The 45,966-nt window shown below is 43.3% G+C and carries 37 protein-coding genes, 4 tRNA genes, 1 pseudogene and 1 riboswitch; of the genes and pseudogenes, 24 read left to right on the top strand and 18 right to left on the bottom strand.

Annotation, left to right across the window (positions count from 1 at the left end; translation table 11 throughout):
• Window positions 1–32: 32 nt before the first annotated feature.
• Window positions 33–1,817 (bottom strand): aspartate--tRNA ligase, encoded by a 1,785-nt coding sequence (gene aspS, locus B3J29_RS06575; protein ID WP_005232075.1) that lies wholly within the window; start codon window positions 1,815–1,817, stop codon window positions 33–35.
• Window positions 1,818–1,978: 161 nt separating this feature from the next.
• On the bottom strand, window positions 1,979–2,743 hold the full coding sequence (locus B3J29_RS06570) for a DUF4184 family protein (RefSeq protein WP_005232074.1): 765 nt from the start codon (window positions 2,741–2,743) through the stop codon (window positions 1,979–1,981).
• Between the two features lie 140 nt (window positions 2,744–2,883).
• Here B3J29_RS06570 and znuD point away from each other — a divergent pair.
• Window positions 2,884–4,922 (top strand): annotated as a pseudogene (znuD, locus tag B3J29_RS06565) (zinc piracy TonB-dependent receptor ZnuD).
• A gap of 105 nt (window positions 4,923–5,027) precedes the next feature.
• Window positions 5,028–6,491, top strand: coding sequence for a phospholipase D family protein (locus B3J29_RS06560; RefSeq protein ID WP_005232069.1), 1,464 nt, complete (start codon window positions 5,028–5,030; stop codon window positions 6,489–6,491).
• Window positions 6,492–6,572: 81 nt separating this feature from the next.
• On the opposite strand, the gene B3J29_RS06555 is transcribed toward B3J29_RS06560, so the two are convergent.
• Complete coding sequence (locus tag B3J29_RS06555; protein WP_005232067.1) at window positions 6,573–7,031, bottom strand: hypothetical protein; 459 nt, start codon at window positions 7,029–7,031, stop codon at window positions 6,573–6,575.
• 178 nt (window positions 7,032–7,209) lie between these two features.
• Here B3J29_RS06555 and B3J29_RS06550 point away from each other — a divergent pair, with 178 nt between their 5' ends.
• Window positions 7,210–7,650, top strand: coding sequence for an RcnB family protein (locus B3J29_RS06550; RefSeq protein WP_005232066.1), 441 nt, complete (start codon window positions 7,210–7,212; stop codon window positions 7,648–7,650).
• A gap of 91 nt (window positions 7,651–7,741) precedes the next feature.
• On the opposite strand, the gene B3J29_RS06545 is transcribed toward B3J29_RS06550, so the two are convergent.
• Window positions 7,742–8,239, bottom strand: a complete 498-nt coding sequence (locus B3J29_RS06545; protein ID WP_005232065.1) for a phosphate-starvation-inducible protein PsiE — start codon at window positions 8,237–8,239, stop codon at window positions 7,742–7,744.
• Window positions 8,240–8,411: 172 nt separating this feature from the next.
• On the opposite strand from B3J29_RS06545, the gene B3J29_RS06540 reads away from it, so the two are divergent.
• Window positions 8,412–8,618 (top strand): hypothetical protein, encoded by a 207-nt coding sequence (locus tag B3J29_RS06540; protein WP_004782155.1) that lies wholly within the window; start codon window positions 8,412–8,414, stop codon window positions 8,616–8,618.
• A gap of 52 nt (window positions 8,619–8,670) precedes the next feature.
• Here the strand turns inward: B3J29_RS06540 and B3J29_RS06535 are convergent, their stop codons facing one another.
• From B3J29_RS06535 to B3J29_RS06525, 3 genes are all read right to left on the bottom strand, one after another.
• Entirely contained in the window at window positions 8,671–10,452 is a 1,782-nt protein-coding gene (locus B3J29_RS06535) for an acyl-CoA dehydrogenase C-terminal domain-containing protein (protein ID WP_005232064.1), read from the bottom strand.
• Window positions 10,453–10,621: 169 nt separating this feature from the next.
• Entirely contained in the window at window positions 10,622–12,424 is a 1,803-nt protein-coding gene (locus B3J29_RS06530) for an acyl-CoA dehydrogenase C-terminal domain-containing protein (RefSeq protein ID WP_286964661.1), read from the bottom strand.
• A gap of 309 nt (window positions 12,425–12,733) precedes the next feature.
• The gene (locus B3J29_RS06525; RefSeq protein ID WP_286964660.1) at window positions 12,734–13,363 is read right to left on the bottom strand and encodes a hypothetical protein; all 630 of its coding nucleotides are present in this window, start codon (window positions 13,361–13,363) and stop codon (window positions 12,734–12,736) included.
• Between the two features lie 137 nt (window positions 13,364–13,500).
• On the opposite strand from B3J29_RS06525, the gene baeS reads away from it, so the two are divergent.
• The 4 genes from baeS to B3J29_RS06505 all read left to right on the top strand — a co-directional run bounded on the left by baeS (window position 13,501) and on the right by B3J29_RS06505 (window position 18,041).
• Entirely contained in the window at window positions 13,501–15,165 is a 1,665-nt protein-coding gene (baeS, locus tag B3J29_RS06520; protein ID WP_005232059.1) for a sensor histidine kinase efflux regulator BaeS, read from the top strand.
• 14 nt (window positions 15,166–15,179) lie between these two features.
• The gene (locus B3J29_RS06515; protein ID WP_005232057.1) at window positions 15,180–15,866 is read left to right on the top strand and encodes a response regulator transcription factor; all 687 of its coding nucleotides are present in this window, start codon (window positions 15,180–15,182) and stop codon (window positions 15,864–15,866) included.
• Window positions 15,867–15,957: 91 nt separating this feature from the next.
• Complete coding sequence (locus B3J29_RS06510) at window positions 15,958–16,464, top strand: GNAT family N-acetyltransferase (RefSeq protein ID WP_286964658.1); 507 nt, start codon at window positions 15,958–15,960, stop codon at window positions 16,462–16,464.
• 221 nt (window positions 16,465–16,685) lie between these two features.
• Window positions 16,686–18,041: an amino acid permease gene (locus tag B3J29_RS06505; RefSeq protein WP_286964656.1), complete on the top strand. Its 1,356-nt coding sequence runs from the start codon at window positions 16,686–16,688 to the stop codon at window positions 18,039–18,041.
• Window positions 18,042–18,134: 93 nt separating this feature from the next.
• On the opposite strand, the gene B3J29_RS06500 is transcribed toward B3J29_RS06505, so the two are convergent.
• From B3J29_RS06500 to B3J29_RS06470, 7 genes are all read right to left on the bottom strand, one after another.
• A complete protein-coding gene (locus tag B3J29_RS06500; protein WP_286964664.1) occupies window positions 18,135–18,542 on the bottom strand; it encodes a GNAT family N-acetyltransferase in 408 nt (135 codons plus the stop codon).
• Between the two features lie 159 nt (window positions 18,543–18,701).
• Entirely contained in the window at window positions 18,702–19,076 is a 375-nt protein-coding gene (locus tag B3J29_RS06495) for an MmcQ/YjbR family DNA-binding protein (RefSeq protein WP_286964655.1), read from the bottom strand.
• 76 nt (window positions 19,077–19,152) lie between these two features.
• Window positions 19,153–20,598: a protein adenylyltransferase SelO gene (locus tag B3J29_RS06490; RefSeq protein ID WP_286964653.1), complete on the bottom strand. Its 1,446-nt coding sequence runs from the start codon at window positions 20,596–20,598 to the stop codon at window positions 19,153–19,155.
• A 142-nt stretch (window positions 20,599–20,740) separates the two neighbouring features.
• On the bottom strand, window positions 20,741–21,904 hold the full coding sequence (locus B3J29_RS06485) for an acyl-CoA desaturase (RefSeq protein WP_034169934.1): 1,164 nt from the start codon (window positions 21,902–21,904) through the stop codon (window positions 20,741–20,743).
• Between the two features lie 424 nt (window positions 21,905–22,328).
• Window positions 22,329–23,042: a glycerophosphodiester phosphodiesterase gene (locus tag B3J29_RS06480; RefSeq protein WP_286964650.1), complete on the bottom strand. Its 714-nt coding sequence runs from the start codon at window positions 23,040–23,042 to the stop codon at window positions 22,329–22,331.
• A 145-nt stretch (window positions 23,043–23,187) separates the two neighbouring features.
• Window positions 23,188–23,772 carry a cob(I)yrinic acid a,c-diamide adenosyltransferase gene (locus B3J29_RS06475; protein WP_286964648.1) on the bottom strand — a complete coding sequence of 195 codons (585 nt, stop codon included), beginning with the start codon at window positions 23,770–23,772 and terminating at the stop codon, window positions 23,188–23,190.
• A 103-nt stretch (window positions 23,773–23,875) separates the two neighbouring features.
• Window positions 23,876–25,699, bottom strand: a complete 1,824-nt coding sequence (locus B3J29_RS06470) for a TonB-dependent receptor plug domain-containing protein (protein ID WP_286964647.1) — start codon at window positions 25,697–25,699, stop codon at window positions 23,876–23,878.
• A 38-nt stretch (window positions 25,700–25,737) separates the two neighbouring features.
• Window positions 25,738–25,949: riboswitch (cobalamin riboswitch) on the bottom strand.
• 143 nt (window positions 25,950–26,092) lie between these two features.
• On the opposite strand from B3J29_RS06470, the gene B3J29_RS06465 reads away from it, so the two are divergent.
• From B3J29_RS06465 to B3J29_RS06455, 3 genes are all read left to right on the top strand, one after another.
• Window positions 26,093–26,737, top strand: coding sequence for a phosphoribosylanthranilate isomerase (locus tag B3J29_RS06465; protein WP_286964646.1), 645 nt, complete (start codon window positions 26,093–26,095; stop codon window positions 26,735–26,737).
• On the top strand, window positions 26,718–27,962 hold the full coding sequence (trpB, locus tag B3J29_RS06460) for a tryptophan synthase subunit beta (protein WP_175966713.1): 1,245 nt from the start codon (window positions 26,718–26,720) through the stop codon (window positions 27,960–27,962). The genes B3J29_RS06465 and trpB overlap by 20 nt, the downstream gene beginning before the upstream one ends.
• 362 nt (window positions 27,963–28,324) lie before the next feature.
• The gene (locus B3J29_RS06455; RefSeq protein ID WP_005232041.1) at window positions 28,325–29,317 is read left to right on the top strand and encodes a DUF2804 domain-containing protein; all 993 of its coding nucleotides are present in this window, start codon (window positions 28,325–28,327) and stop codon (window positions 29,315–29,317) included.
• Between the two features lie 64 nt (window positions 29,318–29,381).
• Here the strand turns inward: B3J29_RS06455 and B3J29_RS06450 are convergent, their stop codons facing one another.
• The gene (locus B3J29_RS06450) at window positions 29,382–30,260 is read right to left on the bottom strand and encodes a metal-dependent hydrolase (RefSeq protein ID WP_286964645.1); all 879 of its coding nucleotides are present in this window, start codon (window positions 30,258–30,260) and stop codon (window positions 29,382–29,384) included.
• 140 nt (window positions 30,261–30,400) lie between these two features.
• Between B3J29_RS06450 and B3J29_RS06445 the strand changes: the two genes are divergently transcribed.
• Window positions 30,401–31,438, top strand: coding sequence for a helix-turn-helix domain-containing protein (locus B3J29_RS06445; protein ID WP_286964644.1), 1,038 nt, complete (start codon window positions 30,401–30,403; stop codon window positions 31,436–31,438).
• 40 nt (window positions 31,439–31,478) lie between these two features.
• Here B3J29_RS06445 and B3J29_RS06440 read toward each other — a convergent pair whose 3' ends face one another.
• Entirely contained in the window at window positions 31,479–32,810 is a 1,332-nt protein-coding gene (locus tag B3J29_RS06440) for a Na+/H+ antiporter NhaC family protein (RefSeq protein ID WP_286964643.1), read from the bottom strand.
• A gap of 365 nt (window positions 32,811–33,175) precedes the next feature.
• Here B3J29_RS06440 and trpA point away from each other — a divergent pair, with 365 nt between their 5' ends.
• Genes trpA through B3J29_RS06420 form a run of 4 tightly spaced genes read left to right on the top strand, consistent with a single transcriptional unit; the run spans window position 33,176 to window position 37,173 of the window.
• Window positions 33,176–33,976, top strand: coding sequence for a tryptophan synthase subunit alpha (gene trpA, locus B3J29_RS06435; RefSeq protein ID WP_286964642.1), 801 nt, complete (start codon window positions 33,176–33,178; stop codon window positions 33,974–33,976).
• Between the two features lies 1 nt (window position 33,977).
• Window positions 33,978–34,874: an acetyl-CoA carboxylase, carboxyltransferase subunit beta gene (gene accD / locus B3J29_RS06430; RefSeq protein WP_034169942.1), complete on the top strand. Its 897-nt coding sequence runs from the start codon at window positions 33,978–33,980 to the stop codon at window positions 34,872–34,874.
• Window positions 34,871–36,154, top strand: a complete 1,284-nt coding sequence (gene folC / locus B3J29_RS06425) for a bifunctional tetrahydrofolate synthase/dihydrofolate synthase (protein ID WP_286964641.1) — start codon at window positions 34,871–34,873, stop codon at window positions 36,152–36,154. The genes accD and folC overlap by 4 nt, the downstream gene beginning before the upstream one ends.
• Complete coding sequence (locus tag B3J29_RS06420) at window positions 36,145–37,173, top strand: SPOR domain-containing protein (protein WP_375726203.1); 1,029 nt, start codon at window positions 36,145–36,147, stop codon at window positions 37,171–37,173. The genes folC and B3J29_RS06420 overlap by 10 nt, the downstream gene beginning before the upstream one ends.
• Window positions 37,174–37,178: 5 nt before the next feature.
• On the opposite strand, the gene B3J29_RS06415 is transcribed toward B3J29_RS06420, so the two are convergent.
• Both B3J29_RS06415 and B3J29_RS06410 read right to left on the bottom strand, forming a co-directional pair.
• On the bottom strand, window positions 37,179–37,769 hold the full coding sequence (locus B3J29_RS06415) for a dual specificity protein phosphatase family protein (protein WP_286964640.1): 591 nt from the start codon (window positions 37,767–37,769) through the stop codon (window positions 37,179–37,181).
• Between the two features lie 404 nt (window positions 37,770–38,173).
• Window positions 38,174–38,815: a peroxiredoxin gene (locus tag B3J29_RS06410; protein WP_286964639.1), complete on the bottom strand. Its 642-nt coding sequence runs from the start codon at window positions 38,813–38,815 to the stop codon at window positions 38,174–38,176.
• A 331-nt stretch (window positions 38,816–39,146) separates the two neighbouring features.
• On the opposite strand from B3J29_RS06410, the gene secA reads away from it, so the two are divergent.
• The 8 genes from secA (at window position 39,147) to B3J29_RS06370 (ending at window position 45,526) form a co-directional block, all read left to right on the top strand.
• Window positions 39,147–41,873 (top strand): preprotein translocase subunit SecA, encoded by a 2,727-nt coding sequence (gene secA, locus B3J29_RS06405; RefSeq protein WP_286739624.1) that lies wholly within the window; start codon window positions 39,147–39,149, stop codon window positions 41,871–41,873.
• A gap of 153 nt (window positions 41,874–42,026) precedes the next feature.
• On the top strand, window positions 42,027–42,380 hold the full coding sequence (locus B3J29_RS06400; RefSeq protein WP_004782196.1) for a hypothetical protein: 354 nt from the start codon (window positions 42,027–42,029) through the stop codon (window positions 42,378–42,380).
• A gap of 154 nt (window positions 42,381–42,534) precedes the next feature.
• Complete coding sequence (gene argJ / locus B3J29_RS06395; RefSeq protein WP_034169947.1) at window positions 42,535–43,755, top strand: bifunctional glutamate N-acetyltransferase/amino-acid acetyltransferase ArgJ; 1,221 nt, start codon at window positions 42,535–42,537, stop codon at window positions 43,753–43,755.
• Between the two features lie 152 nt (window positions 43,756–43,907).
• Window positions 43,908–44,975: a quinolinate synthase NadA gene (nadA, locus tag B3J29_RS06390; RefSeq protein ID WP_004782199.1), complete on the top strand. Its 1,068-nt coding sequence runs from the start codon at window positions 43,908–43,910 to the stop codon at window positions 44,973–44,975.
• 154 nt (window positions 44,976–45,129) lie between these two features.
• Window positions 45,130–45,206, top strand: a tRNA-Pro gene (locus B3J29_RS06385).
• Window positions 45,207–45,241: 35 nt separating this feature from the next.
• Window positions 45,242–45,318 (top strand) — tRNA-Arg (locus B3J29_RS06380).
• Between the two features lie 36 nt (window positions 45,319–45,354).
• Window positions 45,355–45,430, top strand: a tRNA-His gene (locus B3J29_RS06375).
• A gap of 19 nt (window positions 45,431–45,449) precedes the next feature.
• A tRNA-Pro gene (locus B3J29_RS06370) sits at window positions 45,450–45,526 on the top strand.
• Window positions 45,527–45,966 lie beyond the last annotated feature (440 nt).

Below are 45,966 nucleotides of genomic sequence, written 5' to 3'. Positions count from 1 at the left end.
CAATCTATTTCAGGACAAGACACATCAAGAAATTATTCTTGAGATTCAGCTTTTGGTTTTTCACGTAAGCGAATACCCAAATCACGTAGTTGAGTAGGTTCAACTGGTGCAGGTGCTTGAGTCAATGGACATTCAGCAGTTTTGGTTTTCGGGAATGCAATCACGTCACGGATTGAAGATGCCCCAGTCATCAACATCACCAGGCGATCCAGACCGAACGCCAAACCACCGTGAGGAGGCGCACCGAATTTCAATGCATTTAATAAGAAGCTGAATTTTTCTTCTGCTTCTTCTTCAGAAATACCCAGCGCCTCAAAGATCGCTTTTTGCATTTCCAAAGTATAAATACGCAGTGAACCACCACCGATTTCAGTACCATTCAATACCATATCATAAGCAACAGACAATGCTTCGCCTGGATTATTCTTCACATCTTCAACGCTTGATTTAGGAAGCGTGAACGGATGGTGAACAGAAGTCCATTTGCCATCATCAGTTTCTTCGAACATCGGGAAGTCAACTACCCAAAGCGGAGCCCATTCGCAAGTTGCAAGGTTCATGTCATGACCAATTTTCACACGAAGTGCGCCCATTGCATCATTCACAACTTTGGCTTTGTCTGCACCGAAGAAGACGATATCGCCATTTTCAGCACCAACACGTTTCAATAGATCCAGCACGATAGGCTCGATGAATTTAACGATTGGAGATTGAAGACCTTCGATGCCTTTTTCAAGTTCATTAACTTTGATGTAAGCCAGACCTTTCGCACCGTAGATACCAACGAATTTAGTATATTCGTCGATTGCACTACGTGGCAGTGAACCCGCACCTGGTACGCGAAGTGCAACAATACGGCCTTTAGGATCTTTTGCAGGACCTGCGAATACTTTGAACTCGACGTCTTGCATCAAGTCTGCAACGTCAACAAGTTTCAAAGGAATACGTAAGTCTGGTTTGTCAGAAGCGTAGTCACGCATTGCTTCTGAATAAGGCATACGTTGGAATTTGTCGAATTTGATGCCAAGAAGTTCGTCGAACATCTTAACAGTCATGCCTTCCATCAAATCCATAATATCGTCATCGCTCATAAACGATGTTTCGATGTCGATTTGAGTGAATTCAGGCTGACGATCCGCACGTAAGTCTTCATCACGGAAACATTTAGCGATCTGGTAGTAACGATCTACACCACCTACCATCAACAACTGTTTGAACAGCTGTGGTGATTGTGGAAGAGCATAGAAGCTACCATTAGATACACGGCTTGGAACTAAGTAGTCACGCGCACCTTCAGGAGTCGCACGAGTCAAGATCGGAGTTTCAACGTCCAGGAAACCGTGATCGTCTAAATAGTTACGAATCAGGTTGGTCACTTTAGAACGGAAACGTAAACGATCGATCATTTCAGGACGACGGATGTCCAAGAAACGATATTTCAAACGAATTTCTTCAGAAATGCTTGTGTTTTCGTCATTTAATGGAAACGGAGGAGTTTCAGACTGAGCAAGAACTTCGATTTCTTTACCCAATACTTCGATTTGACCACTCACCATGTTGGCATTTTCAGTACCCGCATAACGGCGACGTACACGGCCTGTAATTTTTAATACGTATTCAGAACGTGCTTTGTCTGCTGTTGCAAACGCTTCAGGTGTATCTGGGTCGATAACCACTTGAACAAGACCGTCACGGTCACGCATGTCAAGGAAGATGACACCACCGTGGTCACGGCGACGGTGTACCCAACCGCATAATGTTACGGTCTGGTCAATTTGAGCTTCGGTTAAAGAACCGCAGTAATGAGTTCGCATCATAGCGTTAAAAATCCAACTATATGGGTTAAGGAAGCGTATACGTAAACAGCGTACCGCCTTTAGCAAAGGTAGGATTATGCCTCTTTGGGAATGTTGTCACAAGAACTTGAGGCAAAAACAGTATCATTTTAAAGTGAATAAGCAGGAAGTGGGAGATTATGCTAGCCCATACGCCGATCACGATCCAGAAATAAAAATAGCAGACAGCCCAGACTAAAGGTTATTAAAAAGCCCTGGCTAAATTCATTGATAGAGCGGCCGGTAAAATAATACAGATCAGACCGCCAGACCTCATCCGGAATGTAGCGCATATAGTCCCATGTCGAAAATAAACCTGTGAGCGTAGAGAGGCCTAATAGACCCCAGCAAAAGATGAGGATCTTGTGACTGACGCTTAGATATTGCCGATGAGTTTTATAGTAATGCAGACTCATCCACAGGATAAAAGGTAGAGCTAGGGCAGAAGTCCCGATCTGTAAAATCCGGTGTAGTGGATAAGTTCGTCCTAAAATTTGATACTGCTGGCTGAGAATGTCATAAAAGGCAAAGGTTCGAAAATCCGCATGGGTCAGACCATCCCAAATAATATGAGTGGCTGTCCCAATCACCACTGCAATACACATAGCGCAAATAAATCTGAACGCTGAAAATAAGTTATGAATATTTAAGTCATGCTGTATGCCAATAAAACGATAAATCACTGGCCGGTAAATCAGGTACCAGACCGCACAAAAAATAAGACCAATCCATAAATCAGGATGAATCAGCGAAGACCATAAATGGGTGATATTAGAATTTTTATGGGTGAAAAGCCGGTACAGGTCTGGAACCATGCTACCAATCGCCAACGCAGCAACAGGGAGCCGGTTGCCAGTTAAATATGAAATAGGCGGAGCGAGTACTGCATGAGATAAAGTAAAGGGCATAAAAATAGGATTTTATTGCAATAAAAAATATTCAAACGACATTCTAATAAAATATCTCATTGATTATCGTAAAGGATTGCAAAAGCAATGAAATGTTATATTATAACACTATTCGAAATTGCTGAATTTGAGCTTGGGTCATGTCCTTTTCTAAGAATCTAATAACACTCTCAATTTTTGCTGTAGTTGCGCCTACGGTATTTGCAGAACAGTCATCTTCTACTACGCCTGTACAAACCATGGACACCATTCAGGTACAAGCTCATCCATTGGTACAGACTGCGGCAGATTTTGCAGTTGCTGATCTGATGGTGGATCAGAAAGCTTTATCTGAACGTGCGACGACTATTGGTGATGCGCTGGCAGATGAACTTGGGGTGTATTCAAATCAGTATGGAACCGGAGCGAGCCGTCCGGTAATTCGAGGACAAGATGGTCCACGTGTCAAAGTTTTGCAGCATGCTTCAGAAACGGCTGATGTATCGACCTTATCTCCTGACCATGCGGTGACGGTTGATCCGATTCTGGCCAAACAGGTCGAAGTGATTCGTGGCCCATCAACTTTGCTCTATAGCGCGGGAACAGTCGGTGGTCTGGTTAATGTCACTGATCAGAAGATCCCAACCCAAATGCCGGAAGATGGTCTGGAAGGGACTGTTGGACTACGTTACAACTCGGGCAGTGATGAAAAACTGGCAAGAGCAGGCGTGACTGCTGCAGTCGGTGAAAATTTTGCCCTGCGTGTCGAAGGTACCAAACATAAGGCCAATGACTATATTGCGCCTGATTATGTAGTAGAAGAACCCCATGGCGATCATTCACATTTTCACAAAGAACGTCGTGTAGGTAATACCTTTGCTGAAGGACAGACCGTGAATATTGGTGGATCATGGATTCATGATCGTGGTTTCGTTGGCCTGTCTTATAGCAACCGTCAGGATGAATATGGCTTGCCGGGGCATAGTCATGAATATCATGGCTGTGTATTGCATGGTGATCATTTCCATGGCTGTCCAGAGCTGGGTGCTACCGCAGAGCATGATGAAGAGCATGGCGGACCATGGGTAGATCTGAAATCTGAACGTTATGAAGTACGTACTGAACTGGAACAGCCTTTTGCTGGTTTTGACAAGTTACGTGCCCATGCCAGCTTTACTGATTATGAGCATGATGAGCTGGAAGAAAATGAAGTCATTAGTAATTTCAAAAGCAAAGGCTACGATGGCCGTCTAGAACTAGTCCATGTTCCGGTTGCTGGTTGGGAGGGCGTAATTGGCACCCAATATAGCCAGCAGAAAATCAATCTGGCTGCTACAGAACATGATCATCATGAAGATGGTGACGAGGATGATGAAGAACATCATATTCATGGTTCAAGTGTGGTCATGCCAGATACCAAAACTGAAAAATACAGTCTGTTTGCCTTAGAGCATAAACAACTCGGTGATGTGCATGTCGAACTGGGTGCACGTGTCGATCATCAAAAAGTACAAGTTGAATCTGAACAGAAAAATTATTCAGGCACAGGCATCTCTGCTTCAGCAGCGGCGAATTGGGAATTTGCCCCGAACTATAAGTTATCCATTGTAGGTTCACATCAGCAACGTTTACCACTGGCGCAAGAGTTGTATGCCAATGGCCTGCATTTTGCCACCAATACCTATGAAGTCGGTAATCCTGATCTGGAAAAAGAAAGCTCGAATAACCTAGAGCTGGGTTTTGAATATGAAGGTGACAAGCTGGATTATCATGCGCATATTTATCATAACTGGTTTGATGACTATATCTACGGTGCGACAACCGCCAGAAATGGAAATTTGCGTGGGGTAGAATATACCCAAGATAAAGCCCGTTTCTATGGGGCTGAAGCAGAAGCTACTTATGCATTAAATNNACCAAGGTTGAAGCAGACTTTGCCGATGGCTGGTCAGGAATGGCAGAGTATTATCATGTCTTCAATCAGGACAAAACGGCCAGTTATGAAGATGAAACCCAAGGCTATAACATGGTCAATGTCGGCTTAAGCTATGCCAATAGCATTGCTGATAAAAATGTCTATCGGGTTTATTTTAAAGCCAATAATCTGCTCGATGATCAGGTCTACTCACATAGTTCATTCCTGTCGAATATTCCACAAATCGGACGTAATTTCACAGTCGGTGTACAATATGATTTCTAGGATTCAGTTGAAATAACTGACTGAATCCAAGTCTTGTCACTGAAATAGACTTGAAAAATCATCAGATTAAACCTAGCCTGAGCATATTGGGTTAGGTTTTTTCTTATGCGTATCTTTCAACGAATTCACAATAAACTGAACTGGTCAAATCGCCGTTATGCGGCCTTGATCATTGGTGTGCTGATGGCCAGTTATCTGGCTTCAGCAATTTATCATACTTATAAACCGTTACCTGAAGGGCTGAATTACACGGGTAAGCTGCGCCATGCACAGGTGAAATTTCTGGTCGATCAGACTTATCTGGATGCACAGGGCAAGCAACAACTGGATCATCAGATTTTTAATGAAATGCTGAAGATGGTTGAGGAAGCAAAATCCCTGATCGTGCTGGATATGTTCCTGTTTAATCAGCAAACCGGTGCCTCTAAACAGGAACATCAGGCACTCAGCAAACAGCTCACAGAGGCCTTACTTAACAAGCGATTAATGCAGCCTGAAGTGGAAATCAAATTTATTACCGATCCGATTAATTCTGTCTACGGTGGAATTACAGCACAGCATTATCGTGAACTGCGTCAGGCGGGAGTAGATGTAATCGAAACCAATCTGACACCGCTGCGTGCTTCTAATCCAAGCTGGTCAGGTTTCTGGTATCTGTGCTGTCAGGGGATTGGCAATAATCCGGAAAAAGGCTGGTTGCCGAATCCGTTTGGTCCAGAAAAAGTGACCTTACGCAGTTATTTCGACTTATTTAATTTCAAGGCCAATCATCGTAAAACACTGGTCGTGGATACAGATCAGGGCTGGAAAGCATTGGTCACTTCAATGAACCCACATGATGGCAGTTCACGGCATTCCAATATCGGTCTACTGGTTTGGGGCAGAACAGCGACTGATATTCTTGCGACAGAACAGGCAGTCGGGATCATGTCTCAAGCCAATATGCCGGCTGTGATTGCAGGTGAGTTTGAAGCGGAAAAAAACCAGCCTCAAGTTCAGGTGTTGACTGAAAAAGCCATTTATGAGGGAGTTCTAAAGCTGCTTGAAACAGCGAAAGCAGATGAGCAGATTGATCTGGCCATGTTCTATCTGTCAGAACGTAAGATTGTAAAAGGGTTGATTGCAGCGCATGAGCGCGGAGTGAAACTTCGGGTTTTACTTGATCCAAATAAAGATGCATTTGGTCGTGAAAAAAATGGCATTCCTAACCGGCAGGTGGCTTCAGAACTGCATAAAGCTGGTATTCCGGTACGCTGGTGTAACACTCAAGGCGAGCAATGTCACAACAAAATTCTGATGAAATACGGTGCCCAGCAAGCTGAAATGATTTTAGGTTCTGCCAATTTCACGGCACGTAACCTGAAAAATTATAATCTGGAAACCAATCTGCGTGTGATGGGTCAGCCTCAGGCGGAAGTCTTTAGCGATGCGCAGCAGTATTTCAATACGGCCTGGTCTAATTTGAATGGCCGTTCCATGAGCGTGGACTATGCTCAATATGCTGAAGAGTCATTCTGGAAATACTGGCTCTATCGTTTTATGGAATGGAGTGGCTGGTCGACGTTTTGATTTTAAATCCCTCCTGACTTCCCTTTAAAAAAGGGAGAAAATCCCTCTTTGATAAAGAGGGATTTAGGGAGATTTCTAGTATTAGCTTTTCGATTCTGGATTCGGCGGAACCAGTTGATCCAGTTCTTTATCTGTCAGCTCATCCAGTTCAGAAATATCAGTCTTGATTTTCCATTGAGATTCATCATCCACCGGATTTGGTAAACGTGCTTCTAGCCAGTCACATACCACATTTGGTGGAAAGTCAGCATGATTGCACTGGATCACCCAAGACAGGAAATCTTTGGCTACACCATTCATATACGGCGGGGGAGAAACTGGAAGAAACTGAGTCGGCAGGCGCTCATTCTTAGAAATATAGTTCAGGACATGACCCAGTTCCTGCACAGTTTGCCATGCTAAAGGATGATCAACGTTGATCTGAAATTTAAACCACCAGGCCTGTTTCCCATCCGAGCCATAGCTATCAATCAGTCCTTTTTGAACACTGGGTACCTTGCAAAAATATTCATATAAACGATCGAAATTTAAATCAGACACAGTATGCAACTCAAAGCATTAAAAAAGTGATATTAGCATACGCACTTCAGCGCTCATCACGCAAGCCTATTAAAGTCATGGAATCAATTACAAAACTTTGCAGCAGCAGGAGATTTACCCATATTTTCTGCATGGGTTTTGGTTAAAATATAGGCAGAAATCTTTGGAGGACGCACTTATGAAAAAATTAGCTTCAGGTGCATTGCTGGCTTCATTTCTGTTCGGTATTGCAGTGCCCGCTTGGGCGGATAATGCCTGGGTAGGCTATACCGGTGTTGATCGTTCTAAACCCCAGCATCGTCCTCCATCGCGTCCTCATTATGCACCACAACCGCCTCATTCGCAGCGGCCTTATTATCCGCAACGTCCATCCCATGGCGGATATTATCCTCCTGCCCAAAGCCAAAGCGGGTTCAATATCCAGTATCAGGCACCGACCACGATTTACCAGAATTCCAATAGCTATAGCTGGGTGAATGGTGATCCAAATGTGGCTCGCATTGAAAGTTCGCGATATACAGTGATTAGTGACTGGCAGCGTTTGGGATTACCGGCCCCACCACGCGGAAGTTACTGGATTTATGAAAATGGACGTTATGTGTTGATGAATAATCGTTAAAAGAAACTCCCTCTCTTGTTAGGAGAGGTGATTAATTACCCTCTTGCGAAGCAGTGCTTCTCACCTTTTGCAAAGGGGGACTTTTCTATGACTATGCCAACTCATCATCCTCAGGTCGTGGAGTTTTACCTTCTGGCAATGGCTTTTCGCTATGCTTGTCGCGAATGACGGATGGATAGGTCCAGGATGCATAACGAACCACTAGGATGGCAAAAGCCAGAATCAGAATCGAACCGGTAATAATGACCTGATCCATGCTGGCTTTGTGCGTATGTTGAATATCGGAAATCAGTAAACGGGTCAGGGCAGTAATTGCAATATAAATCAGGAACCGAACCGGCATATGATTGGTCTTGAAATAGATGCCGACCATGGCACCAAGTTCCAGATAGATAAACAGCAAAAGAATATCGTCAATGGTGGCAAACTGTTTGACGGTTAAAATGTCAAATACGGTATGACCTGCGGACCAGATCACCATACAGCCAATAATGAACAGCGCAAGATAATGGAAACTTTCAACAGCAAGGTTGCCAAAACGGTCGAGGAGAGTTTCTATTCTTTTTACTTTAGATTCAGATTTACTCATGTTCTCCTCCTGATTTTTCATGTGAAATAATATATGAACAGGAAAGAACTAGCAAAGATCATGCACAAAAAGAGAAAAATAAAATACAAGTGAAATTATTTGAACTTTTGCACTTTTTTGTACTAACTTGTTATATTGTATGAGAACTACATTGAATAAATAGGAGAAAAAAATGTTGGACAAAATTCAAACAAAAATTAGTCAATTAGAAGCAGGAAAAAAATTAATCCTGGGCGCGGGGATCAAGGCTGAAGAGATGCAGAAGGTACTTGAACTCTGTGAATCTCTAGAGTCGCAAGGGGGAATTAAAATAGTAAATAAGCATTTCAATCCTAAAATAACGACGCAACCAGATACGATCTTGATTGAAAAAGTATAGTGTATAAAAAGCCCTGCAGATGCAGGGCTTTTTATATGGATTCACGTCAAGATTAAGCTTGAGTCGTGAAGTAATCTTCAGAGAAATTCATCACTACTTCGCAACCGGCTTTCACTTTAGTAATACGCAGTGCAAGTTCAGGCAAGATGCGTTGCGTGAAGTAACGCGCCAGTGCCAGTTTGTTTTGGTAGAACTCGCCATCTTTGTCTTTTGCAGCATTGGCAATGCGCGCAAACATATAAGAGAAGCTCAATAGGCCTACTGCATGTAGATAATCGACTGCTGCAGCATTCGGGAATTCTGCATTTTCGCCAGCAGCTTCAAGTACAAACTGAGTCAATGATTCGACTTCAGTAGCTGCATCTAAAGTTGCATCTTTAATGAAGTTCAGGTCTGCATCCAACTGGTTCGCAAAGTCGCGAATTTCTTCGATGTATTCGCCGATGTACGCACCGCCACATTTAATGGTTTTACGGCCGATTAAATCTTGAGACTGAACGCCGTTGGTTCCTTCGTAGATCTGTGAGATACGCAGGTCACGGATACATTGTTCCATACCCCATTCACGGATATAACCATGTCCACCAAAGACCATTTGTGCATCTAGGGTTGCCTGGAATGCAGTATCCGTCAGGTAAGCTTTTGCAATTGGTGTCAACAGCGCAACACGGTCATTAGCTTTTTTCACGGCTTCAGGATCAGTCGAGAACTTGGTGATATCCAGTTGCTGACCGACATACACCGCAAAAGCACGAGATGCTTCGTTATTCGCACGAACATTCAACAACATACGACGTACATCACCATGTACTAAAATGCTGTCTGCCGGTTTAGCCGGTGATTGAGCACCAAGTGCACTACGACCCTGTAAACGATCTGTCGCGTATTGTGCAGCATTTTGATAAGCAAACTCTGAGGCGCCTAGACCCTGGATGCCCATAGACAGACGTTCGTAGTTCATCATCACGAACATGGCTGCCAGACCTTCGTTTTCTTTACCAACTAGATAACCTTTGGCGCCGTCAAAGTTCATTACGCAAGTTGCAGATGCCTTGATCCCCATTTTGTGTTCGATTGAACCTGGACCTACCGGGTTACGTTCGCCAATTGAACCATCTTCATTGACCAGGAACTTCGGTACGATGAACAGGGAAATACCACGAGAGCCGGCAGGCGCATCAGGTGTTTTTGCCAGTACCAGGTGAATGATATTTTCAGCAAGATCGTGATCACCACCAGTGATAAAGATTTTGGTACCGGTAATGCTATAGGTACCATCTTCATTACGTTCAGCTTTGGTTTTGATAATACCCAGATCAGTACCGGCATGTGGCTCAGTTAAGCACATGGTGCCTGACCATTCGCCAGAGTAAATTTTAGGAAGATAGGTTTCTTTTTGCTCTTGAGATGCATAGCTGTTTAAAGCCATACCTGCACCCACAGAAAGAAGTGGGTAGAGCATGAAAGATGGGTTAGTTGCAAACAGCATTTCATCAGAAAGTACGGTGAGCATTTTCGGCATTTCTTGGCCGCCCCATTCTGCATCTGCACCCAGACCGATCCAGCCGCCTTCAGCATATTGTTTGAATGCTTCTTTAAAGCCAGCTGGTGTGGTGACATTGCCATTTTCATATTTTGCGCCTTCTTCATCGCCGGTACGGTTCAGAGGAAGCATGACGTTTTGCGCAAACTTAGCCATTTCTTCAAGAATGGCTTCTGCTGTGGCAGTATCCAAGTGGGCAAGATTTTCATTCGCCTGCCAGAACTGTTCTGCATTGAAAACATCATTCAGGATGAATTTCATGTCAGCAAGTGGCGCGTTATAAATTGGCATAGTATGTCACCTGTTTTATTGTTTAATTGGATTGTTTTGGCTCAGTCTAAAGCATTAAAAATCTGAATGTTAGACAACTAAAGGTTAATTCTGTAACTCTTTATAAAGAAAAAGGACTGCCTGAAGATGACCGTCCTTTTTCTTATTATGCATTTAAAACTGCATCAGCTTAGAATGCGAAATGTTCAGCATCTAAAGACATAAGCGGTTCTACACCAGTTGCAATCACGTCAACGTGTGAACGAACACGTGGCAGGATTTTCTTGAAGTAGAAGCGTGCAGTCGTCAATTTAGCATTGTAGAAGTCAGCATCAGTGGTACCTGCAGCAAGAGTCTCTTGAGCAACCAGTGCCATACGAGCCCACAGGTAAGCCAGTGTTACATAACCAGAGAAGTACAGGTAATCTACTGCAGCTGCACCCACTTCTTCAGGATTTTGCATCGCACGCATACCAATCTGCATGGTCAGGTCGCCCCATTCTTTGTTCAATGCCGCAAGCGGTTCAACAAATTCTTTCATTGCAGAATTGTCTTTGTTCGCTTCCGCAAATTTGTGGATGATCTTGGTGAAGTCTTTCAACATCGCACCTTGAGTACCCAGTACTTTACGGCCTAACAGATCCAGTGCTTGAATTTCAGTGGTACCTTCGTACAGGCAGGCAATACGTGTATCACGTACGATTTGTTCCATGCCATGCTCAGAGATAAAGCCGTGACCACCGAAGACTTGAACACCATGTTTCGCAGCTTCTGAACCGGTTTCAGTCAGGAATGCTTTTGCGATTGGAGTTAATAGTGACAGGATATTGTCAGCGAACTTGCGTTCTTCTTCAGAAGTACCTTGTTCAACCACATCAGCATATTGAGCCAACAGGTAAACCAGTGCACGACCACCTTCAGCAAATGCTTTTTGAGTTAAAAGCATGTTACGTACAGCTGGGTGAACGATAATTGGATCTGCTTCTTTTTCAGGTGCCTTAGGACCAGAAAGAGAGCGCATTGCCAGACGGTCTTTAGCATAAGTTAAAGCGCCTTGGAACGCTGCCTCAGATGCAGACAGACCTTGTACAGCAGTACCGATACGTGCAGTGTTCATGAACGTGAACATGCAGTTCAGACCACGGTTTTCAGGACCGATCAGGAAGCCTTTTGCGTTATCGAAGTTGATGACACAAGTTGCGTTACCATGGATCCCCATTTTGTGTTCGATTGAACCACAACGTACACCGTTACGCTCGCCGATTGAACCGTCAGCATTCAGGTTGAATTTTGGTACGATGAACAGAGAAATACCTTTAGTACCTTTAGGCGCGCCAGGCAGACGAGCAAGTACGATGTGGATGATGTTCTCTGCCATGTCATGTTCACCAGCAGAGATAAAGATTTTCTCGCCAGAGATTGCATAGCTACCATCAGCTTGTGGCTCAGCTTTAGTACGGATGATGCCGAGGTCAGAACCTGCATGAGATTCAGTCAGACACATGGTACCTGTCCATTCACCTGAAACCAGTTTATGCAGATAAGCGTCTTTTTGTTCTTGAGAACCGTGGTGTTCTAAAGTACGAACTGCACCATGAGACAGACCAGGGTACATACCCCAAGCCCAGTTCGCAGTACCCACCATTTCAGAAATAGTGATACCTAAAGAATTTGGTAAGCCTTGACCGCCGTATTGCTCTTCCGCAGAAAGAGAAGGGAAGCCTAGCTCGATGTATTTCTGGTACGCTCCTTTAAAGCCAGTCGGTGTTGTTACAACGCCGTCATTCCAGGTACAGCCTTCACGGTCGCCTACTTGATTTAGAGGAGATAATTCATTTTCACAGAAGTCAGCTGCAGCTTCTAGGTACTGATCAACCAACTCACGGCTTACGTTTTCTTGAAACGCAGGAAGTTTTGCGTAATGTTCTTCAACATTTAATAATTCGTGTAGAACGAATTGCATGTCACGTAAGGGCGCTTTGTATTGTGGCATATCGGTTTCCTCAATACTGGTTTAGACCAGCGTTATCATCCTAAATTAATTGAAACGTGCCTTCAGTGACACGTATTGCTATGAATCTAATCGTGCAACATCTTGCCCGGCCATACAAGCTTTCAGGCGGCTTTCTTGGTGACTATAAAGTCAAAGATTAATCTGCACAGAACAGTAAACATATTGACTGCAAAGACTTTTGTAGGAATTAGCAAAATATGAATGGTCAAAAGAGGACTGAGGAGTCAGCCATAAAAAAAGGCACCCGAAGGTGCCTGAATTTGAAGGAATAAGAAACGTAGAAGAAGATCAAGATGCAGCTTTAGTCATCTTGATGGGTGCATTCGGCTGGAAGTGCACGATACATTGACCATCAATAGTTTGAGCACCCGCTTTCACTTGAACTGCCTTGCCGTGGGTTTGACCTTTACAAGCGTTGGCAAACGCAGTTTGTAAAGCCTGACGTTCTGATAAACGCTGATTATACTGTTTAACCATTTCTGCACGTTGACTATCCGTTAATGCTTCTCCACGGTTCATACCACCTCGGAATTCATCACGCATCGGACGATGTTCACCGCGCATGCCACGGAATTCACCACGTTGAGCTTTCATGCCTTTATGGTCGGGTTTGAAAGAAATCTTGCATTGACCATCAACGGTTTTATCACCCGCCTTGATTTGGACTGCACTGCCTGCAGCTTTGCCGTCACAGGCCTGTTGAATCTGTTTATGCAATTGCATGCGTTCTGCACGAGCGGCTTTGAACTGCTCGCGTTGCTCTGGAGTAAGACGATGCTGTTTTTGACCTTCATGATGTTTCATCATGCGAGAATGATCTTTCTGCTCATTCACGTTGCTAGTCGATTGACAGGCAGTCAATGCACCCATCGATAAAACACTGGCACTGATTAAGGCGATTTTTGTCATTGCTTTCATGTTTTTACCCCATTCAAGAGCTGATTCTTTTTGATGAGTAAAGATTAAATAATAAAGATGAAGAAACAATGGAGAGTTTTTTAAGTCTGTGTTCGCTACAATAATGAATATATAGAAGAAAAACTGAGATTTTTACTTTGAAGGTTCGCCGTATTCCGATTGCATTACGTCTGTTTTTGACTGTTTTATTGACCACCCTGGTAATTACCACGGTGAGTCTGGGCGTATTGCATCTGAATATGCAGCGCAACTTTACCCGCTATGTGGCGGATGTAGAAATGCAGAAGCTGGATCATGTGATCGAGAATCTGGCTGATGTCTATACGGTATATGAAGACTGGGGTAACGCTATTCAGGCGCAGATTCTGCAAATTGAAGGTGAAGCTGCACCGGATGATTATGACCGTTTATCGCGCTGGTGGTTGCGCCGTCAATATGATATTGCCTTGCAGCAGCGTTATTTTCAGGAGCAGACCTTAGCCACTGTAGCCCCTTCAAGTATGGTTGAACCAAATCTAACACCGCGCTCAGTCAATGAAGAAGAATTGCGTATTCTGGCGTCTAACTTGCCATCACAATTCCAGCCTTTTGAAGGTTTAAGATTTCCACTTAGCTCCAATCAGAACCTGTTTAGAACTGACCGTAAAGACAATAATGGCGGTCAACAGCCAGTTCAGCAGCCTACTGGCAAGAAGCAGTTCATCCAGATGCCAGACCGTCTGGGTCTGAGTTCACGCCTGTCACTCTATGACGCCAAACGTCGTTTTGTAGTAGGCGAAGCATCAGATGAGCAGATTTCCTATCGTCCGATCATGGTTGAAAATCAGGTGGTCGGTTATTTGGGTTTGAAACCGGTTTTAGACCAAGATGATGCTTTAAGTATTAATTTCTTTAGTAATCAGAAACGTTACCTATTTTTAGTTTATGGTTTAAGTATTCTAGCCAGTCTGATTGCTGCATTATTGCTGGCAACTTATTTTAAAAAACCGATTCAGCGTTTGTTGAACGGAACACGTGAATTGACTCGTGGTAATTATCAGCATCAGGTAAAAGTGAAACGTAATGATGAGCTGGGTGATCTGTCTAATGAACTGAATCAACTGGCAGTGATTCTGGATCAGCATGAAACTTCACGCCGTCAGTGGGTAGCAGATACTTCACATGAACTGAAAACTCCGCTGGCAGTCTTGCAGGCACAAATTGAAGCGATGCAGGATGGAATCCGTAAACCGACACCAGAGCATTTTGCATCGATGTTGGCACAGGTAACCAGCCTGAAAAAACTGACCCAGGATCTGGCAGCTCTAGCACAAGCGGATGCCCAGCAATTACAGTTTTATTATGCAACTGTTAATCCGTGGGATGTGGTGCAGCAGGAATTAATGAACTTTCAGCCTAAATTTGAACAGGCTGACCTGAAAGTGACTGTTGAAGGTGACGGTGCTGAAGTTGATCTGGATCTGGACCGTTTCAAGCAGATCGTAGCCAACCTGCTCAGCAACAGTATTCGTTATACAGAAGCCGGTGGCCAGGTACATATTCATACCGAACAGAATGAGAAAGAATGGACCTTATATGTCGATGACAGTCCATTCGGTCTGACTGATGAGCAGCTGACTCGCATTGGTGAACGTTTCTATCGTGTCGATGATTCGCGTACTCGTGCCACCGGTGGGACAGGCTTAGGTCTGGCCTTATCTTGTAAAATTACTCAGGCTATGGGTGGTAGCTTAAGCTTTGCACATTCACCATTAGGTGGTTTACGATGCAAACTAAGTTTTCCTAAGCAATTGAAACCATAAAGGAAAATATATTCATGAAACATATCATGCTGGTTGAAGACGAAGTCGAACTTGCCCTGTTGGTGCGAGATTATCTAGAGGCTGCTGGTTTTGAAGTCAGCGTGTTTCATGATGGGCAAGAAGCATATAATAGTTTTACCCTGCGTAAACCGAGCCTGATGATCTTGGACTTGATGGTGCCGCGTATGGATGGTCTGACCATTTGCCGTAAAGTGCGTGAACAGTCAGACTTGCCGATCATTATGGTGACTGCGCGTACCGAAGAAATTGACCGTGTACTGGGTCTGAATATGGGCGCGGATGACTATATCTGTAAGCCATTTAGTCCAAAAGAACTGGTTGCCCGTGTACAGGCCGTATTACGCCGTTTAGACCGTAAAGCTGAGCCGGAAAGCAATGATTTATTCCGTATGGATAAATCACAACAGCGTATCTGGTATCAGCAAAAAGCCTTGAACTTGACCCCGACTGAATTCCGTTTGCTGGAGCTGTTCCTGGAGCATGTCGGCCAAGTGTATTCACGAGCACAATTACTAGATCATATCAATCCGGACAGTTTTGACGTGGCAGACCGTGTGATTGATAGTCATATCAAGAACCTGCGTCGTAAAATTTCAGATGCGGCAGAAACCGGAAACCGTCATGAGTGGATTCAGGCTGTTTATGGTGTAGGGTATCGTTTTGAATATCCTGAGGACTAATATTCGAATTAGTTAAAGAAAAGCGGATAGATTTCTTGGTTTGTTCGCTTTTTTTATTTCTGAAAATAATCAATATAATAGAGCCAAAATAATGAAAATCATCATTCGGGATGAACAGCTAGAAGATATTCCAGCCATTGCTGAATTGACCCGAGCGGCTTTTCAAAATGCTGACCATTCAAGTCATACTGAACAATTTATTGTCAATGCTTTACGTAAGCATGGGCAGTTAACGATTTCTCTAGTTGCACTTGAAAATAATCAGCTGGTAGGCCATGTGGCTATTTCACCTGTTAGTATCTCTTCAGGTGAAACTGGCTGGTACGGTCTTGGCCCAATTTCGGTATTACCTGCAAAGCAAGGACAGGGAATTGGAGCTCTACTTATGCAGGCAGTTTTAGATCGCTTGCAAAATTTGGGTGGTGAAGGATGTGTAGTGCTCGGTGATCCTCAATATTATGGTCGTTCCGGGTTTAAGGCTTTTTCAGAACTTTACCTCAAGGATGTTCCACCAGAATATTTTCAAGTCATTGCATTTAATGGATCTATTCCACATGGAGAAGTGGTCTACCATGAGGCGTTTAATGCAACGCAATAATTCATCAAAAAAGAGCCGTTTCTATTTATGAAGGTATGGAGTTTTAAAATATAAATACCTTTTTACTAGCATCTATTATGAAATCAATTATTTATATTTCTTTTTATCTTAGTAGATATAAAAAAATAAAATTTTAATAATTAATAACTTAAATTTATGTATTAGTTGATTAGTTGGATACCCGCTACAATTCGGTTTTTTATTCATCATGAGAGCGTGTCTTGGAGAGTGAAACACCGCAACTACAGCGTCGTTTGAAGAATCGTCATATCCAGCTGATCGCTATGGGCGGGGCCATTGGAACCGGATTATTCTTGGGGTCCGCACAGATTATTCAGTCCGCAGGACCTTCCATTATTCTGGGCTATTTGATTGGTGGTTTGATTGCATTCCTGATTATGCGCCAGTTAGGCGAGATGATTGTGCATGAGCCTGTGACTGGTTCATTCAGTTATTTTGCATTTAAATACTGGGGTAAATTTCCAGGCTTTTTAACCGGCTGGAATTACTGGATTTTATATATTCTGGTCGCAATGACAGAGCTGACCGCCATTGGCAAATATATCAATTACTGGTGGCCACATATTCCAGCCTGGGTATCTGTACTCATTTTCTTTTTGGTGGTAACCCTTGCCAACCTGGCCAATGTCAAAATTTATGGTGAATCTGAGTTCTGGCTATCGATCATTAAAGTCTTTGCCATCATTGTAATGATTATCTTTGGCATATATTTACTCCTCACTGCCGATGCAACTTCAACCGCTTCGATCAGCAATTTATGGATTCATGGTGGATTTTTTCCGAATGGCTTTGATGGGCTGTTTTATATGCTCGCCTTTATGATGTTTGCTTTTGGTGGTATTGAGCTGATTAGTATGGCAGCGGCAGAAACCGAAAATCCTGACAAGAACATTCCACGTGCTGTGAATCAAACTGTGATTCGGGTATTTTTATTTTATATCTGCTCACTTGCCGTATTACTTTCACTCGTACCATGGAATCAGCTGAATTTAGGCGATTTAGATCATAGTCCATTTGTAATGATTTTCAGCCAGATGGGGATTGAATGGGCTGCACATTTACTGAATTTTATTATTTTAACTGCCTCACTTTCAGTCTGTAATAGTGGCATGTATGCCAATAGCCGTATGTTGATGGGGCTGGCTCAACAAGGGAATGCACCACAATTATTTAAGAGCGTAAATAAACATGGTGTGCCTGTGGCTGCGGTATTGTTCTCAGCATTTTTGATCTTTGGCTGTGTGATCCTGAATTACTTTGTGCCTGAAAAAGCTTTGAGTTACCTGATTTATATTGTGGTAGCAGCTGCGGTATTGAACTGGATGATGATCAGTTTGATTCATTTGAAATTTAGACAAACCATCAAACGAAAGGGGATTCAAACCAGATTCCCAGCGATCTTTGCGCCGTTTAGTAACTATTTTGTTTTAGCTTTTATGCTGATGATTTTATACATCATGTGGACGCAAGGCTTTATGTTGTCAGTGTTGATGTTGCCGGTGTGGATTGCGGTGTTGTTTGGCGTGTTTAAGTTTCTGAATAAAAGGAATGCTTAAGCCTAAAATCTCCAATCAGAAGAAGCCCGACCAGAAATGATTGGGCTTTTTTCATATTGTCGCAATATCTAAAGCTTTTAGATGAGTTAAGGTTTATTTTGATCTTAGTGGCAGAATATACTGAATACAGTCTTTAAGGTCATTTCCCAATAAAGGAAAGATGGTCCAAGCATGAAGCAGTTGCTGTTTATGAAAACCTGTTTTTTCTAATACTTGTCTTGACGCTAAATGTTCAGTAGCGCAAAAGGTTTCAATTTTCATCAGTTTTTGGCTTTGTTTTAGAAATTGGATTACCGAAGTCATTGCTTCACACATAAAACCTTGTCCTTGATAAGGAGTTCCAAGCCCGAAGAGAATTTCTCCAATGTCATGCCTTTGTATAAAGATCAAAATACCCATAGGTTGCTGAGTTAAATGATCTGCAATAATCCACATAAACTCAGGATCTGAGTTTTCCCACTTTTGTCCCGCCCAGTTTTCTAAAGTTTGTCGAGTTTGAATTTTGTTCTAATGTGGATGTCTTGGCAAATATTTTGAAGCTGCTAGATCGCTGAAATAGTGAGGAAATAAATTGATTTCATCACCACAGTGGTAGGAGCGGAGAATTAAACGCTTTGTCCTTAATGTTATTGGCTTGATCTTGATCATCAGTGTCTGCACTTATTTTTCTAATGTTCGTAATAAGTCAATCCGTACTTTTTCTGCTTTCTTTAATTTCAATATTACTAATTCATAAGAATTCTGTACTAGGTCCTCAACCAGAGATTCATCCAGTTGATTATCTTCATACACTGAAATCCAGTGCTGTTTATTCATATGCCAGCCCGCATGGATATAAGAATAAGTATCTCGCAGCATAGCACCATAATCAGGCGCTACTTTTAAATTAATGACAGCTTTGCCTTGAAGATAGAACTGAAGCATAAAGACTTTATCTAGCACCTTGAATACATCACAACCTTCACCGAAAGACTGAGTCACAGTGACTTCAGGTAAACTTAGCGCTATCTGTGCTGAGATTTGATGTAAGGTCATAAGTTGTGAATAAGCTGAAATAAAACTGTGGATAATGCTTAAATTATCCACAGTTTTTGGTCGTCTTGTGAATAAATTAAGATGAACAACTCACCATGACTTCAGGCACATCACTCGGCAATGGCCCTAAATCTTCAGGATTTTCCAGATCTGGCTGTTTTAAATAGGGCTGACTCAATAATTTAAACAGGCGATCGACTTCGGAAAAGTCATCCCGCTCAGCCAGTTCAATTGCTTTCTGTGCCATGTGATTGCGCAGGATATAGTGTGGATTGACGAGTTGCATGGCGGCATCTAATTCTTCAATATCCTGATGTTCGCGGATCGCTTCATATTGAGTCAGGAATGCTTCAAACTGACGGCGATCCAAACAATCATCCTTGATTGCTTCATATTTATGATTTTGCAGGTGAATAAAGCTTTGCGTATAGTCGAGTTGCTCGCTTTGAAGGATTCTGAGAAAAGCCATGGCGCAGTCAAAGCTGTCTTTGTGAAAATTCGGTAAGCCCATTTTCTGGTTTAGGCCATGCTTATAATGTTCCAGGAAAGTCGGTTCATAATGTTCCAGACATTGGGCCAGATCCTGTTTCCATTGTTCTTCATCATAGTTTTCAGGACATAATGGAATCAGGTTATTCAGCCACATCCACAAGTTCCAGTGGCCGATGCTTGGTTGCTGCTGATAAGTATAACGACCTTGATAATCCGAGTGGTTATTAATCCAGTTGGGACGGAACCGCTCCATAAAGCCATAAGGGCCAAAGTCTAGCGTTGAACCAGTAATATTCAGGTTGTCGGTGTTCATGACACCATGCGCAAATCCAACCAGTTGCCATTTGGCGATCATGACTGCAGTACGCTGAATGACTTGAGTAGCAAATGCCAGAATAGGCTGTTCTGCTTGCAGACATTGTGGATAATGCCATTCCATACATTTTTGTGTGAATACAGGCAGCAAGTCTGGCTGATACTGATAGATCCATTCAAAATGTCCAAACCGGATATGACAGTCAGACGTCCGTAATAGCATCGCGCCCGGTTCCAGTTTTTCACGCTGTACGCCTTGAGCGGAAGAGGTAAAGCCAACCGCATTACTAGATTCTACACCTAGCGCATTTAAGGCGTGTCCGGCCAGATATTCCCGAATTACCGAGCGTAAGACTGCACGACCATCTCCCATACGTGAATAAGGCGTTGCACCAGCACCTTTTAAATGCAGGTCAATGGTCTGATGATCTTTATCCAGAATCTGAGCGATTAATAAACCGCGTCCATCACCCAATTGACCTGCCCATTGACCAAACTGATGGCCGGCATACACCATGGCCAAAGGTTCAAATTCGGCAAAGGTTTTTTGACCACTACAGATTTCGACCCATTGTGCTTTATCTTCCTCAGACCATTGCAAATGATCAGCAAGCGCAGCATTAAAATGTCCCGCTTTAGCACCTTTTAAAGGTAGCGGAGGCTGATGATGGTAAAGGCGAGGAGGGAGAGTCTGATATCGAGAATTAAAATACATAGCAGTCAAAATATTTAGGCAATAAAAGCAATATAACAAAGATCTCTGTTTAAAACTGTTGTAAAAGGGAAGTATAGATAAGACAGGCAGAAATAAAAAAAAGCCCCTGATTTCAGGAGCTTTTTTGAGAATTCAAGTCTTATTAAGAGACAGGCGCTTTTTTCAAATTACGCACTAACAGATTTAGTGTTTCACGATGATGAGAAAGACGCTGTTCAACCAGTTGGAATTCAACTTTAAGCTTGTCATCCATCTGGTGAATCTTTTCTGCCACAGCAGCCTTTTTCACCTGAATTTCCTGTTCTTTCAGTTTAGCCCAGTCATTTAATGTCTGAGTAAAGGCTTCATATTCTTGAGCAATCTTACTTTTCACATTGATAATGTCTTCATTGACATTATGACCATATACCGCCAGATCCTGCTCGGCATATTTAAACTTCATTGCCAGTTCAGCTTTTTTAATATTAAAGCTTGGAATACGCCGTAAATTTTTCGCAAGGCACAGTTTAGAACAAGTCCAGATTAACCATTTGGTTGGGTCATATTGCCACCATTTCACGCCATTACGGTAATCGTACTGGAAAATGTGATGATAGTTATGATAACCCTCACCCCAAGTTGCAATCGCTAACCAGAAGTTGTCACGTGCAGTATTTTCATCCGTATAAGGACGTGAACCCCACATATGGCAGAGTGAGTTGATGAAGAAGGTCACGTGATGGCTCAGGATTAAACGAACCAGACCCCCCAATAACAATACACCCCAGACATCGCCTACAGCCCAGCCGATTGGCAACAGGATTGCAGCATGTACTGCAATTACTAGAGGCACATAGTATTTGTGCTGGAACATAACGACTTTGTCGTTTTGCAGGTCTGGTGCATTCTTATAGTTTGGCTCTGCAGCAGGATAGTCACGCAGCATCCAGCCCAGGTGTGCATACCAGAAGCCGTTATTAATTGAATATGGGTCTTTTTCCACGTCATCGACATGACGGTGATGGGTACGGTGACCTGAACCCCAGTACAGAATACTGTTCTGCACCGCAAAGGTACCCATGATCATTAAAATGATTTTTAAAGGTAAAGTCGCTTCATAAGCACGATGTGCCCAAAGACGATGATAGCCCGCTGTAATCCCCAGGCTGCTAACGCCGAGCAAAACAAACATACTGATCCAAGCGGCAAGGCTAAAATCATGGTGATACGCATATAACGGAATCGCGATAACAGCTACAATGGGTAAAACTACCAGAGCAAACACAGCGACCCAGTTAATTGGGGCTTGAGGTAGGGGAGCATTCATCTCCAACAGCACTCCTGGAACCTGGGAAGGTATAACAAAAAGCAGAGGCCGCTATTGTTTATTTTAACAGCGGTTAATTCATTCATATTAGCATGCCCCCTAGGGCATCACTAGCATTATTGTACGGTTGTACTGTACTTATCGGTAACAGAATAAGTAGGAGGGAAACTACCATTTTCGCGGGCTAGACAGGCTCTGATTTCCGAGTAAATCACTGAGGTTTTTGAAGCTTTTAATCAAATTTATTTTCTGAAAATGAGTCAAATGAATGTTCATTTTTTCTACTAGATTGCAGAGAAATAAATTTGTAAACAATCCCGTCATTTAAAGTTAAACAAGATTACAGTCATGGATTTTTCTTTAAATTGTTTTTCAAGGTTTAAAGAAAAATGATCTGTGTATAGAATCTTGCATTTTGGGTTATTTAAAGATGTTGCATCATTAACTTCGGATAATCGGTAATGAGACCCTGAATACCCCAGTCGCGTAATTCTCTGGCACGATTAACATCATTTACGGTCCAGACGCTGATGGTGAGTTCGGCAGCTTGTGTGGCTTGAATAATATCTTTGCTGGCCAGTTCATTCATCCAGCCAATTTGACAACAGCCAAGTTCTAAAGCTTGATCAATCGCTTGATATTTCACATCTGTTTCAATTAGAAGGCCGCGTTTTAAACTGGAATTTTGCTGTTGCAAAGCCTGATGAATTTTAGGATCAAAGCTGGTAATCACGACTGAATGCTTATAACCCTGTAACTGCTGTTCAAGCTCAAGCGTAATTTTTTCAGCATCTGCCTGGCTCGCTACACTTTTGACTTCAACTTCAATATGATCAAAGTTATGAATCACGGTTAGGGTCTGATCCAGCATGGGAGTCGCTTCGACCTTGTTCCATTCTGACCATTTCACTGCGTGATTATATTGACTGAGATCCTGACGGTTACATTCGTAGAGGGGCTTTTGCAAACCGGTAGTTCGTACAAAGTTATCATCATGCATGATGATCAGGGCATTATCTTTAAGCTGGCGTACATCAAATTCGACTGCGCGAATCCCGATATCCTGAATATATTGAAAACCGCCTAGTGTATTTTCAGGCGCTTCCCCACGCGCACCGCGATGTCCGATTATGCGCATGCTGCGATAACCTGAAAAAGTGAAGATGAAAACATAATGATAAAGAGTTGTGACAGGAGTATTGCAATATTCTGCGCCTGAAACACTTTGTTGCAAATACCGTTGGCGCAGAATTTTCCGTGCAATTTAATACATTTTAGTGGATTTATTGATCAATGGTCTCGTTGATATTTTTTTGCCATAACACCTCAGAACCGCCTTCAGTACGTTGTAAGGTACGTGAAGCCACAAACAGCCAGTCAGATAGGCGATTTAATAGCTGCAGGGAAGTCGCCTGAATATTCTGGTCGCGTGAGTGAACTGACATCACGCTGCGTTCTGCGCGACGGCAGACTGCACGCGCCTGATGGGCAAAGCTGCACGCCAGCGTTCCGGCAGGCAGAATAAAGTCTTTTAACATCGGCAACGCTTCATTCATGCGGTCGATATCATTTTCTAAAAACTCAATTGATACCGGTTGCACCAGATTAAAACCTGGAATACACACTTCACCACCCAGATCAAATAGCCAGTGCTGGATCAGGCTTAAAGATTTATCCCAAGCGGCTTGATCTTCAATGTTACTTGCTGAAATTTGTGCACGTAATACGCCAATCACGGCATTCAGTTCATCGACATCACCCAGCGCGTTAATACGCAAGTCATCTTTGGCAACGCGTGAGCCATCACCAAGCCCTGTAGTACCCGAATCGCCTGTACGCGTGTAGATTTTACTTAAACGGTGGCCCATATGTGTTCCTTGGATTTTTAATGAAGATAATAAAAAAGGATAATGTCGGTCATAACATTATCCATAAACTGCGCTGTTTTAAAGTTTTTTTGCTGTTTAGAGCTTAGTATTTAAAAGTCACACCGGCAGAAGCGAGTCGGCCTTCATCAACATAATAATTATTCCAGTTGTATTCGATCTTATGACGAACATCACCGACATTTTCTATGTTGGTAAATACTTTGACATGTGGATTGATATTCCAGTAAGCATTTAAATCGACGGTCGCATAGCCTGGATTATGGTCTGAATCACTCCAACTTTTTGACTTGGAACGGGCAATAAGAGAAGCACTCATCCCATAAATTTCATTTTCCAAGCCTGTGGTCAGAGTGAGGGTTTGACGTGGTCGTTTAGCCAACTCAATATCCGTTTTGCTATCTTTAGCTTGTACATACGCAAAAGCAGTATCAATGAACCAATCGTCTTGTTTCCAGTTCCATGCCAGCTCGCCACCACGAAGCGTTGCTTCGCTGATGTTATTTAACTTGCCATCAACTTTTTGGATCATGTTATCCACTTCGTTTTGATACACGGAAAGTGAAATAGATGAGTTTTGAGTGAGGGCCTGGTCGAAGCCAATTTCATAAGACAGACTTTCTTCGGCTTTTAAATTTGGATTTGCAGATTCACCACTGTACAGCTCATTTAAGTTTGGTGAACGAAAAGCTGAACCAATATTCGTATAGACGCTGAGTTGAGGTGATATCGCATAACGTGCAGCAGCTTGCCCTGCAGTATGAGAGCCATATTTCTCGTTATCTTCAACACGGATGCCGAGTTGAGTATTGAGTTTATCTGATTGATATTGATGCTGTGTGTAATATCCTTGAGAGGAAACATCGCCTTTATAGGCAACTCCATAAGAAAGAACATCACCATCAAGGTTGCTATGCGTTGTCCCTAGTAAAATATGATGCTGATCATTTAAATTGAGTTTGGCATACAATTCTGCTTCTTGAGTGGTACTATATGAATAATCGACCTGACCTAGATAATTCGCAGCATTTTGATCTAATTGATCGTCAAACTGCGATAAGCGGGCATTGAGTTCTAATTGTGAACCTAGGTTAATTCGTCCTCTCAGGTTAACCATTTCATTTTCAAAATCTTGTGAAGTCAGGCTACCTGCATTGTAATCACTTGTGCCTTTATTTTGGCTGTAATCAAGAGATAAACCATATTGGTCTTTGTTGACGCCAAATTTTGTGCTGAAACCTTTTTGATCAAAGGGATAATTTTCATCTTCATCATCTAGAACAGATTTTCCGTCAGTTTCCAGGCGTTGACCACGGATTTGGGCATAAAAACCATCTTCCGCTAAATCGGCACCTACGAGTGATTTGTAAGTTTTATTCTCGCCAATTTCACCTGTAATAAACGCACCTGATTGCTCAGGTGTTTTAGAAATCATATGAATGACGCCGCCAATGGCATCTGTACCATATAAAACTGATGCTGGACCCTTCAGAATTTCAATTTGCTTGATGTCAGTCGTATCAATAAAAGGTAAGGAGGCTGAACTGCTTAAAGCGGTATTCAATCGCATGCCATCACGCAGAACGAGTGTATGTGAAGAACTTGTACCTCGCATAAAAATAGAGGATTGTTGTCCATAACCGCCTAGCTGAGCAACGTTTAAAGCAGCCTCTTTTTTCAATAAATTTGGTAATGAGGCAATAGGGGATTGCTCAAGAGTCGCAGGTTCAATCACTGAAATTCGCGCTGGCACATTTTCAATTTTTTCTTCAGATCGGGTAGCGGTCACCACAATGGTATCTAAAGCTGCTTGTGCAACTTTTTGCTCGGCAGCATGAACTGATGAGGAAAAACCCAAAGCAAACGCGATAGAACCTGCTAAGGCAGCAGGCTGAAATGGAATAGACATAAGATGTGCTCCATACATTCACTCCCCGTGAATGATTGAGTTAAAGAACACAACAAGCAGGTATCCGGACTTAAATGTAGTATTGAAACTCATACTTATTTATCCACCTTCCCACATATTGATGCAGTGGTGTAAATCCTGAAGATTTATAAAGACAAGCTTTTCATTTTTTACCGTTGCGGGGGCAGTGTTGGATTTGCACCAACTTCCCTAAAGCCTTAAGGCCTTGACTCGTTGCAAATTGTGGCAAGTATAAAGTTTGCTTAGGATTTAAACAATCAAGAACAAGAATAATCCGTATGAACTTTACGCAAGATCGATGATTTGCATTACAATGATTCACCCCAATCTTATAGATTACTTGATATCTTGGTAAATCAGAGCCAACATTATATGCGAACCCGTGCCAAAATCTGTGGGATTACCCGAGTTGAAGACGTCCAGGCTGTTGCTGATGCCGGCTGTGATGCCATTGGATTCGTGTTCTATCCACCGAGTCCACGTAGCGTGACTCAGGCACAGGCTGAAGCGCTGGTCAAAGCAGTGCCAGCTTATATTCAAGTGGTTGGCTTATTTGTTAATAGTACGGCATATGAAATCCAGGATATTTTAAAAACTGTTCCGCTGGATATTCTACAGTTTCATGGTGATGAAAGCCCTGAACAATGTCAGGCCATTACCCAGCAAGTTGGACGTCGCTGGTACAAAGCGATTCAGGTCAAACCTGATCTGGACGTAGTCGCTGAAATTCAACGTTATCAGGCAGCAGGAGCCAGCGCAGTACTGTTAGACGCTTGGCATCCTGATTTAAAAGGTGGCACCGGATACAGCTTTGACTGGAGCACCTTTCCTCAATTAGATATTCCCTTGATCCTGGCTGGGGGTTTAAACCCGGACAATATCGAGGAGGCAATTCACACCACACAGGCTTATGCTGTTGATGTTAGTGGTGGTGTCGAATCCGCAAAAGGTATAAAAGACCAACAACTCATAGAACGCTTTATGCAAGGAGTCCATCGTGGATCAGCAAAGTACTAATCACAACAAGCCCGTGATTGACTATACCCAATTCCCGGATGAGCGTGGACATTTCGGTATCCATGGCGGGCGTTTTGTGTCAGAAACTCTGATGGCGGCTTTACAAGATCTGGAAAAGCTTTATTTCCGCATGAAAGATGATAAACAGTTTCTGGCAGAATTCGACCGTGATCTAGCCTACTACGTAGGTCGTCCTAGTCCTTTATATCATGCTGAGCGATGGTCGAAAGAGTTGGGTGGTGCGCAAATTTACTTAAAGCGTGAAGATCTGAACCATACCGGCTCGCATAAAGTAAACAATACGATTGGTCAGGCTTTACTGGCTAAACTTTCAGGCAAAAAACGCATTATTGCGGAAACAGGTGCCGGTCAGCATGGTGTAGCAACTGCAACCATCGCAGCGCGTTTAGGTCTTGAATGTGTGGTGTTCATGGGTGCTGAAGACGTGAAACGTCAGGCGATGAACGTTTACCGTATGCGTTTGCTAGGTGCAACAGTTGTCCCTGTAGAAAGTGGCTCTAAAACATTAAAAGATGCCATGAACGAAGCGATGCGTGACTGGGTTACCAACGTTGACTCAACTTATTATGTGATTGGTACGGTGGCAGGTCCGCACCCATATCCACAATTGGTTCGTGACTTCCAGTCCATTATTGGCCGTGAAGCACGCCGTCAGATTCAGGAACAGGCAGGTCGCCTTCCAGATGCATTGGTTGCTTGTGTGGGGGGGGGGTCAAATGCGATGGGCTTGTTCTATCCATTCCTGAACGACCAGGATGTGAAAATGTATGGTGTTGAAGCTGCAGGTTTAGGAATCGAAACTGGCAAGCACTCTGCACCACTGAATGCGGGTCACGTCGGTGTACTGCATGGTAACCGTACGTATCTGATGTCTGATAAAGAAGGTCAGATCATTGAAACGCATTCAATTTCTGCTGGTCTGGATTATCCGGGTGTAGGTCCGGAACACAGCTTCCTGAAAGATATGGAACGCGTGAACTACGTGCCGATCAATGACCAAGAAGCGTTACAAGGTTTCCGTGATCTAACCAAGATCGAAGGGATTATTCCTGCGCTTGAAAGTTCACATGCGATGGCTTATGTCACTAAACTTGCACCAACCATGGACAAGGATCAAATCATTATTGCGACTGTTTCAGGCCGTGGTGATAAAGACTTGATGACCGTTGCCCGTATTGATGGCGTGGAAATGGTTGAGATGTAAAATCTCCCCCAGCCCCTCTTTTTCAAAGAGGGAGAAAACCCTTCTTTCTAAAAGGAGGGCAGGGTGGATTAAGAAAAATCGTGTTGAAGCCATTCAGCACGATTTTTTTATTTTTTATAGATAAGAAAATTTTTAGAGAGTAAGAGGAAGAAGCAATCTGGTTCAAAATAGGATAAAAATTATTCAAGTTTTGGATAAAACAGCAAAAAATCAGTTTCTCATTCAAAAAATTAAAATGGTTATTTTAAGCAGAATTGGCCGGAAGAGCTGACGAACGGTTTTAAAAAATTCTTTATCAAATCTCAATAATCGGCATAATAGCTTCAAGCAAAAATAGTTTTTGATTGAGATGGAATGTCTTAATGGATTTAATTCAGGAAAATGGACAACCACGTTACGGACGTTTCAAAGAAATTCCAAAAAGTATTGATTACAATGCGTACCAGTACAAAAATCCCTATGGTGATGTACTCAAGGGATGGCGTAAGCAACTAAAATATAAAAAATTTAAATTCTGTAGTATTCAACACGAACATTATACGATTGGCCTTGCAATTGCGGATATCGCTTGGGCTGGGCACAGTTTTTTCTACATCTATAACCATAGTACCAACGAAGTGCAGGAATGGAATGCGATCAATTTCTTCTCGCGCAATACGGTGCTAGACGAACAGCCATTATTTAATCATAGTTATTTTCACAAATCTCCCTTTCAGATTGATATCCAGCATGCCAATGGGGTGCGTTATATCCATGTGACCAAATATGGTGAAATCAAGCTTAGTGCCCGAATTTTCTGTGCAGGTACAGATCCGCTGAGTATGTGCAGTCCAACCGGAATCAATGGCTGGACCTATACCCAGAAATTGACCACTTTGGGTTGTGAAGGTTATTTCGTAAATAAGCAGGGTGAAACCATCCAGTTTAATGAGCGCACCTTCGCCTCTCTGGATGATACCTGTGGCTTTTTGCGTCCTGAAACTGCCTGGTTCTGGCTATCTTGTAATTTCTGGGATGCCAATCATAACCGTATCGGGATCAATCTCGCTTCCGGTGTTAATGAAAGCTTTGGTAATGAAAACTGTTTGTGGGTAAATGGCAAAATTTATCCTGTGGCGGATGTGTTGTTTCAGCAGGAATCTGACGAACGCTGGAACATCCAGTCATTAGATGGCTGCTTGAATCTGAATGTACACACAGGCTGGCGCCGTTATGAAAATCTGAATCTGCGTCTGGTCGGCAGCCAGTTTAGCCAGTGGCAGGCAAAAGTATCAGGGACTATCCGGCAGGATGGCCAAGATATTGTACTGGTCAATGAATATGGACTTTTAGAACAGCACTATGCCAAATGGTAATTCATTTTTCCAACTTCTAAATCTAAAAAAGCCTTCGATTTTGAAGGCTTTTTGATTTCTAGGTTTAATCTTCTACAGCTTGCCAGAAGGCTTCTCCTGCCTGAATCGGGTTACCGGTTTCTGCCAGCGTTTTTACCCAAACATCATATTGAGCAATCACTGGATGCTGGGATGGATGAAAATCCTTTTTAAACCAGTCACGATACTGTTTACCCATACGAGTCAAAGTGCCTTTTTTACCAAAGAACCAAGGTAAACCACGGATATTCATTTGCAAGCGTTGCAGCGGGCTAAAGCCATCATGTTTGAGCATGACATTGGCACGGTAAATGGTAAAACCAAACATCAGAAAAGTCGTGATGAGCAGGGTATATTGACGCAGCCATTCTGGCGTTTTTGCCACATCTTTCATGACATCAAAAGCCACATCACGATGTTCCATTTCCTCAATCGCATGCCAGGCAAACATAGCACGGACAAAAGGATGGGCATTTCTTAAAGTATCTTTTTGTCCATAAAAAGTTTCAGCCATCAACGCGGTCAAATGTTCCGCGGCTGCAGTGACTGCAATATTGTACTCAGGCGAACGGTTCTTCAGATCATAGTTCATCATGTAATTCAGACGCTGAATAAACTGATCGACCGGCATGCCTTGTTCCCGCATCAGGTTATTCATCTTGTCATGGGCAATACCATGTTGTGCTTCCTGACGGATAAAATCAGCTACCCGTTTTTGCAGATCTGGATCTTTAATCTGGTCGCGGAATAGTCGCACGCTCTGAATGAAATAACGTTCACCATCAGGAAAGGTCAGACTCAGTGCATCAAACATACGGGTCAGGAATGGATCGCCACCAAACCAGTAACGCGGAATTTCACTCAGCTTAAAATCAAGATTGCTGCGTACCACAGGCTGTATGGAAGATTTTAAAGGTGCGTTCATCTGCTTTCATTCTTTTTCTGGAGATGCTGACAGTATGTTCAGAATTGCACAAATTGTTTTGACAGATATGGCCAATTTTTATACATTTTACGCCAAAGAAAAATAAAATATATATTCGCAGCAGAGACAGGGACGCGCTCATGCAGGACATCAAAATCTCCAATGGTTATATCCAACTATGGGCCACCTATTTGCGTAGCTTAAATATAGAGCCTTTAACCGCCGAGTTTCTTGCAGATCTACGACCTCAGCTTATTGGACTGATTGATCAGCCTTTTGATGCGCAAGTTCCGCTGGATTTTCTCAATAGCATCCTGTTAAGAACCCAAAAACAGCTAGCGTGTCCACAGTTAATTTTTGAAATTGTGCAATGTATTCGGCCAGAACATTTTGGTGTGCTGGGCTATATGGTATCTAAAAGCAGCAGTATTCCTGAGATCATCGGCTATATCATGCGTTTTCAGCGACTGGTCATTGATGGGAGTGAATTTGTCCCATTGCAACTAAGACAGCATGCGCAGAGTATTGAATTGTATTGGATCTATCAGGATGAGCGTTATAACCTGCTGAATGAGCTGACCATCGCAGCCATGGTGCAATTGGGACGTTTTATTTTGCAGGATCATCCTTTGCTCTTGCGTCGGGTGCGCTTTGCCCATGCGCCAGAAATTGCCCGAATTCACTATCAAAAATTCTATGCTGCGGAAGTGCAGTTTTCACAGCAGGATTATGGCTTTGAACTGGATATACAGGGACTGAACCTGAAATCGGAACAGGCCGATCCAATACTATTACAGTTATTGATTCGTCAGGCTGAAGAAGCGATTGCAGCTAAACCACCCGTGGAAAGTATTTTGAGTCAGGCCCAAAAAGTGGTCGCAGAGCATCTAAGAAGCAGACAGCAGGCCATTAAAATTGAACAGCTGGCCGAGCAACTGTTCGTATCGACCCGTACTTTGCAACGTCAGTTAAGTGAGCAAGGTAGTTCTTTTAAAAAACTGTTGGAACAGGAAAGGATCAGGCGCTGTGAAAGCTTATTACATCAGCCCCTAAGCCTGACCGAAATCGCCCAACAACTGGATTATTCTGACCAGTCGGCTTTGGCCCGAGCCTATAAGGCGGCAACAGGCAGGACTTTATTGCAATATAGAAAACAATTAAAACAGGATCAGGCATAAAAAAACGGCCGTCATTGGCCGTTTTAGCTCATGACTTAATTTAAGCTGTTTTTAATTTAGGGTACCGGAAAGCAATTGCGATCACTGCAAATATTGCCAGAATCCAGCAATAATACACGCCCCCGATTAGCTCGACTGGAGAAAGTTTGGCAATTGAACAGGCAAGTAATAATTGTGCGCCATAAGGAATCAGACCTTGTACCACACAGGAGAAAATATCCATCAGGGCTGCAGCACGTTTTGGATTAACCCCGTATTCTTTCGCCACTTCACGGGCCATATCACCAGCCAGAATAATCGCGACAGTGTTATTTGCCACAAACAGGTTGGAAAATACCACCAAGAAACTGATCCCGATTTCACCGGCACGTTGACGGCCTACTTTAAATAAGCGAGTCAGCGCGTAGATGCGTTCGATCAGCCAGCGTAAACCACCTTCACGTTGCATGATCGCAGACAGGCCACCTAAAAACATGGATAACAATGCCACTTCAAACATGCCGACAAAGCCATCATAAATGGAAGTGTTCAGCTTGAGGATATTGAAATCTGGCGTAGCAAATAGCCCGAATAAACCCGATAACACGACACCGATGGTTAAAACCGCCAGAACATGCAGACGGCTAAAAGCCAGTAAAAAGACCGCAATATAAGGTAGGACTAGAGTCCAGTTAAAGTCCTTATATTCTACGGGGCTGGAACTGCCAGCATTGAAGATATAGATCAAAATCGTGACGATGGAAGCCGGTACAGCAATCCAGACATTGACTCTGAATTTGTCACGTAACTGAACTTTCTGGCTGCTGGTTGCAGCGATGGTAGTATCCGAAATCATGGACAGGTTATCACCGAACATTGCTCCACCGACCACGGCGCCAATTGCATAAACCACCGGAATCTCGGTCACTTGTGCAAAGCCAAAGGCAATGGGTGCACAGGCGGCAATGGTGCCCATAGAGGTACCCATCGCCGTCGCAATAAATGCCGAAATCACAAAAAGCATCGGTAAGACAAAACTTGGAGGAATAACAGACAGGCCCATTTGTACAGTGGCATCAACACTGCCAATCGCACTGCTTACACTGGCAAAAGCACCGGCCAGCATAAACACCATGAACATCAGAATCAGGTTGGGATGGCTGGCACCTTTAAGAAATTCTTCAATACCCTGGTTGAGTTTGCTACGATACACTAATGCAGCCAAGATAATCGCGGGCAGGGCAGCAACAGGCGCTTTAATCTGATAAAACGCAAATTCAGTTCCGATCAGAGAATGATAGATCCCGCTACCTAAAAAGATGGTTAAAAATACAATAAGCGGCAACAGTGCAATGGCGCGTGCCTGCACTGTACCTTCAGAGTCAGTCTGCATAGGAGATAAAAAAATAAGAGAATGGGGCTAGTATAAAACAGGTTTTGCAATTTCAGAAAACTTTAAATGAATGCGCTAACATCTGCATTTTTATTAATTTTTCCATGATAAAAATAAGTTTATCTAAATATTCAACATTTTAGGGAATGCCAAAATTAGGCATCTTTGATCATTGAGAAAAAAATCAAAATAATCGTAAATAGATCCCTTCGGGTTGTTCTGAAATCCTCGCACAGGAAATGAAATGCCAGAGGTCGATGTTGCACACTGTTCAATGTACAAAAAATAGCGTTACAATGCGATGTCTTGTATTTCTACATAGTCAATGTCTCAAGTTTGAAACACCTTAAGGAAAGCTCAGCCCTATGTCACGTTTAGCCACACGATTTGGACAACTTAAATCTCAACAGCGTAAAGCTTTAGTTTCTTATGTTATGGCTGGTGACCCGCATCCAGAGGTAACCGTACCTTTGCTGCACCAGATGGTGGACGCTGGCGTCGACGTGATTGAATTGGGTCTTCCTTTTTCAGATCCAATGGCAGATGGTCTGGTGATTGCTCTGGCCGCTGAACGCGCGCTGGCCGGTGGCACCAATACCCTAGATGCACTGCACATGGTGAAAGAATTTCGCTTGAAAGACCGCGAAACACCAGTGGTACTCATGGGTTATCTCAATCCGGTTGAAGTCATTGGTTATGAAAAGTTTGTGGCTTATGCCTATGAATGCGGTGTCGACGGCGTGCTTCTGGTCGATCTTCCTCCTGAAGAAGCTCAAGATCTGGGTCAAGTGCTGGAAAAATATGAAATGGATCAGATTTTCCTGTTGGCTCCGACCTCAACTGATGAGCGTATTCAGCATGTAGTAAAACAGGCCAGTGGCTTTATTTACTACGTGTCGCTGAAAGGCGTAACGGGTGCTGCGACATTGGATGTATCTGAAGCCGCTGCACGTATTCAGAAAATTAAGGCAGAGACAGATGTTCCTGTAGGCGTTGGTTTTGGTATTAGTGATGCTGCATCTGCGAAAGCGATGGGTGTTGCTGCCGATGCAGTTATTGTGGGAAGTGCGTTTGTAAAACAGTTTGCAACCCTCGCGCCAGAACAAGCCGTTATTGCGACGGTGAATAAAGTCAAGGAGCTTCGAGCAGCGCTCGATGAGTTATAGTATGAGTCAACAAGTGAAATCAGGCAAAATTCTGAGCCCATCGACCCCATGGACGGAGCGTATTGTTCCGGGCATTCATGTACCTGATGAGCAAACCACCCTAAAAGCGACATTCACAGAGCCAACAATTGAGTGCCCTGAATGTCATGCTTTGGTGACACGTACTGCAATGTCATTTAATGCTTATGTTTGTCCACAATGCGATGAACATCTGAAAATGAAAGCACGTGACCGTCTGAACTGGTTCTTTGATCAGGTACAGACTGAAATGGGTCAGGAATTTACTGCCAAAGATCCACTGAAATTTGTCGACAGCAAAGCTTATCCAGAGCGTATGTCGGAAGCACAAAAGAAAACAGGTGAAACTGAAGCATTGATCGTGATGCAAGGTCTGCTGAAAGGTGTACCAATGATTGCAACCGCATTTGAATTCGACTTCATGGGCGGCTCTATGGGTACCGTAGTGGGTGACCGTTTTGTGCAGGCAGCAGAGCGTGCGATTGAAACACATCAGCCTTTGATCTGTTTTGCAGCTTCTGGTGGCGCGCGTATGCAGGAAGGCATGCTGTCTTTGATGCAAATGGCACGTACTTCAGCAGCGATTCAGCGTTTGAAAGAAGCAGGTCTGCCTTATGTGGTGGTATTGACCCATCCAGTCTACGGCGGTGTAACTGCATCTTTAGCCATGCTGGGTGATGTGCATCTGGCTGAACCGAAAGCGATGATTGGTTTTGCGGGTAAACGTGTGATCGAGCAGACCGTGCGTGAAAAACTGGACGAACCGTTCCAGCGCGCTGAATATTTGCTTGATCATGGTGTAATCGATCAGATTGTTCACCGTCATGCATTACGTGATACAGTTTATCGTATTATCACGAAATTGATGAACCTGCCTTGAATACAGCACCATTAGCAACTGATTCACTTGATACATGGCTCGATTATTGGAGCCATGTTCACGTTACGGGAATTGATTTAGGTCTGGAACGTGTCATTCCTGTGGCTGAAAAGCTGGGGGTGATCAATCCGGAGGCTAAAGTCCTGACGGTTGCCGGAACCAATGGTAAAGGTTCAACGACCACGACTCTGGCTGCCATTCTTAATGCTCAGGGTTTTAAGGTCGGACTGTATCAGTCTCCTCACCTATATCGCTTCAATGAACGGGTGAAATTACGCGGGGTTGAAGTCGAAGACCAGTTGCTGATTGATGCTTTTGTTGAAGTCGATCGGGCACGTCGCGAATGCGATTTAAGCCTGTCATTCTTTGAAGCAACCACACTTGCTGCATTTGTGATTTTTAAAAATGAACTGTGTGATGTGTGGGTGCTGGAAGTCGGACTAGGCGGTCGTCTGGATGTGGTCAATGTGGTTAATCCGGATGTTGCGGTCATCACCAATATCGGACTGGATCATACCGACTGGCTCGGTGATACCATCGAAAAAATTGCCTTTGAAAAAGCTGGCATTATCCGTCCGAGTATTCCCGTGATTTTTGGCGGTCAGCAAGATATTCCACAAGCCATTCTGGATAAAACTGCTGAATGCAATGCGCCGTTGTATGCTATCAACCGTGATTATTTCTATGAAGCCTTTGAAGATGGCAAAACCTGGGCATTTGCATCATCAGGTACGACTTTAAAATTACCGACAGGTTCACTGGCGCTGGATAATATTTCGACAGCGGTTGCAGCGATCTTGCTGAGTAGTCTGGAAGTCAACCAGACAGCGATTGCGGAAGGAATTCAGGCAGCTAAATTGCCGGGACGTTTTGAAGTTCGAGAAATTCAGAATAAGACTGTAATTTTTGATGCCGGGCATAACCCGCATGGGGTAGAGTTCCTATTAAAACAATTGCGCAATTATTTAAATTACAAAAAGAAATATAAAGAAGTCATTTGTGTATTTTCCATGTTGGCAGATAAAGATATAAATTCTGTCGTCAAGTTGTTGAAAGACACTGTTCATTTGTGGAAAATTGCACCATTATCTGTGCCACGTGCGGCAGAGGTCACACTCTTGACTGATGCATTGCAAGGTGAATTGATAGAACAATTTGACAATGTAAAATTAGCTTTTAAATCAGCGCTGGATGAAACAGAGAATAATCAGCTGATTTTGGTATGTGGATCATTTCATACCTTAGAAGCGGTATGGGAGTATTTGGAAGAATGTCAATGAATAACAAACAACGCTGGATGGGTGGCGTTGTTTTACTAGGTGGTGGTGTTTTATTGGCAGCATTACTCCTGAAAGGCCAAAATGAAATTCATCAGGATCGTCAGCAAAACCCGGCACTGGCTGCAGAAGTAGAATCAAAAGATACAGTCAACAATTCATTAGGTTCTTTAACAGTCGATGTGGAAACAGAAAAACGTCTGCTGGAACAGCAGCGTCGTGACCGCGAAAAAGCAGTGGCTGAACAGGAAGCTCGTGCAGCTGAATTTTTAGCCATGCAACAGCAGGCTGAGGCAGATGCAGCACGTCGTGCGGCTGAAGAATATGCCGCTTTGAATGCTCATCGTATGGGACAGCAAAGTTCAGACAATATTCCGCCTGAACTGGCTGAAGATGAACAGACGAAGCAAAAACGTCTGGCTGAAGACAAGGCTGCTGCACAAAAAAAGTTAGAACAGCAGAAGCTTGAGCAGCAAAAAGCCCAAACTTCAGCTGATACTGCCAAGAAACAGGCAGAGCAGAAGGCTGCAGAGGAAAAACGTAAGCTAGAAGAGAAACGTAAAGCTGAAGAAGCGCATAAGGCAGCTGAAGCAAAACGTAAGGCCGAGGAAGAGCACAAAGCGGCTGAGAAGAAAAAAGAAGCTGAGCATAAAGCTGCTGAGGAAAAACGTAAGGCAGAAGAGAAGCGCAAAGCTGAAGAGAAACATAAAGCAGAAGAGGCCAAGAAAAAGGCTGAAGCTGAAAAAGCCCGTAAACTTCTTGAAGGTGAAAGCGATAAGCAGTGGATGGTGCAGGTGGCATTGGCTGCCAATGAAGCCAATGCTGATGCCATTGCCGCCAAACTGCGAGCCAAAGGCTACAAGGTCACTAAGAGCCAGACATCTAAAGGTATGCGTATCATGGTCGGTCCATCTAAAGACCGAGAAACAGCAGACGCACTGCGTAAGAAAATCGCGTCTGATGCCAGCCTGAATATGAAATCAGCTTGGGTGAATGATTGGGTGCCGCTAGATAAGCGTTAACTCTCTTACTTAACCGAAGTTTCTGTAGATGGATTCGCGAGTTGCTCGCGAATCCATTTTACATTTTCAGGGGTAAATAATTTTTCAATATTGCGCCAAATGGAATGAAAGCCATAACCGCCATGCTTCATTTCCCGTACTGCGTCTTCAATACTCCAGTTCTGGAAAATAATCCGGTACATGGCGACACTGGCACCGGTACGGTCTGAACCGTGATAACAGTGTAAAAGTATTTTTTCATTATTTTGCTGTGCCTGTTGAATCAACTGCATTACGTTCAGTAAATCCTCGCGATTCATAGCCCAGGTATGAATGGGAATATGCTTAAGCTTGAGGTATTCATTTGACAAAATATCTGTATCTTTATCGCGTGAACGCAGGTTGATCACCACATTAATGGCATATTGTTTTAATAAGGGCGTCAGTTCATGGCTTGGCTGTTCACTTCGGTAGAGTTCATCGCTGATCTGATAAAAATTATGTTCTTCATGCAGTTCCCGTCCCCAGTGCATTGGGCGTTCCTGTTCAGGCAGCGCTGGAGTACAGCCAGATAAAACAAGCGTAGAAACCAGAAGAAGTACATAATTATTTTTCATTGCAACCTAACTCACCTTTTTAATCATTTTCTTCAATAGCATATCGGCTTTTTCAAAAAAAAACCTGTCCGAAGACAGGCTTGATGGGAAAAGTTCGAAAACCCGGCTCGTCGGTAGGTATCAAACTAAACATGAAAATGATGATTGATGCATGACGACTATCATTTTCATTGTGGGGAGTTGATTGCGGTTTTTAATATTCAAAAAGGATAGAACAGCATTTAGCTTATCCTCTTGTACTCACGGCATAGCCATGGGTCTTCTTGCGAAATATATTCCTCAGGGCGGAGCAGTGCTCCGCTTTATCTTGAATTACGCGCTGCGCTTGTCTTGCGACAAATTAAGGCAGCGTTTCAAATACTGCGCACTTCGTTTGCCTTGCGCAAAATTAAAAAGGAGTCCTTTTAATTTTGCTCAGGCTGTGGTGTCAGACGTAGGTATGGAGTTACAGCTTTATAACCTTTCGGAAAACGTTGTTTGATTTCTTCCTCATCTTTCAGTGAAGGTACAATCACCACATCATCGCCATGTTGCCAGTTAGCCGGGGTTGCGACTTTATGGTTGTCAGTTAATTGTAGAGAGTCGACTACACGTAGTACTTCATGGAAGTTGCGGCCTGTTGATGCAGGGTAGGTAATAATCAGACGCACTTTCTTATTTGGATCAATGATTACCAGAGAGCGTACAGTTAAAGTTTCGCTGGCATTTGGGTGAATGAAATCATACAGCGTAGAGACTTTACGGTCCTGATCTGCAATGATCGGGAAGTTAACGGTGGTATCTTGAGTTTCATTAATGTCTTTGATCCAGCCATGATGCGATTCAACATCATCTACAGAAAGGGCAATTGCTTTCACGCCGCGTTTTGTAAACTCATCTTTCAGCTTTGCGGTAAATCCAAGTTCAGTGGTGCATACTGGCGTGTAGTCCGCTGGATGGGAGAACAGAATGCCCCAGCTATCGCCTAGAAAGTCATAAAAGTTAATTAAGCTCTCGCTAGATTGCTGTTCAAAATTCGGTGCGGTATCGCCTAAACGTAAACTCATTTTCTTGCCTCAATTGATCTTGTAATGTGTCGATAAGAATAAATATGAACCAATTTTTTTATGATTAAAAATAGTGTTTTTAGAATTTCTTATGAATAAACCGAATAAAGAAATAGGCTGTCGATTCAGAATCAGACAAATCAGTTGTCTAATTAACTATATTGCATGGGTAAAATTTGCTACATTACTTTGCCTTAGGTCTCAGGGCTAGGACGAAGGATGAGTTTTTTTCATTGGTTTTCTGGCAAAACCCTTGTAGTTCAAATTTCTAGCACCATAATAACGACTAAGAACATATTTATTTGACAAGCAAGATTTAGAGAGTCTATTCATGTTGGCAAGTCTGATCGGAGGAATCTTCGGTACCAAAAATGAGCGCGAACTCAAACGCATGCGTAAAATCGTAGACAAGATTAATGCGCTCGAGCCGACGATATCAGCCCTAAGCGATGCAGACTTATCTGCAAAAACTGAAGAATTCAAACAACGATATAATAAGGGTGAAAGCCTAGATAAGTTACTTCCTGAAGCATTCGCAGTCTGTCGTGAAGCTGCAAAACGTGTCATGGGAATGCGTCACTATGACGTACAGTTGATTGGTGGTATTACCCTGCATGAAGGCAAGATTGCTGAGATGCGTACCGGTGAAGGTAAAACCTTGATGGGGACATTGGCCTGTTACCTCAATGCATTGAGCGGGCAGGGTGTCCATGTCATCACGGTGAACGACTATTTGGCACAACGTGATGCCGAGTTAAACCGTCCATTGTTCGAATTCTTGGGTTTAAGCATTGGGATTATCTATTCCATGCAGAATCCGATAGAAAAGTCTGAAGCCTATAAAGCAGATATCACTTACGGTACCAATAACGAATTCGGTTTCGATTATCTTCGTGACAACATGGTGTTCTCGCTGGCTGAGAAAAAACAGCGTGGTCTGACCTATGCCATTATCGATGAGGTTGATTCGATCCTGATCGATGAAGCGCGTACACCGCTGATTATTTCTGGTCAAAGTGAAGACTCTTCCCAGCTTTATGCGGCAATCAATAATATTCCACCGAAATTAAAAGCACAGAAAGAAGAAAAAGTACCGGATGGCGGTCATTTCTGGATTGATGAAAAACAGCGTTCCGTAGAAATTACAGAAACCGGTTTTGAAACCATTGAAAGTGAATTGATTGCAATGGGCTTATTGGCTGAAGGGGAAAGCCTGTATTCAGCCTCTAATCTGAATTTGCTGCATCATGTGACTGCTGCGATTCGTGCGCACTATCTGTATCAACGTAACGTGCATTACATCATCCATGAAGGTGAAGTGATCATTGTTGATGAAAATACCGGTCGTACCATGCCGGGCCGTCGCTGGTCTGAAGGTCTGCACCAAGCGGTTGAAGCAAAAGAAGGTCTGGAAATCCAGCCGGAAAACCAAACCCTTGCAACCACCACATTCCAGAACTATTTCCGTCTGTATAAAAAATTATCCGGTATGACCGGTACAGCAGATACTGAAGCTGCGGAAATGAAAGAAATTTACGGTCTGGATGTGGTAATTATTCCAACTCACCGTCCAATGATCCGTAATGACCAGAACGATTTGATCTACCTGAATCGTGAAGGTAAGTACAACGCGATTATTCAGGAAATTCAACGTGTTCACGAAGCTGGTGTTGCGCCAATCCTGATTGGTACGGCCACTATTGAAGCGTCGGAAATTCTTTCTGACAAGCTTAAAGAAGCTGGTATTGAACATGAAGTCCTGAATGCCAAACAGCATGAACGTGAAGCGGATATTATTGCCCAAGCAGGTGCACCGCGTGCAGTAACCATTGCGACCAACATGGCAGGTCGTGGTACCGATATTTTGCTGGGTGGTAACTGGAAAGCGCTACTGGCCAAAATTGAAAACCCAACCCCTGAAGATGAAGCACGTCTGAAAGCAGAATGGGAGGCGAATCATGAAGCAGTTCTCGCTTCTGGTGGTTTGCATATTATCGGTTCTGAGCGTCATGAATCTCGCCGTATCGATAACCAGTTGCGTGGTCGTGCGGGCCGTCAGGGTGACCCGGGTGTATCGCGTTTCTACCTGTCTCTTGAAGATGACTTGATGCGTATCTTTGCGGGTGACCGTGTGGTTGCCATGATGCGTGCGATGGGCTTAAAAGAAGATGAAGCGATTGAACACAAAATGGTGTCACGCTCAATCGAAAATGCACAACGCAAAGTAGAAGCACGTAACTTCGACATTCGTAAGAACCTGTTGAAATACGATGACGTGAATAACGAACAGCGTAAAATCATCTATAGTCAGCGTGATGAGATTCTGGCTGAAAGCTCATTGCAAGATTATATCGAAGAGATGATCCGTGAAGTGATGCAGGGCATGATCGCCAACTATATTCCGCCTGAATCGATTCACGATCAGTGGGATATTGAAGGTCTGGAACTTGCACTACGTGAAGACTTATCGATTGATCTGCCAGTCGCACAATGGTTAGAGCAAGATCGTCGTTTAGACGAAGAAGCACTGGTTGAACGAATTACTGAAGAAGTGGTAAATCGTTACCGTTCACGTCGTGAACAAATGGGCGCTGAATCTGCAGCATCACTCGAACGTCATTTCATGTTGAACTCTCTGGACCGTCACTGGAAAGAGCATCTGGCTGCGATGGATTACCTGCGTCAAGGAATTCATTTACGCGGTTATGCACAGAAAAACCCAGAGCAGGAATACAAAAAAGAAGCCTACAACCTGTTTGTAAACATGCTGGGGGTGATTAAATCTGACGTCATTACTGATCTGTCACGCATCCATGTGCCAACACCTGAAGAACTGGCTGAAATGGAAGCACAGCAGCAGGCACAGGCTGAAGCGATGCGTTTGCAGTTATCTCATCAGGAATTTGATGGATTACTGGCTGAAGAAGATGAAATCACCACTGAACAAAGTGCGCAGACTAATCCTGTTGCACCAGTCTTTGAAGCACCGGCAAGCCGTAATGCACCTTGTCCATGTGGTTCAGGTCTAAAATACAAACAGTGTCATGGCAAGATCTAATTTCTGCTAAGTTTCTAAACTATAAAAAGATCAGGGCTATTTAGTCCTGATCTTTTTATGTATATGGACTTTTCAGCTGGTGAATACAGTTTGCACTGTGCGGGATTAAATGGTATTTAATGGCAGATTGAACACCGCAAAGTGGAAGAAACAATGACAAAAGTATTAAAAACGATGATGGTTGCTGCTTTGGCAATCCCGGCTTTAAGTTTTGCAGAAACAGCAACAACGACACCTGCTAAAGTTCAGCAGGCTATTGGTCCAACTACGGCTCAGGTTCAGACGGGTGCAGATGGTCAGGTGACCATTGCAAGTCCGCGTACTGGCATTCGCTATACCTTTAATAATTCAAACCGTCCAATCGTTTTGCAGACTGCAGCGATTGCAGCAGCCAATGCAGCCAATGCTGACCGTATTGTTGCTTCTAACCCTGCACTTTCTGTGGCAAGTCAGCAACAGGCGAAACAGGCTTTATTGAATGAATCAACCCAGTTGGCTAAAAACTAAGTTTGATCTAGTTTAATAAAACCAGTCACTATGACTGGTTTTTTATTGTGAAAAACCATAAGAAAAGTGAGTGTTCATCTGGCTTTGGCTCGATTTTTTAATGAAGATCAACTAAGCTGTATTTTTCTGAAACTTCAATATTGGACATTTAAAAATGGCAGTTGGTGACGTATCTATGCCACAGATGCATGTGGTAAAAGGGGTGAGAATTGGTTCGGCAGAAGCGTATGTGCGCTATCAGAACCGACGTGACCTGGTGATATTTGAACTGGCTGAAGGCTCCAATGTTGCAGGCGTATTTACCCAGAATGCTTTTTGTGCTGCCCCTGTACATGTTTCTAAAGCACATCTGGCGGTAGGTAATCCACGTTATTTAGTGATAAATACCGGAAATGCCAATGCGGGTACAGGTGCTACAGGTATGGCGAATGCTGAAGCCACTTGTGCCAAACTGGCTGAACTTGCAGGCGTGAAAGCTGAAGAAGTATTGCCATTTTCAACAGGGGTAATTGGTGAACAATTACCAATGGAGCGTCTGCTCAGTGGCTTGCAGCCTGCATTAGACTCATTGCGTGATGATGCCTGGATCGATGCTGCAACGGGTATTATGACCACAGATACTATGCCGAAAGGTGCATCTGAACAGTTCGAGCTGGATGGTATTACTTATACCATGACCGGGATTTCCAAAGGTGCCGGCATGATTCGCCCAAATATGGCGACTATGTTGGGTTATATGGCGACTGATGTACCAATCAGCCGTGAACTGGTTCAACAGCTTTTATCTGAGACAGTGAATCAGTCATTCAACCGCATTACCATTGATGGTGATACCTCTACCAATGACTCTTGTATTTTTATTGCCACAGGTCAGGCCGGTGGAACAGAAATTTCATCAGTTGAAGATCCGCGTTATGCTGCTGTACTTGAAGTATTGATGCGTACCATGAAGCGTCTTGCACAACTGATTGTGCGTGATGGTGAAGGCGCAACCAAATTCATTACTGTGGCCGTAGAAGGCGGTGCCAATACTCAGGAGTGCTGTGACGTGGCCTATAGTATCGCGCATTCTCCATTGGTGAAAACTGCAATCTTTGCTTCTGATCCAAACTGGGGACGTATTTTGGCTGCAATCGGTTATGCAGGTGTGGCGAATTTAGACGTTGCAAAAATTCAGGTTTGGTTAGATGATGTACAAATCTGCAAGGATGGTGGTGCAGCAGCAGACTATACTGAAGAAGCAGGTGCACGTGTGATGGCACAAGCTGAAATGACGATTCGTGTTGATCTTGGACGTGGTGAAGCAAAAGATACGGTCTATACCTGTGACCTGTCCTATGATTATGTGAAAATCAATGCTGATTATCGTTCATAATTCAGATTGTTTCTAAAGCCTCCGTTGTGGGGCTTTTTTTATATCTTATGATTTTTAATGACTGGTCAAAAAAGCATTTCGCCAGAGATGACCGGGATGTAGAGTGAAAGGTTCATTGAATAATGAACTATGAGGGTAGAGTAAGAGTTATTATGAATGATGCGACCAAATTAATAGCCAATGAAGCCAAATCGATTGTGCAGGCGCATTTAGATCGTTTAGGAGAACCCAAAGAGCATCAGATCAGTGCACAGGCCAAACAGGAAAAATTTACACAGATTCAAGCCGAACTAGAAAAGCAGAATGCAGTGCTAGTTGCACACTATTATTGTGATCCTGAAGTACAGGAACTGGCAGAATTGACTGGTGGCTGTGTGTCCGATTCATTGGAAATGGCGCGTTTTGGACGTGACCATCCTGCGTCGACCTTAGTGGTAGCTGGGGTTAAGTTCATGGGTGAAACTTCAAAAATACTTTCACCAGAAAAAACTGTCCTGATGCCAACTCTTGAAGCGACCTGTTCACTGGATTTGGGCTGCCCGGTAGAGGAATTTACCAAATTCTGTGATGCGCATCCTGATCATACTGTAGTCGTTTACGCCAATACTTCGGCTGCAGTTAAAGCCCGCGCTGACTGGGTCGTGACTTCAAGTTGTGCAGTGGAGATTATTGAACACCTCGATAGTTTGGGCGAGAAAATTATCTGGGCACCGGATCAGCATTTGGGGCGCTATATCCAGAATAAAACTGGCGCTGACATGTTACTGTGGGATGGCGCGTGTATCGTCCACGAAGAATTCCGTTCGCGCGGAATTGCTAATATGAAAGCCTTGTATCCAGATGCGGCAGTGCTGGTCCATCCAGAATCACCGATGTCTGTGGTAGAAATTGCTGATGCAGTCGGAAGTACTTCTCAGTTAATCAAGGCAGCTCAAACCTTGCCAAATCAGCGTTTGATCGTGGCAACAGATCGCGGTATTTTCTATAAAATGCAGCAGGCTGTGCCAGATAAGATTCTGATTGAAGCTCCAACCGCTGGAGAAGGAGCAACCTGCCGTTCATGTGCACACTGTCCTTGGATGGCCATGAACGAGCTAGATGGAATCTTGCATGTTCTACAACATCGTGATCAGGAGATTCATGTTGAACCCGCATTAGCTCAGCGAGCCAAACTGCCTCTGGATCGTATGCTGGATTTTAGTGCCAGCTTGAAACGCTAGAATTTTGTATAAAAAATGTCTAAAATGCTTGATAAATAAACGCTTGAAGTGTTTTTTTGATTTTTTTTAAATATAGGTGTTGACGTCTTATGGCGTCACGCCTAGAATGCACACCGTACCAAGCGATAAGCTTGATACGAAAGCTGAGATGAATCGGAGCATAGCACAGCCTGGTAGTGCACCTGGTTTGGGACCAGGGGGTCGTAGGTTCGAATCCTACTGCTCCGACCAATTCTTCAAGGCGGATGGTGAAAATCATCAGTAAAGCGCTTGTAGCTCAGTTGGATAGAGCATCCGCCTTCTAAGCGGATGGTCACAGGTTCGAATCCTGTCAGGCGCGCCATTTTTGGTGGCTTGATATTTAAGAACCAAGGCAATGGTGGATGTAGCTCAGTTGGTAGAGCCCCGGATTGTGATTCCGGTTGTCGTGGGTTCGAATCCCATCATTCACCCCAACTCTTTTGAGTTGAATATCGGAGCATAGCACAGCCTGGTAGTGCACCTGGTTTGGGACCAGGGGGTCGTAGGTTCGAATCCTACTGCTCCGACCATCTATAAAAATGATTAATTATATGGATACCGCATTAGGCGGTTTTTTTATGTCTAAAATTTAAGTACAAACTAAATTTATCAATCAAAATAAAAATAGATTGGAAACTGGTTATTGATTAAGTTCATTCTTCATTCCAGAATTATGTTTTTAATAAGTCGAGCTAAATGTACCTAGATCTTTTTATGAGTGAGTCGCATTTATTGGTAGGTCCATAGGGATTGTGAAAATAAGAAAAGTATTTATTCGAGTGAGTTGGAAGAATATTTTAAGCAAGAGTAGTTATAGGAATAAAAGACTAAATTGCACTTTATTAAGCTGAAACGAAATAGCCCCTGTTTTTTAAATTAAAAAATGGAAATAGTAAAAAGATATCTAAAAATAGGGTTTTTAGATTAAAGAATATGCATATGGGGCTATTTTGTAGAAATAATAATCAAC

It is taken from the genome of Acinetobacter sp. UBA5984 (genome assembly GCF_002429925.1).
Lineage (GTDB): Bacteria > Pseudomonadota > Gammaproteobacteria > Pseudomonadales > Moraxellaceae > Acinetobacter > Acinetobacter variabilis.
This window is presented reverse-complemented; position numbering and strand designations above follow the sequence as displayed.

Excerpts from the sequence above, each read along its gene's own strand:
- aspS (WP_005232075.1), bottom strand. The coding sequence starts at position 1,817 with ATGATGCGAACTCATTACTGCGGTTCTTTAACCGAAGCTCAAATTGAC.
- B3J29_RS06570 (WP_005232074.1), bottom strand. The coding sequence starts at position 2,743 with ATGCCCTTTACTTTATCTCATGCAGTACTCGCTCCGCCTATTTCATAT.
- B3J29_RS06560 (WP_005232069.1), top strand. The coding sequence starts at position 5,028 with ATGCGTATCTTTCAACGAATTCACAATAAACTGAACTGGTCAAATCGC.
- B3J29_RS06550 (WP_005232066.1), top strand. The coding sequence starts at position 7,210 with ATGAAAAAATTAGCTTCAGGTGCATTGCTGGCTTCATTTCTGTTCGGT.
- B3J29_RS06545 (WP_005232065.1), bottom strand. The coding sequence starts at position 8,239 with ATGAGTAAATCTGAATCTAAAGTAAAAAGAATAGAAACTCTCCTCGAC.
- B3J29_RS06540 (WP_004782155.1), top strand. The coding sequence starts at position 8,412 with ATGTTGGACAAAATTCAAACAAAAATTAGTCAATTAGAAGCAGGAAAA.
- B3J29_RS06535 (WP_005232064.1), bottom strand. The coding sequence starts at position 10,452 with ATGCCAATTTATAACGCGCCACTTGCTGACATGAAATTCATCCTGAAT.
- B3J29_RS06530 (WP_286964661.1), bottom strand. The coding sequence starts at position 12,424 with ATGCCACAATACAAAGCGCCCTTACGTGACATGCAATTCGTTCTACAC.
- B3J29_RS06525 (WP_286964660.1), bottom strand. The coding sequence starts at position 13,363 with ATGAAAGCAATGACAAAAATCGCCTTAATCAGTGCCAGTGTTTTATCG.
- B3J29_RS06515 (WP_005232057.1), top strand. The coding sequence starts at position 15,180 with ATGAAACATATCATGCTGGTTGAAGACGAAGTCGAACTTGCCCTGTTG.
- B3J29_RS06510 (WP_286964658.1), top strand. The coding sequence starts at position 15,958 with ATGAAAATCATCATTCGGGATGAACAGCTAGAAGATATTCCAGCCATT.
- B3J29_RS06495 (WP_286964655.1), bottom strand. The coding sequence starts at position 19,076 with ATGACCTTACATCAAATCTCAGCACAGATAGCGCTAAGTTTACCTGAA.
- B3J29_RS06490 (WP_286964653.1), bottom strand. The coding sequence starts at position 20,598 with ATGTATTTTAATTCTCGATATCAGACTCTCCCTCCTCGCCTTTACCAT.
- B3J29_RS06485 (WP_034169934.1), bottom strand. The coding sequence starts at position 21,904 with ATGAATGCTCCCCTACCTCAAGCCCCAATTAACTGGGTCGCTGTGTTT.
- B3J29_RS06480 (WP_286964650.1), bottom strand. The coding sequence starts at position 23,042 with ATGCGCATAATCGGACATCGCGGTGCGCGTGGGGAAGCGCCTGAAAAT.
- B3J29_RS06475 (WP_286964648.1), bottom strand. The coding sequence starts at position 23,772 with ATGGGCCACCGTTTAAGTAAAATCTACACGCGTACAGGCGATTCGGGT.
- B3J29_RS06470 (WP_286964647.1), bottom strand. The coding sequence starts at position 25,699 with ATGTCTATTCCATTTCAGCCTGCTGCCTTAGCAGGTTCTATCGCGTTT.
- B3J29_RS06465 (WP_286964646.1), top strand. The coding sequence starts at position 26,093 with ATGCGAACCCGTGCCAAAATCTGTGGGATTACCCGAGTTGAAGACGTC.
- B3J29_RS06455 (WP_005232041.1), top strand. The coding sequence starts at position 28,325 with ATGGATTTAATTCAGGAAAATGGACAACCACGTTACGGACGTTTCAAA.
- B3J29_RS06450 (WP_286964645.1), bottom strand. The coding sequence starts at position 30,260 with ATGAACGCACCTTTAAAATCTTCCATACAGCCTGTGGTACGCAGCAAT.
- B3J29_RS06445 (WP_286964644.1), top strand. The coding sequence starts at position 30,401 with ATGCAGGACATCAAAATCTCCAATGGTTATATCCAACTATGGGCCACC.
- B3J29_RS06440 (WP_286964643.1), bottom strand. The coding sequence starts at position 32,810 with ATGCAGACTGACTCTGAAGGTACAGTGCAGGCACGCGCCATTGCACTG.
- trpA (WP_286964642.1), top strand. The coding sequence starts at position 33,176 with ATGTCACGTTTAGCCACACGATTTGGACAACTTAAATCTCAACAGCGT.
- accD (WP_034169942.1), top strand. The coding sequence starts at position 33,978 with ATGAGTCAACAAGTGAAATCAGGCAAAATTCTGAGCCCATCGACCCCA.
- B3J29_RS06420 (WP_375726203.1), top strand. The coding sequence starts at position 36,145 with ATGTCAATGAATAACAAACAACGCTGGATGGGTGGCGTTGTTTTACTA.
- B3J29_RS06415 (WP_286964640.1), bottom strand. The coding sequence starts at position 37,769 with ATGAAAAATAATTATGTACTTCTTCTGGTTTCTACGCTTGTTTTATCT.
- B3J29_RS06410 (WP_286964639.1), bottom strand. The coding sequence starts at position 38,815 with ATGAGTTTACGTTTAGGCGATACCGCACCGAATTTTGAACAGCAATCT.
- secA (WP_286739624.1), top strand. The coding sequence starts at position 39,147 with ATGTTGGCAAGTCTGATCGGAGGAATCTTCGGTACCAAAAATGAGCGC.
- B3J29_RS06400 (WP_004782196.1), top strand. The coding sequence starts at position 42,027 with ATGACAAAAGTATTAAAAACGATGATGGTTGCTGCTTTGGCAATCCCG.
- argJ (WP_034169947.1), top strand. The coding sequence starts at position 42,535 with ATGGCAGTTGGTGACGTATCTATGCCACAGATGCATGTGGTAAAAGGG.
- nadA (WP_004782199.1), top strand. The coding sequence starts at position 43,908 with ATGAATGATGCGACCAAATTAATAGCCAATGAAGCCAAATCGATTGTG.